The organism is Mycobacterium sp. (genome assembly GCF_025933915.1).
Lineage (GTDB): Bacteria > Actinomycetota > Actinomycetes > Mycobacteriales > Mycobacteriaceae > Mycobacterium.
This window is the reverse complement of the sequence record NZ_JAICZA010000022.1, coordinates 1-44,456: the sequence shown is the minus strand read 5'-3', so window position 1 is coordinate 44,456 and position 44,456 is coordinate 1. Positions and strand designations below refer to the sequence as shown.

The following is a 44,456-nucleotide window of genomic DNA, read 5'->3' as shown; positions in this document are numbered from 1 at the left end:
GGCGACGGCGTCTGGATGTCACCGGGCGTCTCCAACGCCTACGCGGTGGCCACCGACGACGGACGGGTCATCGTCAACAGCGGGCTGGTCTTCGAAGGACCATTGCACCGCAAGGCTTTTGCCGACGTGCCCGGCCCGACGCGGGCCATCATCGTCACCCAAGGGCACGCCGACCATTGGGGCGGGGTGAATTCGCTGCGCGAGCAGGGCGCCCCGGAAACGCCCGAAACCCAAGTAGTGATGCACCGCAACTACCGGTATTGGCGCGACGACAACACGCTGCTCATGGGCTATCGCGTGCCGAAGACGTCGTTCGCCTTCCAAAAGTTCTCCGACGCCGTGCTCGAGCACTTCAAGACCATCGACCCCGCGACCATCGACTTCTCGTTTCCCGAGCCGACCACGACGTTCGACCAGCGCCACAGCATCACCGTCGGCGGGCGCGCCTTCGAGCTGGCATGGACCCCAGGTGGTGAGACCACCGACGCGCTGGTGGTGTGGCTGCCGGAGGATCGAACCCTGTTCAGCGGCAACCTGTTCGGACCGTTGTTCGGGCATGTGCCGAATCTGATGACCATCCGCGGTGATCGGTATCGCGATCCGATTCTCTACATCGAGTCGTTGAACACCGTGCTGGATTTCGGGCCGCGGCGGCTGATCACCGGCCACTTCGCTCCCATCGAGGGCGCCGATCGCATCGCGGAGGAAGTCACCGCCATGCGTGACGCGATGCAGGCCGTGCACGATCGCACCGCCGAACTGATGAATTCCGGCGCCGATATCCATACCGCGATGCGCGAGGTCACGGTGCCCGAGCATCTCGACATCGGCGAGGGCTACGGCAAGACCTCATGGAATGTGCGTGCCATCTGGGAGATGTACACCGGATGGTTCCGCCACCGCTCCACCACCGAACTGTACGGGATCGCACCCGATTCCGTTGCGGCTGATGTGGTCAGCGCGGCCGGCGCCGATGCACTCGTGGATGCGGCGCGCGCGCATGCGGCCGCCGGGCGGCCGGTACAGGCGCTGCATCTCACCGACCTGGTCCTGACCGCCCAACCGTTGCACGCGGCGGCCCGCGCGGTCGCCGCCGACGCCCATGACGCGCTGTTGGCCGACGCCGAGAACTTTTGGGAGAAGGCGTGGCTCACCAAATCCATCAACGAATTGAGGACCGAGGCATGAACACCGTCAGCTTCGATTTCACCGGCGCGCACGTGCTGGTGACCGGCGGCACCAGCGGCATCGGCAACGCGATCGCCGCGGGTTTCGCCGGTGCGGGCGCGGCCGTCACGGTGACCGGCACCCGCGGGTCCGCCGCGGACTATCCCGAGACGGACTTGAGCGCATACACTTACCGCCAATGTCAGATTCAAGATTCCGGATCCGTTGACGCGCTGGCGGATTCGCTGGGCGACCTGGACATCCTGATCAACAACGCGGGTGGCCCCTATCCCGCCGGCGACGAATACGACCCGGACGGCTACGTCGCGTCGGTGGCGCAGAACATGCTCGGCCCGATGCGGTTGACCATGCGCTGCCACGAGCGGCTCAAGTCCAGCCAGGCCCCCGGCGGGGCGAGCGTCGTCAGCGTCGTGTCGATGTCCGCGTTCCGCTCGGCGGTCTTCGTCCCGGGCTACGCCTCGTCCAAGATGGGCCTGATCGCCCTGACGATGAACCTCTCCCGCCGCTGGGCCGACGACGGGATCCGGGTCAACGCGATCGCGCCCGGGCTCATCGACACCCGAATGACGCACCCGGCCATGGGAATTCCCGCGGTGATGGACGTCGAGATCGGCTTCCACACCCCGCTGGGCAGGCCCGGCACCCCGCAGGACTGCGCCGGCGCGACACTGTTCCTGTGTACCGACGCCGCCTCGTACATCACCGGCAGCACCATCGCCGTCGACGGCGGATACCTGACGGTCTAGCGCGATGAGCGACCACAAAGGCTTCGACAACGTCTCGACCACCGACGACGTCTTCAAACTGGCCGCACAGCGCACCGGCCTGACCGAAATCGATTCCGACTCTTGGCGAGACGGACTCGCCATCATGCTCGACGAGCTCAACAGCTCGCCCGCCTTCACCCCATTCGGCCGCGAACGCGTCCTCGACGACGCCACCAACGCGCTGGGGCGGCGCATGCAGGTCCACGACTACATCAAGGCGCACCCGGACGTGCTCGACACGCCCGTCGAGCGACCCCTGATCGTGCTCGGCATGCCCCGCACCGGTACCACCGTGATCAGCTACCTGCTCGACCAGGACCCGGCCCGGCGCTCCCTGCTGCACTGGCAGTGTGTGGATCCGATCCCGCCGGCTCCCACCGAGACGCTGCGCACCGACCCGCGCTGCCTGGCGCTGCTGGAGGAGCAGCGCAAGATTCTCGAGCTGGTCACGCAGGCGAAAATGCCGCTGCCGCACTGGGAGGACGCCGACGGCCCGACCGAGGACATGTTCATTCACAACCAGGACTTCAAGGGCCTGTCCTGGGACTCGTTCCTGCCGACGGATCGCTACGCGCGGTGGCTGTTCGACGAGACGGACATGAGCAGCACCTACGAGTACCAGAAGCGCTACCTGCAGGTCCTGCAGTCCACCGCGCCGGGCAACTGGAGCCTGAAGATGCCGTCGCATTCGGTGCACATCGAGGCGCTGCTCAACGTGTTCCCCGACGCCCGGCTGATCTGGGCGCACCGCGATCCGTACAAGGCGACCGGTTCGCTGTGCAACCTGTGGCGGCTGCCGCAGAGCCTGGTGATGAACACCGACCTGCTGGATCAGACCGACATGGGCCGGCTCGCGATGTGGCAGATGCGCTACCACGTCGAGCGGCCGCTGCGGGCCCGCGACCGCATCGGCGACGAGCGCTTCTTCCACATGTACTACCACGAGATGATGCGCGACCCGATGGGCGTGATGCGGCGTATCTACGATTGGGCCGGCGAACCGCTGACCGCCGAAACCGAAGCGCGCATGCGCGATTGGCTTGCCGAGCATCCGCAGGACCGCTTCGCGCTCAACGCGTATCGCCTGGACGAATACGGCCTGACCGTCGAGGCGCTCGAGCCGGTCTTCGCCGAATATCTCGACACCTTCGACATCGAACTGGAGGGCACCCCGTGAATCCGGCGGACTGCTATCACACCGGGCTGGTGGTCGACGATATGGCCGGTGCCGCGGAGCGGCTTACGGCGGCGATGGGCTACCGGTGGACGAAGCCGGTCGAGTCCACGCTCAGTGTGACGACCGCCGACGGCGATGTCGAAGTGCCGTTTCGGTTCGTGTATTCGGTGAACGCGCCGCACCTGGAGCTGATTCAGGAAGTGCCGGGCACGATCTGGACCGCGCCGCGCGGCGGCGGCGCCCACCACCTGGGCTACTGGGTCGACGACATCACCGCTGCCGCAGCGCAACTCGAAGACAGCGGCTACCGGCTAGAGGCGCGACCCAGCGGCGACACACTGTCGATGTTCGCGTACTACATCGACACCAATGGGGTTCGCATCGAGATCGTTGACCGGGCACTGTTTCCCGACTGGCCCGGGTTTCTGCAAGCCATGGCGGCTTGAGGCGTGAGCGCGAGGAGTCTGCGATGAAGACAGCCATGGTCACCGGGCCGGGCAAGGCCGAGGTACTCGACACCGACCGTCCTAAGGCGGGCCCCAGGGACGTGCTCGTGCGGATGCGCGCCTGCGGTATCTGCGGTTCGGACGCGTTCTACATCACCATCGGCGGCCTCCCCCCGCGGCAGGGACACACCCCGCTCGGCCACGAGCCCGCCGGGGAAGTCGTCGAGGTCGGCGCGCAGGTGACCGGCCTGGCCGTCGGCGACCACGTCGTCATCAACCCGATGGCCGCGCCCAGCGGCATCATCGGCAACGGCGGCGCCAGCGGCGCACTCGCCGACTTCCTGCTCATCGAGAACGCCGTTCGCGGAACGAGTCTCGAGGTCATCCCCGACCACATTCCGTGGGAAGTCGCCGCGCTCAACGAGCCGATGGCCGTCGCGCGCCACGGTGTCAATCGCTGCCGACCCAAACCGACCGACAAGGTCGTCGTATTCGGCGCGGGGCCGATAGGCCTGGGCGCCACGCTGGCCTTCAAATCCGTTGGTGTGAGCCATGTCGTCGTGGTGGATCTGCTCCCCGGCCGGCTGGAAAGGGCGCTGCAGATCGGCGCCGACGCCGTCATCAACTCTGCCGAGGAGGACGTCGCGGCGCGCCTGATCGAACTGCACGGCGTGGGCGAGAGCATGTTCCCCGGAAAGGCGGGCACCGATATCTATCTCGACGCGGCCGGCGTGCCCGCCGTGGTCAACACCGCGCTGGCGGCGGCGCAAAAGGGCGCCACCGTCGCAATCGTCGGCGTCCACAAGGAGCCGGTGCCCGTCGACCTGATCAACGTGATGAGCAACGAGATCACCCTCGTCGGAAGCATGGGTTACCCCGCCGAAATCTTCGAGGTGACGGGCGATCTCGTGGCGAACTGGGAGAAATACGCGCTGATCGTCAGCCACACCATCGGATTCGACAGCGTCGGCGAGGCGCTCGAGCTGGCCCGAACTCCTGGCGCCGCGGACAAGGTCGTCGTCACCTTCGGCTGATATCGGCGGTTATCGCGCCGGTGAGGCGGATCAGGTCCTGGGGTGCCACCGCGACCTCCCAGCCTCGGCGGCCGGCGCTGCAGAACACCCGTTCCCAGCCCAGCGCGCTGGAATCGATGACCGTGCGCAACCGCTTGCGCTGACCGAACGGCGACACCGCACCGACGACGTAACCGGTGGTCCGCTCGGCGACCGAAGCCTCGGCCATGGATGCCTTGGCGACCCCCAGCGCCGCGGCGGCCGCCTTCAGCGAGAGGCGCGCGGTCGCCGGCACGATCGCAACCGCCAGACCGTCCGGCACCGCGACGATGAGGGTCTTGTAGATCTGCCCGGATTCGACGCCGGCGGCTGTGGTGAGCGCGTTGACCGCCTCCGCGCCGAACGATTGCTGCTGCCGGTCGTGATCGAAGGTCAAGACCTCGTGCGGCACACCGGCTTTCACCAACGCGGCAATGGCCGGGGTAGCGGCGGCGGCCAAGGTCAGACGCGCCTGTTACGGCCCCGTGTACCCCGGCGGGTTGACGCCGTCCACCCAGAAGTCGACGCCGAGCTTCGAACCGGGGATGCAGTCATACGCCGAGAGGTCTTTGACGCCGGATTCCACCAGCACGTCCTCACACAGCAGCATGTTGCCGGTGTACTCCTTGGACGGCTTGTTGAGCACGACGTAGGCGGCGTCCGAGTACACCTCGGGCTTGCGGGCCCGGCCCATCGCCTCCTCACCGCCGAGCAGGTTCTGCACCGCGGCCGTCGCCACCAGCGTGCGCGGCCACAGCGTGTTGGACGCGATGCCCTCGTCCCGCATTTCTTCGGCGATGCCCAGCGCGCACAGCGTCATGCCGAACTTGGCCATCATGTACGCGGTCGGTTTCAGCCACTCCCGGCCCAGCAGCACCGGCGGCGACAGCGTCAGGATGTGCGGATTCTCCCGGCCCTTCAGATGCGGGATGCAGGCCTGCGATACCGCATAGGTGCCCCGCACCTGGATGCCGTTCATCAGGTCGAACCGCTTCATCGGCACCTCCGTGATGGAACCCAGGTTGATGGCCGACGCGTTGTTGACGCAGATATCGATGCCGCCGAACTGCTCGACGGTCTTGGCCACGGCCGCCTCGACCGAATCGGGGTCGCGGACGTCCCCGACGATCGGCAGGGCCTGCCCGCCCGCCTCCTCGAGTTCCTTGGCCGCCGTGAACACCGTCCCCGGCAACTTCGGGTGCGGCTCGGCGGTCTTGGCGATCAGGGCGACGTTGGCGCCGTCCTGCGCGGCGCGCTTGGCGATCGCCAGGCCGATGCCACGGCTGGCGCCAGAGATGAACATGGTCTTGCCATTCAGGGACATGGCGTCACACTAACGCCACGCCGGAATCGGGCCGATCGGGGTCTGCATCGGGAGCGGGAGCGATAGGGCTCCCGGATTTCGCCCCGGAAATAGCCTGATCGCGCGCACGGTTGATCAAATTGGTATTTCGATGCGGTCGGTCACACCCGGGCGGACACTGTCGGGGTGAGCCTTTAGATTGGAGGAGCAGCGTGGTGTCAGCGGCGACGAGCCTGTTAGGCGAGGAGCGGTTGGCTGGCTTCCTTGCGAGTCCGGTGGCGCTTTCGGCGCTTTCCGGTGACACCGCAGCAGAAGGGACCGGGTTGATCGAAATGGCCGACTCTCTAGATGGCCGAGATGGCGCGGCAGGACCGGAGATCACCGAACCCGCGACGCCCGAAGAGACGGACGCGGAATTGACGGCGCGGTTCGAGCGCGACGCGATCCCGCTGCTGGACCAGCTTTATGGCGGTGCGCTGCGCATGACGCGGAATCCCGCCGATGCCGAAGATTTGCTGCAAGAGACGATGGTGAAGGCCTACGCGGGCTTTCGCTCGTTTAGGGCCGGCACCAATCTCAAGGCGTGGCTGTACCGGATCTTGACCAACACCTACATCAACAGCTACCGCAAGAAGCAGCGCCAGCCGGCGGAATACCCGACCGAGGAAATCACCGACTGGCAGTTGGCCGCTAACGCCGAGCATTCCTCCACCGGGTTGCGTTCGGCCGAGGTCGAGGCGCTGGAGTCGCTGCCGGACTCCGAGATCAAAGAAGCGCTGCAAGCTTTGCCGGAAGACTTCCGAATGGCGGTCTATTACGCCGACGTCGAGGGATTTCCGTACAAGGAAATCGCCGAGATCATGGATACGCCGATCGGAACGGTAATGTCACGGCTGCACCGCGGTCGACGGCAGCTGCGTGGCCTGTTGGCCGACGTTGCCAAGGAGCGCGGCTTCAACCGCGGTCGGCAGACGCACGAGGAGGTGTCGTCATGAGCGAGTTCCCCGGCCAGGGCGGTGCTTCTCCGGATGCCTGCCCCAACGACGAGTCCCACGGCAGCGTCGGCTGCGCTGAGGTCATCCGCCAGGTCTGGCTGCTGCTCGACGGTGAATGCGGCCCGGACACCCGCGAGCAACTGCGCCAGCATCTCGAGGCGTGCCCCGGTTGCTTCAAGCATTACGGGCTCGAAGAGCGGATCAAGGCATTGATCGCCACCAAGTGCAAGGGTGAGATGGCCCCGGAGGGCCTGCGCGAGCGGCTACGCCTTGAGATCCGGCGCACCACCATCATCCGGGGTATTCAGTAGCGTCCCTCAGGCGTTGGGCCGCTTGCCGTGGTTGGCCTTGCTGTGCTTGCGGTCGCGCTTCTTGCGGCCTCGTTTGGCCATGGGTGAAACCTCCGTTGATTGCTTGTCAAACCAGGCGCCCAGCGCCGGTTGGCTTGCCGTCCAGTCTCTCATGAGACGGGTTCCGCCGTGTCTTCACCCTGGTGCAGCCCGCGCGGGGCCCGTCGGGGGCCGTGCGCGGCGGGCCCTGTGGTTCGATGTAGGCGAGCCTGATAGAACGTTGATTGACCAACAACCAGCGATGAATCAGCAACCAGCGATGAATCAGCAGCCAGCCTGCGCAGAGGCCGAAACGAGTGGGGTGAAGATGGCCGAGGATGTGCGCGCCGAGATCGTGGCCAGCGTGCTCGAAGTCGTTGTGAACGAGGGTGACCAGATCGGCAAAGGCGACATCGTGGTGCTGTTGGAGTCGATGAAGATGGAGATCCCCGTCCTTGCGGAGGTCGGCGGCACCGTCAGCAAGGTGAGCGTGTCGGTGGGCGACGTCATTCAGGCCGGCGACCTCATCGCGGTGATCACCTAGCCCGTCAGGCCCCTTCGACCAACCGCCGGGAACGCCCGGGGAGTGAGCGATGTCAACTCTCGGTGATCTGCTCGCCGAACACACCATGCTGCCGGGCAACGCGGTTGACCATCTGCATGCGGTGGTCGGGGAGTGGCAGCTGCTGGCCGATCTTTCGTTCGCCGACTATCTGATGTGGGTGCGTCGCGACGACGGCGTGCTGGTGTGCGTGGCGCAATGCCGCCCGAATACGGCGCCCACGGTGCTACAGACCGACGCGGTGGGCAGTGCCGTTTCCTCCGAGGCGTTGGCGCTCGTCGCCGAGACCTTCGCATCGGGCATCGCCAAGCGGAATAACGTTGCGGGCCAACAAAATCCGTGGTTGCCCGGCACCCACGTCGAGGCGTCCCCGGTGCGGTACGGCGGCCAGGTGGTGGCCGTGCTCACGCATCATCAGACCGCGGTGGCCGCCGACCGCGCGTCCGGTCAGCTGGAGATCGCCTACCGACAGTGCGCCGGCGACCTTGTCCACATGCTCGCGGACGGCAGTTTTCCCGACGCGGGGGACGTGGTGATGTCCCGTTCCACCCCCCGCGTCGGCGACGGCTTCATCCGCCTCGACGTCAAAGGTGTCGTCGCCTACGCCAGCCCCAACGCGCTCTCGGCCTACCACCGCATGGGTTTGACCGCCGATCTGGAGGGTCACAATCTCATCGAGGTCACGCGGCCGCTGATCTCGGATCCGTTCGAGGCGCAGGAAGTCGCCGAGCATGTGCGGGATCTGGTGGCCGGCGGGCGCAGCATGCGCATGGAGGTCGACGCCGGGGGAGCCACCGTGTTGCTGCGCACGTTGCCGTTGGTGGTCGACGGCGCCAGCGCCGGCGCGGCGGTGCTGATCCGCGACGTGACGGAGGTGAAGCGCCGCGACCGGGCGCTGATATCCAAGGACGCCACCATCCGCGAAATCCACCACCGGGTGAAGAACAACCTGCAGACCGTCGCGGCTCTGTTGCGCCTGCAGGCCCGCCGCACGGCCAACGCGGAGGGACGGGAGGCCCTCATCGAGTCGGTGCGCCGGGTGTCGTCGATCGCGTTGGTCCACGACGCGCTGTCGATGTCGGTGGACGAGCAGGTCAATCTCGACGAGGTCATCGACCGGATCCTGCCGATCATGAACGACGTGGCCTCGGTGGACCGCCCGATCCGCATCAACCGGGTCGGAGATCTGGGCGTGCTGGACTCTGACCGGGCCACGGCCCTGATCATGGTGATCACCGAACTGGTGCAAAACGCGATCGAGCACGCCTTTGACCCAGCGGTCGAGGAGGGTTCGGTGACGATACGCGCCGAGCGTTCCGCGCGCTGGCTCGACGTCGTGGTGCACGACGACGGCCGCGGGCTGCCGGAAGGATTCAGCCTCGAGACCTCCGACAGCCTCGGCCTGCAGATCGTGCGGACCCTGGTGTCCGCGGAGCTGGACGGCACCCTGGGCATGCGTCAGGCGACCGCCCGCGGGACCGATGTGGTGCTGCGCGTCCCGATCGGTCGACGGACCCGAATGCTGTTGTAGGCGAGGTGTCTACGCCTCCACGCACCCGTGCGGCCCGTGCGCCAGCCGGGCCGCGCCTCCACGCAAGAGTGCGGCCCCGACAATCGTCGAGGCCGCACCGTTCTGCGTTATCCGGGTTAAACCCCGCTGCGGGCTTTCGTCCGGGCGTTGCGGCGCTTCAGCGCACGCCGTTCGTCTTCGCTCATGCCGCCCCAGACGCCCGAATCCTGGCCCGTGTTCAGGGCCCAAGAGAGGCACTCTGTGGTTACCGAACACCGATTACAGACCAGTTTCGCGTCAGCGATCTGCGCGAGCGCCGGACCGCTGTTCCCCACCGGGAAGAACAGCTCCGGGTCTTCGTCACGACAGACCGCCTTGTGGCGCCAATCCATACGTCTTTACTCCTTAGTGAGTGCGCAGCAAGGCGCACGGCTATTTTCTTCGGCTGTTAAACGCGTGCAGAAGAAAAGGGGCCGCACCCCTACGTAATTTCTGCATGCAACCTTTTGATCGTTTCACAGGCTCAACAGATGTCAATAGTGTGAGTTCGCTCGTGGGCTATCTCACTTTGATCATCTCGTCGTCAAGCCCTCACTCCGTTGTACTACACTCACGGACCACTTCCGGTGTCGATATTTGTCGCCCCCGCCACAGGGGACGTGCTACCGCAGGTCAGTGGCGTTTTTGCTGAGGAGGGGCGGCCACCGCCAGCGCGTCCGGGACCGCCTTGAACGTCATGGTTTCGCGCACGCCGAGGTAATCCCCGTCGAACTGGCACGCGACGGCACCCCCGGCCGAGGTAACTCGCACGCACGGCAGGTCGTCCTCGGTGACGAGGTTCTTGAAGTCGAACGTGGGCCGTTTTGCGAACATCTGCCGGACGATCCGCAGCGTGGGGACCAACTTCATATTGGTAGGCGCGAACACCCCCAGCCCCGACTCGAAGCTGCAGCCGGGGTTGGTCCACACCGGCCGCTGGTTGGCGAACGTCCACGGGCTGGAGTTCGACACGAACGCGAAGCTCACCCCTGTGATGGGTTCGCGGCCGGGAAGTTCGAGCGTCAGCATCGGTTCGCGGCGGGTGTAGGCCCACACGGCCGGTACCGCAGCGCGGATGTAGCGCCACGCGGTGACCTTGCCGCCCTTGTTCCGTTCGGCCTCCACCGCGGCCACCACCTCGGCGTCGACGCCCATGCCGGTGTTGAACACGGCCCACCGCTCGCCGCAGTCGATCAGGCCGATCCGCCGCCACGTGCCGTGCCGCTGGTGGTCGTCGAGCAACTGGATGAGCTGGTTGGTGGCCGCGACCGGATCCGGCGAGATGCCCAGCGATCGCGCCAGCACGTTCGCGGAACCGCCGGGTACCACGGCGACCGCCGGCACCGGGCCGCTCGGAAGCGTTCCGGGGCAGCCGAGCAGACCGTTGACGACCCCGCTCACCGTGCCGTCGCCGCCATGCACGACCACCAAATCGACGCCGTCGGCGACGGCCTTCTGCGCGAGTTCGCTGCCGTGCCCGCGGTGGTCGGTGTGCTCGACACTGAGCTGCAGCCGGCTTTTGAGGGCGTGGGCCAGCAGATCGCGACCGGCCGGGGTGGTGGAGGTGGCTGTGGGGTTGACGATCAGCACGGCCCGCATGAAGCACGAGCTTATGCGGTGCCGGGAAACAGCGGCCGTCCTGACTACGCTGGCGCTGTGACACCGCCAGCCGCCCCGACCGCCGTCCGCCGTGCCGGCGTCATCGTCGCGGCGCAGGGGGTGGCCGCGCTGGTGGTGGCGACGGTCCTGGTGGTGCGCGTGATCGCCGGGGCCGACCAGCACGTGGCCAACGGTCTGGCCACGGCGGGCTGGTTCGTTCTCGTCGGCCTCGGGGTGATCGCCGCGGGGCGTGCGCTGTTTCTCGGCAAGCGTTGGGGTCGCGGGCTGGCCGTGATCACCCAGCTGCTCCTGTTGCCAGTGACGTGGTACCTCGCGGTGGGATCACACCAGCCCGGCTTCGGGATCCCGGCGGGCGTCGTCGCGGTGATCGTGTTGGGGTTGCTGTTCAGCCCCGCCGCGGTGCGCTGGGCCGCCGGTGGTCAGGACGACTCCGCCAGCCCCGCCAACCGCGGTCCCGACAACCGATAGGTGGTCCATTCGTTCTGCGGTTGCCCGCCGACGCCGTCGTAGAGCGTAATGGCGTCGGCGTTCCAGTTCAGCACCGCCCAGGACAACCGCGTGTAGCCCTGTCGCACGCATTCGCCCGCCAGCGCCGCCAGCAGCGCCCGGGCCAGCCCGCGCCGGCGAAACCCCGGGCGCACGAACAGGTCTTCCAGATAGATGCCCCCCACGCCGTCCCAGGTGGAGAAGTTGACGAACCACAATGCCATCGCCGCGACCTCGTCGTCCACTTCCACCACGTGCCCATACACCGTCGGCCGCTCACCGAAAAGCGCTGCGGAGATTTGTGTTTCGGTGACCGTGCACTGATCGGCGGCGTGCTCGAATTCGGCTAAGGCGTGGATCATTTCGGTGATCGCAGCGACGTCGCGCGGCGTGGCACGACGGATGTCCGTGGTCATCGTTCAACTTCCAGGGCGTTGAGTATGGTGGCGAATTTCGTTGTGGTTTCGGCGACTTCCTCGTCGGGATCGGATTCGGCGACGATACCGCCGCCGGCCCGCGCCAGCGCGCTGCGCCGGTCCGCCGACAGCTGCGCGCAGCGCAGCGACACCACCCAGTGGCCGTCGCCGCGGGCGTCGCACCAGCCCGTCGCCCCCGCGTAGAACCCGCGGTCGCCTTCCAGCTCGGCGATGAGCTCGACCGCGGCCTTGGTCGGAACCCCTCCGACGGCCGGGGTCGGGTGTAACACCAAAGCCAAATCGATTGCGGTCGTTGAGGTATCGCGCAGCCGGCCGCTGATCGGCGTGCACAGGTGCCAGACCGCCGCGGTGCGGTTCAGTTGCGGCTCGGGGGCGATCGACAGGTTTTCGCACAGCGGTTCCAGGGCGGTCCTGATGGTCTCGATAACCAGCTGATGTTCGTGACGGTTCTTGGCCGAGGAGGCCAGCGCGGCGCCGTTGGCGGCGTCGGCTTCCGGGTCGGCGGCACGGGGGGCCGACCCGGCATACGGCCGGCACTCGACACGGTCGCCGCTGCGCGCAACCAGAAGTTCGGGGCTGGCGCCCACCAGCGCCACACCCGCGTAGTCGTCGCCGGCGGCGGTCAGGTCGACGAGATAGCCGTAGGCCGCGGGATCCGCCGCGACGAGCCGACGCAGGACGGTGCGCGCGTCTATCGGGCCGTCGGCCACCAGCTGCAGGGCGCGGGACAACACCACCTTGTGCAGCGGGTTGTCCGCGGCGAGCTGATCGAGGGCGCGGCGGATCCGGTCGCGGTAGTCACCCGGCGGCGGGAGGGCCGCAGCCACCCGCACCGACGGCAGCGCGCCAATCGGCCAATCCGGCAGCCCATCGGTGACGTTCACGGTTTGCGGTGTCAGCAAGGCGGCCGGCCCCCCGGCATCAAAAGGCAACGCGCCCACAACAATCCGCGCTTCCTTCGACCGCAACGCCGCCTGCGCCGCGTCCACGTCGTCGTAGCGCCGCAACACCCCGTCGGTGACCAGGGTTTGGGTCGGTCCGCACAGCACGAACGGCGGTTCGGCGCTCACCCGGGTTTTATCGCCTGTGGCTGGCTGGTCAATCCGAGCGCGGCGAGCTGTCGCACACCATGCTCGAAACCGCACACGGCGATGGAGCCGGCCAGCATCCAGAAGCGGCTGCCCTCGACGAGCGGTAGCTCCACCCAGCGCGTGATGACCGAACGGGAGAAGTGGCTGTGCCCGACGAACACCACGTCGCGCGAGCTCATCTGGTCTAACGCGTATGCGACGGCACGATCGGCGCGGTCGCTGGCTTGCTCCACGCTCTCGCCACCAGGGCAGCCGTGCGTCCAGACCAACCAATCGGGAACCGATTCGTGGATCTGGGCGGTCGTCAACCCTTCGTAGGATCCGTAATCCCATTCGGCGAGCAGGGGAGAGACCTCGTCGACGGCGAGCCCGGCCAACTTGGCTGTGGTCAGGGCGCGGATGCGTGGGCTGCTGATCACCAACGGCTCAGCGAGGTTCAGTTCGCGCAGAACGCGACCGGCGAGCTCGGCCTGGACGCGGCCGGTGTCGGTGAGCTCGAGGTCGGTCCGGCTCGTGTGCTGGCCCGACTTCGACCATTCGGTCTCGCCGTGGCGCAGCAGCACCAAACGGTGGTTGTGTAAGCCCATACCGAGTGATTCTGCCGGACGACATGCTGTGGCCGCTGGGCCCAAGCGCATGGCGGACGAACATGCCAGGATGGCACTGTGAACGCGCGGCGATGCGGAGGGGCGGGCGCTGGTGAGTAGGACCCGGGTATTGGCGGTGGCCAACCAGAAGGGTGGCGTCGCCAAGACGACCACGGTTGCCTCGCTGGGTGCGGCGATGGTGGAGGAGAACAAGCGGGTGCTGCTGGTCGACCTCGACCCGCAGGGCTGCCTGACCTTCTCGCTGGGCCAAGACCCCGACAAACTCCCGGCGTCCGTGCACGAGGTGTTGCTCGGAGAGGTTGAGCCGAACGCCGCGCTGGTCGAGACGGCGGAGGGAATGACGCTGCTGCCGGCCAACATTGACCTGGCGGGCGCCGAGGCGATGCTGCTGATGCGGGCCGGCCGCGAATACGCGCTCAAGCGCGCGCTGGCCAAACTCGCCGATCGCTTCGACGTGGTGATCATCGACTGCCCGCCGTCGCTGGGTGTGCTGACTCTCAACGGGCTGACGGCCGCCGACGAGGTCATCGTGCCCCTGCAGTGCGAGACACTCGCGCATCGCGGTGTCGGCCAGTTCCTGCGCACGGTCGCCGATGTCCAGCAGATCACCAACCCGGAGCTGCGCCTGCTCGGCGCCCTGCCGACGCTGTACGACTCCCGCACCACCCACACCCGCGACGTGTTGCTCGACGTCGCCGACCGCTACAGCCTGCCGGTGCTGGCCCCGCCGATTCCGCGTACGGTGCGTTTCGCCGAGGCCAGCGCCTCGGGTTCGTCGGTGATGGCGGGCCGCAAGAACAAGGGCGCGTCGGCCTACGGCGAGCTGGCGGCGGCGTTGCTCAAGCACTGGAAGAGCGGAAAGCCGCTGCCGACGTTCGCCGTCGAGGTCTAGCTCGGCGCTCCCTGCGCGCTCAGCCCAACGCGACCACGCTGTCGCCGCGCTGCTCGAATACCCGCGACCCCGACACGGCCGGGATCACCGCCGTCCCGGGCGCCGGGCGGCTCGCCGTCCGGTCCACCGGAATGTAGCGCTCACCGGCGCCGCTGACCGGGTCGTAGACGCCGATCGCACCGGTGACCGGCACCAGCAGCCGGCCCGCCATCATCACGCCCGGCCCCAGCGGCGCGGTCTTGTCGCCCGCGGCGATGGTGTAGCGCAGCGCCAGCGTGTTCACGTCGAACACCATCAGCGAATCGCCGGTCCACCAGGTCATCAGGCTGCCCGCATGCGAGACCGCCGCCGAGCGTGACGGCGGCTTCGGCAGCAGGGTGCTCGCCACGGTGGCGCCCGTTTCGTCGATCACGTCAACCCGAGGCGTCGGCGCCGGTAGGTACACGGCGGTGGTGTTGTCCCGGACGGCGAGCACCCGGGCGCCCGAATCCGGCGCGACCCCCGGTTCGGCCACGATGTGTTGCTGGGGTTCGTCGTCGTCCTTGCCCGGCCGGAGCAGCACCAGCCGCAGGTCGGCCTGGTTCGCGCAGCTCTCCAGCACCGAGACCGCCGAGGAGCTGGCCGCGGCCGAGCTCAGCTTGCAGCCCGAGTGCAGCCCGCGCGCCGATGGTTTCACCCGAGCGTCGGTCTCGCCGTAGGTCAGCATCCGGACCATGTCGGAGCGCCACAGCTCCAGGCGGGTGTCACCGACCGACAACACCGTCATGCCATCGGAGGAAAGCCGCACCCGCGGGTCGGCGTAGCCGCTGCGGGCCGGCCCGCGGCGACCGGTGGAGCCGTCCAGCGTGCTCACCTGACCGCAGCCGCGGTCGTCCCGATAGACCCCGACGGCATAGCGGTAGAGCCAGGAGACGCCGCAGAGGTCGGTGTCGCGGGCATAGCTCCAGCGGGACTGGCCGGTGCCGGGATCGCGCCCGTCGATCCGGCGGTCCGCACCGGTGACGACCACCCCGCCCACCACTACCGGCTCGGTGGTGGCCGGGCTGGCCGCGGTCCATAGCTGCTTCAGGCCGGCCGGCACCTGCCGGGCCGGGCTCGGGTTGGGTGCCGGAGCTGCGGCAGGCCGGCTGATGGTTGCCCGGGCGTCGCTGGTCCACCAGATCAGGGCCGTCGCGGCGGCGACGACGACCGCGATGGCCGCGGCGGCCATGATGTCGCGCTTGGTCCGGCGCTCAGGTCTGACCATGCGTGGGCGCGGGGCGTTAGTTGCTCTGCGCGGTGGGGGCGGCGCCGGCTTCCGCCGGCTTGCGACGCCTACGGCGGCGACGGCTGGAGCCGGCGTTTCCCGGGGCAGAGCCGGCGGGTGTTTCCGTGGCGGCCTCACCGTTGGAGCTCGCGGCGCCGTTGCCTGACGGGTGACCGCTGACGGGCTGGCCGCCGCGGGTGCGTCGTCGCGTCCCGGACCGGCGCTCGGTCTTCTCCGATTTCTGGCCCGGCTTCTGGGTTGCGCGCTCGCCGCTGCGGCGCTGGCCCTGCGGTTTGCGGGCCGCACCCACCGTGCCCCCGGCCTCGGCGGGGATGCCCAGCTCGTCGTGCAGGTGCGGCGAATTGGAGTAGGTCTCGACGGGCTCGGGGCAGTCCAGCCCCAGCGCCTTGTCGATCATCGCCCAGCGGGGCAGCTCGTCCCAGTCCACCAGGGTGACCGCGACCCCGGTCTTGCCGGCGCGGCCGGTGCGGCCGATGCGGTGCACGTACGCCTGCTCGTCCTCGGGGATCTGGTAGTTGATGACGTGGGTGACGTCGTCGATGTCGATGCCGCGCGCGGCCACATCGGTGGCGACCAGCACGTCGATCTCGCCGGTGCGAAAAGCCTTGAGCGCCTTCTCGCGTGCCACCTGTCCGAGGTCGCCGTGCACGGCGCCCACCGCGAAACCACGTTCGGCCAACTCGTCGGCGACCTTCTGTGCGGTGCGCTTGGTGCGAGTGAAGACCATCGTGGCGCCGCGGCCATCGGCCTGCAGGATCCGGCTCACCAGCTCAACCTTGTCCAGCGCGTGGGCGCGGTAGGAGTACTGGACCGTCGTGTCGTGGGTGGCCGCCGAGTGCGGCGCCTCGGCGCGGATGTGGGTGGGCTGGTTCATGAACGTGCGGGCCAGAGTGATGATCGGGTCCGGCATGGTCGCCGAGAACAGCATCGACTGCCGGTCGACGGGGATTTGGCGCAGGATGCGCTCGATGTCAGGCAAAAAGCCCAGATCGAGCATCTCGTCGGCCTCGTCGAGCACCAGCACCGACAGACCACCGAGCTGCAGGTGGCCCTGCTGGCTCAGGTCGAGCAGCCGGCCCGGGGTGCCCACCACGACGTCGGCGCCGGCGCGCAGCGCCTCGATCTGGGTCTCGTAGGGGCGGCCGCCATAGATGGGGACCACCGAGAGCCGTCGGTCCTCGTCGGCGGTCAGGTGCTTGGCCGCCTGCGCCAGGTCGTCGGTGACCTGCAGGCACAGCTCGCGGGTGGGCACCACGATCAGGGCTCGCGGTGTGCCGTTGAGGGGCCGCGCCGCGGTGCCCGCCGTGATGCGCTGCAGCAGCGGCACTCCGAAGGCGAGGGTCTTGCCCATGCCGGTGCGGGCCTGGCCGATGAGGTCGTCGCCGGCGAGCGCCATCGGCAGGGTCAGTTCCTGGATGGCAAACGGGCTTTCGATCCCTTTTTCGGCGAGTGCGCGGACGATTTCGTCGCGGACGCCGAGTTGAGCAAATGTTGGTGGGGGGGTCGGTTCAGTTGTGCTTGTCAGTGTGGTCATGCGTGGGTAGGTAGCCTCTCGGGACGTATCGGATTGTGTCGGTGTTTCTCTGTCGCGGTCACGCGCGCACGAGTTCCGACTCCGAATACGTCGCCGAGTCGCGGGCTACGGCTCAGTCTGGGTGGTCCCAGGCCGGGCGGGCCAGCTGTGCACGCACATTTCGCCGATAGCGGCAAGGGGAAGAACGTTGGCACAAATACAGCCGCTATCTAGCTACATGATAGCTGGTCGAGCGCTGGCACCCATTTTGCGCCACGTCAGCCGACTACAGTGTTGCCATGACCCGGCCCTCGTATACCGACCAAGTGGACGATCCGGCTGCCCCCCGACTGTCGGCCGATCACCCGGGCGTCAACGAGTTGTTCGCAGTCTTGGCCTACGGCGAGATCGCCGCGTTCTACCGGCTCACCGACGAGGCGCGGATGGCCCCCGACCTGCGCGGACGCATATCGATGGCGAGCATGGCCGCCGCCGAGATGCAGCACTACGAGCAGCTGCGCGACGCGCTGGAAAGCCGCGGCGTCGACGTGGTGTCGGCGATGTCGAAATACGTGTCGGCGTTGGAGAACTACCACCGGCTCACGATGCCCAGTACGTGGCTGGAAGCCTTGGTGAAGACCTATGTCGGTGACGCCCTGGCCGCCGATTTGTACCTGGAGATCGCCGACGGGCTGCCCGACGAGGTGGCCGATGTGGTGCGGTCGGCGCTGGCGGAGACCGCCCACTCGCAGTTCGTCGTCGCCGAGGTGCGCGCCGCCGTCACGTCCAGCGGCAAACAGCGCAGCCGGCTGGCGCTGTGGTCACGTCGCCTGTTCGGCGAGGCGATCACTCAGGCCCAGTACTTGCTGGCCGACCACGACGAGCTCGTCGACCTGGTGATGTCGGGCGCCGGCGGACTGGGCCAGCTCAGCGCGTTCTTCGACCGGTTGCAGCAGACGCACGACCGGCGCATGCACGAATTGGGCCTGAGCTGAGGTTCGCCGTGATCGCAAGCGCGGCGTAGCCGGGCGCGGCGGGTCACGGCCATCGGGCTCAGCGTGAGCAGGTCGCCATGTTCGAGGGGCTGGCCGACGCCATGATGCGCTGACCGGCGGCGTTGAAGACCGAGCAGGTGAGCTGGCCGTAGAAGCTGGTCGCGATCACAGATTCGGTCTGCACACCGGGATTGAGGACCACCACCTTGGACCACGGCAGCGACACGTTGAACTCGCTCTGGGGGACGCCCCGCGCGTCGGTGTAGACCACGTTCACCAGGTCCAGCAGCTGCTTCGTCCCGCCCACGCTATAGACGACGGTGCGTGGGTTCAGCGCGGCCATCGGCGGCGCGGGAGCGAGAGGCGGTGCGGCCGTGGGTGTTTGGGCCGCCGGGGTGCTGGGCGCGGCGCTCGGCGTGGTGACCGTCGTGACGGTCTCGGGCGGCAACTGGGCCAGGCTAGTGGGGCTGGTCGGGGCTGATGCCTTCGTCGTCGCGGGCGCCGAGGTCACCGGGTGGGGAGCCGGCGCTCCCAGCGTCGCCTTGGTTGATGCGCTGTCACCGCTGTTGATGATGACGGCGGTGGCGATCGCACCGATGGCCACCACCGCGCCGAGAATCGCCGTGACGGGTCGCCAGCGCGAATCGGCCGGCCAGCCCGTCCAGTTGTAGTCGGCGTGCAGGTAGGGGTCGGTGTCGCAGGCGTCGTCACCGTCGTCGTCCGGGTAGTTCCGGATCCTGTCGTCGAGGTGCGGCAGTGTGGTACCCATGGGGCCGAAGTTAGCCATGAGAAAGCACGGATCGGGTATCGCGCGGGTGTGTGAGACAACCTGCAAGCGAATCGTTATCGGCGCGCGACCGAAAGTTTCGCTGACCGCGAAGTGTGGGACGCGACGAGGTGGGGGTCAGCCGCGTCCACTAGCCTGCTGCTGACAGGGCTGGGACTTATGCCCGCGGAAGACTTCGTTACCTACGGAAGGGGTGACCGTGGAGGTCAAGATCGGGATCACGGATAGTCCGCGCGAGCTGGTCCTCGCCAGCGACCAGACGCCCGCCGAGGTCGAAGAACTGGTCAGCGCCGCGCTCAGCGAAGGGTCGGGGCTGCTGCGATTGAGCGACGAGCGGGGCCGTCGCTTCCTGATCCACACCACCAAGATCGCCTACGTCGAGATCGGCGTCGCCGACGCGCGCCGGGTCGGCTTCGGCATCGGCGCTGATGCCGGGAAACACGCCGGTAAGGGACGCTAAGAGCGGGTCAGCGGCACGTGTGACAGTCCGCCCCAGGCGAACTGGACGGTGCCATCGACGGCGTCCGCCTTGGAGATCGGGCGGTCGGAGTCGAGCCAGTACCTGGCGCAGTCGACGCTCATGCCGACCAGCCCGACGGCGATCATCCGCGCACGATGCGGATCCAGCCCGGAATCCTCGCTGATCAACGCGAATACCGCGTCGATGCACGATTCGGTGGCGACGCGCACCTGGGCGGCCACCTCGGGTTCGGTGACGTAGTCGTTCTCGAAGATCAGCCGGTAACCCTGGCTGTCGTGCTCGATGAAATCGAAAAATGCCTGCACCGCGGCGTGCAACCGGCGGCGGTTGTCCTTGGTGGCGCTCAGCGCGTGCTGAACGCCTGAGACCAGGTTTTCCACGTGCCGCGCCAGCACCGCGAGATAGAGCTCGAGCTTGCTCGTAAAGTGTTGGTATAGAACGGGTTTACTGACCCCAGCCCGATCGGCGATCTCGTCCATGCCGGCCGCGTGGTAGCCGCGGTCGACGAAGACGTCGCTGGCGACGATGAGCAACTGGCCGCGGCGCTCATCGCGGGGTAACCGGTTGCCCCGCCGGTTGGAAGCCGTGGCGCCGTCCGCCGGCCGGCCGCGGTCAGCCGATCTGCCGGCACGCCGTGCCGGCATCTTGGCGAGTTCGCTCATCGAGTCCTCATCTGATCGTCAACGGCCGACCGTCGGTTCACCGGGGCCAGCCGCTCGCAGCTCGTTGGAAAGACCTTACTACTCAACGGGTTGGTCCTCCGGTCATCGCCGTCGTCGCCGCTGGCAGAAGCGGTGTCGGGCGGGGGCTTCGGGCGCGCCACGGGTGGCGCGGGTGGCCCGCTGTGTAATCCTGGGAAAATGACGTCGCAGCAGCCCCCGCGCGGCGCCGGTCGCGTGCCGGTGCTGCGCGACGAGTGGCACGAACCGCTGCGGGCGCTGCGCGACCCCCTGGCCGCCCCGGAAGCCGGGCGCGTCCGGGCCGACCGTGAGCGGCAGCGACGGTGGCGCAAACAAACCTGGCTGGGGCGGTTCGTCTCCACCTACGGCTGGCGGGCGTACGCGCTGCCCGTCCTGGCGGTGCTTACCGTCGTGGTCATGTATCAGACGGTGACCGGCGCCGGCGCATCGAAGCCGACGGCGAGTCAGCCCATCGAGAGCCCGCCCGCGATCGGTGCGGTGGGCACCACGATCATCGACGCCCCACCGCGCGGGCTCGCCGCGTTCGACGCCAACCTGCCGGCCGGGACGCTGCCGGACGGTGGCCCGTTCACCGAGGCGGGCGACAAGACGTGGCACGTGGTGCCGGGCATGACGCCGCAGATCGGTCAGGGCACCGCCAAGGTGTTCCGGTACACCGTCGAGGTGGAGAACGGCATCGATCCGACGATGTTCGGCGGCGACGAAGCATTCGCTCAGATGGTCGACCAGACGCTGGCCAATCCGAAGGGCTGGACGCACAACCCGCAGTTCGCATTCGTCCGGATCGATAACGGCAAACCCGACTTTCGGATCTCGCTGGTGTCGCCGGTGACGGTGCGGGAAGGGTGCGGCTACGAATTCCGGCTGGAAACGTCGTGCTACAACCCGGTATTCGGCGCCCACCGCGAGGCGCGGGTCTTCATCAACGAGGCGCGCTGGGTGCGCGGTGCCGTGCCGTTCGAAGGTGACATCGGTTCGTATCGGCAGTACGTGATCAACCACGAGGTCGGCCACGCCATCGGATACCTGCACCACGAGGCGTGCGAACAGCAGGGCGCGTTGGCGCCGGTGATGATGCAGCAGACGTTCTCCACGTCGAACAACGACGCCGCCCAATTCGATCCCGACGTCGTCAGGGCCGACGGAAAGACCTGCCGCTTCAATCCCTGGCCCTACCCGATCGCGTAGCCCGGATCGCCCGATCGGATCGGCCTTCGTTGCCGTCGCCCCGGCGGGCTGCTGTGATGGATTGAGAAGCCGAACCGAGGAGATGTTTTCCGTGTCGTCGTTGCCGCCCCTGGTGGCACCCGCAGACCACCTGACCGCCGACGAGGTGGCCCGCTACAGCCGTCACCTGATCATTCCCGGGCTGGGGGTCGAGGGGCAGAAGCGGCTCAAGAACGCCCGGGTGCTGGTGATCGGTGCCGGCGGGCTGGGGGCGCCGACCCTGCTCTACCTGGCCGCGGCGGGCGTGGGCACGATCGGCATCGTCGAATTCGACGTGGTGGAGGAGTCCAACCTGCACCGCCAGATCATTCACGGCGTGGCCGACGTCGGGCGGCCCAAGGCCGTTTCGGCGCGTGAGTCGATGGCCGCGATCAACCCACTGGTCGACGTGCGCCTGCACGAGTTGCGCCTGGACTCGACCAACGCCGTCGAATTGTTCGGCTCCTACGACCTGATCGTGGACGGCACCGACAACTTCGCCACCCGGTATCTGATCAACGACGCGGCGGTCCTGGCGAAAAGGCCGTACGTGTGGGGGTCCATCTATCAATTCGAGGGGCAGATCTCGGTGTGCTGGGAGGACGCACCGGACGGGCGCGGCCTCAATTACCGCGATCTCTACCCGGAGCCGCCGCCGCCCGGCACCGTTCCGTCGTGCGCCGAAGGCGGCGTGCTGGGCATCGTCTGCGCCTCCGTCGCTTCGGTGATGAGCACCGAGGCGATCAAACTCATCACCGGCATCGGCGAATCGCTGTTGGGCCGGTTGATGATCTACGACGCGCTGCAGATGACCTACCGCACCATCGCGATTCGCCGGGATCCCTCCGACGCGTCGAGGCCGACGATCACCGAGCTCGTCGACTATGAGCAGTTGTGCGGCGTGGTGTCGGAGCCCGCGGCCGGCGATGCCTCGGCCATCAGCCCGCGGGAGTTGCGCGAGCTGCTGGATTCCGGCAAGGAGCTGGCCCTGATCGACGTCCGCGAGCCCGTGGAGTTCGATATCGTGCACATCGATGGGGCGCAGCTGATCCCGCAGTCGTCGATCAACTCCGGTGAGGGTCTGGCAAAGCTGCCGCGGGACCGCATGCCGGTGCTGTATTGCAAAACGGGCGTGCGCTCGGCGCAGGTGTTGGCGGTGCTGAAGAAGGCCGGCTTCGCGGATGCGGTGCATCTGGAGGGCGGAATTGTGGCCTGGGCGCAGCAGATGCAGCCGGACATGGTCCTGTACTGACCCGACACGCTTACTGGTCCGGCGGCGACCCGCCGCGGTGCCGTCTGGCGGCGACCCGCCGCCAGGCTTGCGGTCGCCGCTGAATGGGTCTGGCGGCGACCCGCCGCGCCCGGCTGCGCCGCGCTTGCGGTCGCCGCTGTTGTACTCGTTTAGAGTACCGGTGTGACAGTCGAGCCACCGCCGGACCACGTGCTGTCGGCGTTCGGCTTGGCCGGCGTCAAACCCGTTTATCTCGGCGCCAGCTGGGAGGGCGGCTGGCGATGCGGCGAAGTCGTCCTGTCGCTGGTGGCCGACAACGCCCGCGCGGCCTGGTCCGCCCGGGTGCGCGAGACGTTGTTCGTCGACGGCGTTCGGCTGGCGCGTCCGGTCCGTTCCACCGACGGGCGATACGTCGTTTCCGGGTGGCGGGCAGACACCTTCGTCGCCGGGACGCCGGAACCCCGCCACGACGAGGTCGTCTCGGCGGCGGTGCGCCTGCACGAGGCGACGGGCAAACTGGACCGTCCCCGCTTTCTGACCCAGGGGCCCACGGCGCCCTGGGGTGACGTCGACATCTTCATCGCCGCCGACCGTGCGGCGTGGGAGGAACGGCCGCTGGCCCCGGTGCCGCCCGGCGCGCGGGTGGCCCCCGCGAGCGCGGACGCCGAGCGATCGGTGGAGCTGCTCAACCAGCTCGCCACGTTGCGCAAGCCGACCAAGAGCCCCAACCAGCTGGTCCACGGGGATCTTTACGGCACAGTGCTTTTCGTGGGTACCGCCGCGCCGGGCATCACCGACATCACCCCGTACTGGCGGCCCGCATCGTGGGCGGCCGGCGTCGTCGTCATCGACGCGTTGTCCTGGGGGGAGGCTGACGACGGACTCATCGAGCGGTGGAACGCCCTGCCGGAATGGCCACAGATGTTGTTGCGGGCGTTGATGTTTCGTCTGGCGGTCCACGCGCTGCACCCGCGGTCCACCGCCGAGGCGTTCCCCGGCCTGGCCCGCACCGCGGCGCTCGTCCGGTTGGTGCTCTAGCTCCGCCGCGTGGCGCCCCCGGCCGGGAATTCGTAACGAACCTCGCCCAGCGCGACTCGGCCGTCGTCGGCAAGGACGCCTTCGGCGCGCAGCAGCTCCAGCTGCCGGGTCCTCAGATGTCGCGCCGGGCGCCCGGAGGCGGTGATCACGCGGTGCCACGGCAGGTCCGAGGAATCGGTCCGCATGATCCAGCCGACGACGCGCGGGCTGGAAAGTCCTGCGACGGAGGCGATGTCGCCGTAGGTGGCTACCCTGCCGGGCGGGATGGCGGCGACCAGCGCACGCACCCGCTCCACCTGATCGTCGGTCACCGGCGCCACGGTCAGCGGGCTTCCAGTAGCTCGCGGGCCAACGCGGCGACTTCCTCGGGCTTGGCGTAGGGCACCATGTGGTTGCAGTCGAAATCCAGCAGCCGGAAACACGACCCCAGCCGCTCCCGAAGTCCCGCGACGAGTTCGTCGCTGACATAGGGCGGCGATGTCCGCTTGGCGCGCACCAGGATCGTCGCCGTTTTCGCCGGGGGCAGCACGGCGTCGCGGGCCAGCTCGCTCCAGTACGACATCATCGCCGGCAGGCTGATGCGCCAGCCGTAACGCCCGGTGGGCAGCGTGATCAGATGCTCGTCGAGCTCGGCGTCCAGCAGCGCGGGCTCGACATCCGACCACGAGCCGTGCACCTTTTCCATGCGCGCTTCCTCGGCGTCCGGATAGTCGGGCGAGGACAACATCGCCTCGGCGATGTCGCGCATCCACGCGCCGTCCAACCCGATCGCCGGATCCAGCAGCAGCAGCCCCGCCACCTGGTTCGGGCGCACCGCGGCCAGGTGCATGGCCAGGCCAGCGCCAAACGAGTGGCCGACCACCACCACCGGCGTGTCGGCCTGGTCGTCGAGCAGGGCGGCCAGCGCCGAGATGTTGGCGTCGATGGTCCACGGCGCCGCCCACGACGACCGGCCGTGCCCGAGCAGATCCGGTGCGGCCAGGCCAATCTCGGGCAGCAGGCCGGACAGCTGCTGCCAGCGCTGTCCGTGGCCGGTCAACCCGTGCAGCGCTAAGATCCGCACCGGACCGGACGGACCGTAGCGGTGCACGTACAACTCAGCGGTCACCCGTCGATGGTGCCAGCTGTCACGATCGCGGGTCGCGGGCGGCCCTCAGCGGCCGTCGTCCCGATCGTCCTCCGCGGAGACGACATAGGCCTGCTCGATCACATCGGCTTCGTCGGCTTCCCGATCGCCGGCGCTCACGTAATCGATGTCCAGGCCGGCCTCGTCGTCGGAATCGGCGGGCCGCAGTTGCTCCACCGCGTCGCCTTCGGGCGCCTCGTCGATGGGCAAGCCTTGTTGGTCGTCCGTCATGATCTAACCCTCCTTCCATTCGTCGAGACCATTGTTCGCGCTGCTCCGACATCCAGGGTAAGGGTCGGGGTCGGTGCTGGCCCGGGCCGACTTGTCACACCCTGGTGATTGCATGCAGCCATGGCATACACCTGGGAGGCCGGCGCGAGCGCCCTGCTGGCGCCCGGTGCGCGCGGGGTCGTTCGCGTGCTCGGTGGCCCCGGCACCGGGAAGAGCAGCCTGCTGATCGACGCCGCGGTCGCCCAGCTTGACGCCGGCATGAGTCCGGAATCGGTTCTGTTGCTTACCGGTTCCGGTCGGCTCGGGATGGCCGAGCGCAGCGCGTTGACGACGGCGCTGCTGCGATCGCGATCCGCCGGCCCGGGCCGGGTCGCCGTCAGCGAACCGTTGGTGCGAACGGTGCACGGGTACGCCTACGCGGTCTTGCGGCGCGCCGCCGAGCGTGCCGGCGATGCGCCCCCGCGGTTGGTGACCAGTGCCGAACAGGACGCCATCATCCGGGAACTGCTGGCCGGGGATCTTGATGACGGGCCCTGCTCGGCGACGGCATGGCCCGCGCAGCTGCGGCCGGCGCTGAGCACCGCGGGGTTCGCCACCGAACTGCGAAACCTGTTGGCCCGCTGCGCCGAGCGCGGTGTCGACCCGCAGGAATTGGAGCGGCTGGGTCGTCGTTGCCGCCGGCCGGAATGGACGGCCGCTGGGCAATTCGCGCGCCAGTACGAGCAGGTGATGTTGCTGCGTGCGGCGGTCGGCATGGCCGCGCCGGAGGCGACGGCCCCCGCCCTGGGCGCCGCCGAATTGGTGGGCGCGGCGCTGGAGGCTTTCGCCGTCGATCCCGAGCTGCTGGCGGGCGAACGGGCCCGGATCCGGGTTTTGCTGGTCGACGACGCCCAACAGCTCGACCCGCAGGCGGCCCGCCTGGTTCGCGTGCTCGCGGCGGGCGCCGACCTGGCGCTGGTCGCCGGGGACCCGAATCAGGCGGTGTTCGGCTTCCGGGGCGGCGAACCCGCCGGGCTGCTCAACGGTGATGCCCCGGCGGTGACGTTGACGACGTCGCATCGCTGCGCTCCCGCGGTGGCCCGCGCCGTCAGCGGCATCGCCGGCCGGTTGCCGGGCGGCAGCCCAGGCCGCCGGATCGACGGCGCCGGGGCGGGGGAGGGGTCCGTCACGGTGCGGCTCGCCTCGTCGGCGCACGCCGAGGCGGCGACGATCGCCGACGCGCTGCGACGCGCGCACCTGGTCGACGGCGTGCCCTGGTCACAGATGGCGGTCGTCGTCCGGTCGGTGCCGCGGGCCGGCGCGCGATTGCCGCGTGCGCTGGCGGCCGCCGGGGTGCCGGTAGCGGCGGCCGCCGCCACCGGGCCGCTGTCCGAGGAGCCGGCGGTGCGCGCGCTGCTGACCGTGCTGCTGGCCGCCGCAGACGGGCTGGACGGGCGGCAGGCGCTGGCGCTACTGACCGGTCCCATCGGTCGCGTCGACCCGGTTTCGCTGCGCCAGCTGCGCCGAAAGCTGCAGCGCGCCAACCCCGATCGCCCGCCGGGTGATTTCGCAGAGCTGTTGGTCGAGGCGCTGTCCGGTGCCGCGCCGCCGCCGCCGGGTCCGCAGTTTCGTTCGTTGCGCAAGGTCCGTGCGGTGCTGGACGCGGCCGCGCGCTGTCACCGCGGCGGTCAAGACCCGCGCTACACGCTGTGGGCCGCCTGGCACCGGTCCGGGCTGCAGCGCCGCTGGCTGTCGGTCAGTGAGCGCGGTGGCCCTCCCGCCGCCCAGGCCAGCCGGGACCTCGAGTCGGTGACCGCACTGTTCGACATCACCGACGACTACGTGTCGCGCACCTCGGGTGCGTCGTTGCGCGGGCTGGTCGAACACATCGCCGCGCTGCAGCTGCCGAGCGCCAACCCCGAGCCGGTGGCCGCGGCCGAGCAGGTCAGGGTGCTCAGTGCGCATGCCGCGCTGGGACATGAATGGGATTTCGTGGTCCTCGCCGGATTGCAGGATGGGTTGTGGCCCAACACCGTTCCGCGGGGCGGTGTGCTCGGCACCCAGCGGCTGCTCGACGAGCTGGACGGGGTCACCGCGGACGCCTCGCTGCGGGCGCCGCTGGTGGCCGAGGAGCGCAGGTTACTGGTGGCGGCGATGGGCCGCGCCCGGCGGCGGTTGCTGGTGACGGCCGTGGACAGCGACGCCGGCGGGGCGGACCACGCGGCCACGTTGCCATCGACATTCTTCTTCGACATCGCGCAGTGGGCCGATGCGGACGTCGAAAATGCTCCGCTGCAGCCCGTTTCGGCGCCGCGAGTGCTGTCGGCGGCCGCGCTGGTGGGCCGGCTGCGCGCCGTGGCGTGCGCGTCTGACGGTGCGGTGGATGAGCTCGCCCGCGATTGCGCGGCAACGCAATTGGCCCGGTTGGCCAAAGCCGGGGTGCCCGGCGCCGACCCGGCCGGTTGGCACGGCCTGACCCCGGTCAGCACCGGCGAACCGCTGCGGGCAGGCGGCGACGTCGTCACGCTGACCCCGTCGACCATGCAGACACTGGCCGACTGCCCGCTGCGCTGGCTTGCCGAACGGCACGGCGGAACCAACCCGCGCGATCTGCGCTCAACCCTCGGTTCGGTGGTGCACGCACTGATCGCCGAACCGCACCGAAGCGACGCGGAACTGCTGGCCGAGCTGGAGCGGGCCTGGAAGCACCTGCCCTTTGTCGCGCAATGGCATTCGGACAACGAGCTGGCCCGCCACCGCGCGATGCTCGAGGCGTTCATCGAGTGGCGAGCGCGGACCCGGGGCGCGCTGACCGAGGCCGGCGTCGAGGTCGAGATCGACGGAACGCTGGAAACCGGGGACGGGGGGCAGGTTCGGTTGCGCGGCCGGGTGGACCGGCTGGAGCGCGATGCCGCCGGCCGGCTGGTGATCGTCGACGTCAAAACCGGCAGGTCCCCGGTCAGCAAGGACGACGCCCAACAACACGCCCAGCTGGCGATGTATCAGCTGGCCGTGGCCGAAGGCCTGGTGGCCGCTGCGGGCGACACGCTGGAACCCGGTGGCGCGCGGCTGGTTTACGTCGGCAAGACCGGGGCGGCGGGAGCGGTCGAACGGGAACAGGACCCGCTGACAGCGGGCGCCGGCGACGAATGGCGAGAGGTCATCCGGCGAGCGGCGGACGCGACGGCCGGCCCGCAGTTCGTCGCGCGGCGCAACGACGGTTGCACGCACTGCCCCATCCGGCCGTGCTGCCCGGCGCACACCGACGGGTCGGCCCGATGAACGCGCGCTACAGCCCGAACGAATTGGCCTGCACCCTGGGGCTTTTCCCGCCCACCGAGGAGCAGTCCGCGGTCATCGCCGCGCCGCCGGGGCCGCTGGTCGTCATCGCGGGGGCCGGTGCCGGTAAGACCGAGACCATGGCCGCACGGGTGGTGTGGCTGATCGCCAACGGCTACGCCGACCCCTCCCAGGTGCTCGGATTGACGTTCACCCGCAAGGCTGCCGGCCAGCTGCTGCGCCGGGTCCGGTCCCGGCTGGCCCGCTTGGCCGGCGTCGGCCTGGGCGGCACCGGCCCCGTCGGCGGCGCGGCCGCCGAGCCCGAAGGCGCCCCGGTGATCAGCACCTACCACGCGTTCGCGGGCTCGCTGCTGCGTGACTACGGCCTGTTGCTGCCCGTCGAACCCGACACCCGGTTGCTCAGCGAAACCGAGTTGTGGCAACTGGCTTTCGACGTGGTGAACGGGTACCGCGGCGAGCTGCACACCGACAAGAACCCGGCCGCCGTCACCTCCATGGTGCTGCGGCTGTGGGGGCAGCTGGCCGAACACCTCGTCGACACCGGGCAGTTGCGCGATACCCACGTGGAGCTGGAGCGGCTCGTCCATGCCCTGCCCGCGGGCCCCTATCAGCGGGAGCGCGGCCCCAGCCAATGGCTGCTGCGGCTGCTGGGCACCCAGACCGAGCGTGCGGAGCTGGTGCCCCTGCTGGATGCGCTCAACGAACGCATGCACGCCGCGAAGGTGATGGATTTCGGGATGCAGATGGCGTCCGCGGCGCGGCTGGCGGCGGGTTTTCCGCAGGTCGGCGAGGACCTGCGCGGCCGCTACCGGGTGGTGCTGCTCGACGAGTACCAGGACACCGGGCACGCCCAGCGCATCGCGCTGTCGGCCCTGTTCGGCGGTGGGGTCGACGACGGGCTGGCGCTGACGGCCGTCGGCGATCCCATCCAGTCCATCTACGGCTGGCGCGGGGCCTCGGCGACCAACCTGCCTCGCTTCACCACCGACTTCCCGCGGTCCGACGGCACGCCCGCGCCGGTCCTGGAATTGCGGACCAGCTGGCGCAATCCGCCGCGGGCCCTGCGGGTGGCCAACGCCGTATCCGCCGAGGCGCGTCGGCGATCGGTGGCCGTGCACGCGCTGCGCCCCCGTCCGGACGCCCCGCCCGGCAGCGTGCGCTGTGCATTGCTGCCCGACGTGGTGGCCGAACGCGAGTGGATCGCCCGCCACCTCGCCACCCACTACCAACGGGCCCGGGCGGACGGCGTCAGCCCCCCGACGGCCGCGGTCCTGGTGCGCCGCAACGCCGACGCCGCGCCCATCGCCGATGCGCTGCGCGCCCGCGGAGTCCCCGTCGAGGTCGTCGGGCTGGCCGGCCTGCTGTCGGTCCCCGAGGTCGCCGAGGTCGTGGCCATGCTGCGGTTGGTCGCCGATCCGGCGGCCGGTGCGGCGGCGATGCGGGTGCTCACCGGTGCACGCTGGCGCCTCGGCGCCCGCGACATCGCCGCGCTGTGGCAGCGTGCGCGTGTGCTCGGCGGGGCCGTGGCCGCCGGCGCGCCGACCTCGGCCGTGTCGATCGCGAGCGCCGCCGACCCCGCCCGTGTCGACGCCGACACCGTGTGCCTGGCCGATGCGATCGCCGATCCGGGTCCGGCCGGCTCGTATTCGGCTGCGGGGTATCAGCGCATCACCGCGCTGGCCGCCGAACTGGCCGTCCTGCGCGCGCACCTCGGCCATCCCCTTGCGGAGCTGGTGGCCGAGGTGCGACGCGTGCTGGGCGTCGATTGCGAAGTCCGCGCCGCGGCGGGGGTGGAAGCGGGCTGGGCCGGCACCGAGCATCTGGACGCGTTCGCGGACGTCGTCGCCGGTTACGCCGAACGCGCTGACGGCGCGACCACGCCGCTGGACGCGTCGGCGACCACCTCGGTGGCCGGCCTGCTGGCGTTTCTGGATGTCGCCGAGACGATCGAGAACGGTTTGGCGCCGGCCCCATTGGCCGTCGCACACGACCGCGTTCAAGTGCTCACCGTGCACTCCGCGAAGGGGCTGGAATGGCAGGTGGTGGCGGTCGCGCACCTGTCGGGCGGGACGTTTCCGTCGACGGCGTCCAAGAGCACCTGGCTCACCGACGCCGCGGAGCTGCCACCACTGCTCCGCGGCGACCGCGCCGCCGCGGGCGCGCTGGGCATCCCGGTGCTCGACACCTCGGACGTCACCAACCGAAAGCAACTGTCGGACAAGATCTCCGAGCATCGCCGCCAGCTCGACCAGCGCCGCGTCGATGAGGAGCGCCGATTGCTGTACGTCGCCATCACCCGCGCCGAGGACACCCTGCTGGTCTCCGGGCACCACTGGGGAGCCACCGGGATCAAACCGCGTGGCCCGTCGGATTTCCTGGTGGAGATCAAGGACGTCATCGACGGCTCGAGCGCGGCCGGCGACCCCTGCGGGACCGTGGAGCACTGGGCGCCGACACCCGCCGACGGCGAACGAAACCCGCTACGCGACAACGTTGTCGAAGCGGTGTGGCCCGCCGACCCGCTGGCGGTGCGGCGCCGCGATGTCGAGCGCGGCGCGGTGCTCGTGAGCCAGGCGCTGGCGGCTGAGCCCGGCGCGCCGTGCGCCGACATCGACGGCTGGGCCGCCGACGTCGACGCGTTACTGGCCGAACGTGCGCGGTCGACCGAGCTACCGACCGGGGAGCTGCCCGGCCAGCTGTCGGTCAGCTCCCTGGTCGGCCTGGCGCGCGACCCGGCGGGTGCGGCGCAGCGATTGAGGCATCGGCTGCCGTCGCGGCCGGATCCGCATGCGTTGCTGGGCAATGTTTTTCACGCCTGGGTCCAGAAATTCTATGGCGCCGAATGCCTGTTTGATCTCGCTGATTTGCCCGGGGCGGCGGACTCCGACGTCGGCGACACCGCCGAATTGGCCGCGCTGCAGGCCTCCTTCGCCGAATCGCCCTGGGCCGCAAGAACTCCCGTCGCCGTCGAGGTGCCGTTCGAGATGCCGATCGGTGACACCCTGGTCCGCGGCCGCATCGACGCGGTGTTCGTCGATCCCGACGGCGGCGCCACCGTGGTGGACTGGAAGACCGGTGAACCGCCGCACGGCCCGGAGGCGCTGCGCCAGGCCGCCGTCCAGCTCGCGGTGTACCGCATGGCCTGGGCGGCGTTGGCCGGGGTCCCGGAATCTACGGTGCGCACCGCCTTCTACTACGTGCGCGCCCGCACCACGGTGGTCCCCGATGAATTGCCGAGCGCCGCCGAGGTCGCCGGGTTGCTGATCGATCCCGGCGGCGCCCCGGGTGACCCGCGCCGCCCAAGTATTGGGGAGGCTGTGCCCGTGGTTACATAAGACGCGTGCGTGTCTCGTGCGCAGAAGTCAAGCCGACGACGGGCCGCCGTGGGCAACGGTAGGTCGCGAAAGCTGAGCGGTCTGGATGAAGCGCTGACCGCCCAGCGCGGTCATCAGCTGATCCGCGTGGTGCGCATCCCCGAAGAGCACGCGAGCCCCATCCGCGTCATCACCCGTCGCCTGGCCATCGCCCTGGTGGTGCTGTTCGGTGCGGCCGTCATCGTCTACGTGGACCGCGCCGGCTTCCGCGACGTGCGCAACGAGCCGCTGACATTTTTGGACTGCGTGTATTTCTCCGCGGTTTCGCTGTCGACCACCGGTTACGGCGACATCACGCCGTACACCGAAACCGCGCGCCTGGTGCACACCCTGATCTTCACCGCGCTGCGGATCGCGTTCCTGGCCGTGCTGGTGGGCACCACGCTGGAAGTGCTTTCCGAGCGGTCTCGCCAAGGGTGGAAGATTCAGCGTTGGAGGAGCAGAGTGCGCAACCACACCATCGTGATCGGCTACGGCACCAAGGGCAAAACGGCGGTCGCCGCGATCCTCGGTGACGAAACCACGCAGTCGGAGGTCGTCGTCGTCGACACGGATCGCAGCACGCTCGAGCACGCCGAGAGCGCGGGCCTGGTCACCGTGCACGGCGACGCCACCAAAGCCGACGTGCTGCGGCTGGCCGGGGCCCAACACGCCGCGTCCATCATCATCGCTGCCAGCCGCGACGACACCGCGGTGCTGGCGACGCTGACGGCGCGCGAGATCGCGCCCAACGCCAAGATCGTCGCCTCGATCCGGGAGACCGAAAATCAGCACCTGCTGCAGCAGTCGGGGGCGGACTCGGTGGTGGTCTCCTCGGCGACCGCCGGCCGGCTCCTGGGGCTTGCCACCACGACGCCCAGCGTCGTGGAGATGATCGAGGACCTGCTGACGCCGGACGCGGGCCTGGCGATCGCCGAGCGGGAAGTCGAGCAGAGCGAAGTCGGCGGTTCGCCCCGGCATTTGCGCGACATCGTGCTCGGCGTGGTGCGCGACGGCCACCTGTGGCGCATCGATGCGCCGGAGGTGGACGCCGTCGAGGCCAGCGACCGGTTGCTCTACATCCGAAGCGTGGGGCACTGATGGCGATCGCAGACTTTGAGCTGCGCAGCGTCCCGTTGCTGTCGCGCGTCGGCGCCGACCGGGCCGATCAGCTGCGCACCGATGTCGAAGCGGCCGCCGCCGGCTGGGCCGAGGCGGCGCTGCTGCGGGTGGACTCACGCAATCAGGTGCTGGTGGCCGACGGCCGGGTGGTGCTGGGTGTGGCCGCGGAGCTGGGCGACAAGCCACCGTCGGAAGCGGTGTTTCTGGGGCGCCTCGAGGACGGTCGCCATGTGTGGGCCATCCGTGGCGCGCTGCAGGCCCCGGCGGACCCCGAAGTGCACACCGAGGTGGTGAACCTGCGTAGCCTCGGCCCGATCTTCGACGACGCCAGCGGCCAGCTGATGTCGTCGGCCGTCGCCCTGCTGAATTGGCATGAGAAGGCTCGTTTCAGCTCGGTGGACGGCTCACCGACACGACCGGCCCGGGCGGGCTGGTCCCGCATCAACCCGGTCACCGGTCACGAAGAGTTTCCGCGCATCGACCCGGCGGTGATCTGTCTGGTCCACGACGGAGGCGACCGCGCGGTGCTGGCCCGCCAGACGGTGTGGCCGGAGCGGATGTTCTCGCTTCTGGCCGGATTCGTCGAGGCCGGTGAATCTTTCGAGGCGTGTGTGGCTCGGGAGATCCGCGAGGAGATCGGGCTGACCGTGCGCGACGTGCGCTATCTGGGCAGTCAGCCGTGGCCGTTCCCGCGCTCGCTGATGGTCGGATTCCATGCCGTCGGCGACCCGGCGCAGGGGTTCTCGTTCAACGACGGCGAGATCGCCGAGGCGGCGTGGTTCACCCGCGACGAGGTGCGTGCGGCCCTGGCGGCCGGGGACTGGTCGACTTCCGCGGAGTCGAAACTCCTACTGCCCGGGTCGATTTCGATCGCCCGCGTGATCATCGAATCCTGGGCCGGGATCGACTGACTCGCGCGCCGCGCCCCGGACTCAGTTGCCGGCTTCGGCCAGCTTCGCCTTCACCTGGGCGGCGCTCGGGTTAGTCAGCGTCGACCCGTCGGCGAACTTCACCGTGGGGACTGTCCTGTTGCCGCCGTTGACCGAGCTGACAAAGTCAGCGGCCGCCGCGTCGTGCTCGATGTCGACCGCCTCGTACGCAATTCCGTTGGACTTGAGCACGGTCATGAGCCGATGGCAGTAGCCACACCAGGAGGTGGTGTAGACGGTGAGCGGGGCAGAGGTCATAGCCCGATAACGTAGCCCGGCGACGATGCATTCCGCGCTGGGGGTACCGCCCAGCCGCGAAGCGGCGAGGGGGACGGGCGCCGACTCGCCGGGGCGACACGCCAGCACTTCCGGTTTGGGGCGTGGCGATGCATCAGGTTCGTCGGCGACTTGTCAGTATGGGAAGCCAAGATGGACGCCATGCCGACGGTCGCCGAACCACTGACAGCCGGGCTGGACGACGAGCAGCGCGAGGCAGTGCTGGCTCCGCGCGGCCCGGTCTGCGTGCTGGCGGGCGCCGGAACAGGCAAGACCCGCACCATCACTCACCGGATCGCCCAGCTGGTCGCCGGCGGGCATGTCGCGGCCGGTCAGGTGCTGGCGGTCACGTTCACCCAGCGGGCGGCGGGGGAGATGCGCTCCAGGTTGCGGACGATCGACGCCGCGGCGGGCGCGGGGCCGGCCGTCGGCGCGGTCTCGGCCCTCACGTTTCACGCGGCGGCCCACCGGCAGCTGCGGTACTTCTGGCCGCGGGTGGTCGGCGACACCGGTTGGCAGCTGTTGGACAGCAAATTCGCCGTCGTGGCCCGCGCGGCCGGCCGGATCCGGCTCAATGCCAGCACCGACGACGTGCGCGACCTGGCCGGCGAGATCGAGTGGGCCAAAGCGTCGCTGATCGGTCCGGAGGAATACCCGGCCGCGGTGGCCGCCGCCGGGCGGGACATCCCGCTGGAAGCCGCCCAGATCGCCGGCGTCTACGCCGCCTACGAGGCCCTGAAGGCCCGCGGCGAACACGTCACCCTGCTCGATTTCGACGATCTGCTGCTGCACACCGCGGCCGCGATCGAGAACGACCCGGCGGTGGCCGAAGAGTTCCGGGACCGCTACCGCTGTTTCGTGGTCGACGAATACCAGGACGTCACGCCGTTGCAGCAGCGGGTGCTGACGGCCTGGTTGGGCGACCGCGACGACCTGACGGTGGTGGGCGATGCCAACCAGACCATCTACTCGTTCACCGGGGCATCGCCGCGGTTCCTGCTCGACTTCTCCCGCCGCTTCCCCGACGCCACGGTCGTGCGCCTGGAGCGTGATTACCGTTCCACCCCCCAGGTGGTGTCGCTGGCCAACCAGGTGATCGCCGCGGCGCGCGGCCGGGTCGCCGGCAGCAAGCTGCACCTGGTGGGCCAGCGCGCACCGGGCCCCGCGCCCACGTTCCACGAGCATGCCGACGAACCCGCCGAGGCCGCCGCCGTCGTCGCGTCGATCGCGCGGCTGATCGAAGCCGGCACGCCGCCGTCGGAGATCGCGGTGCTGTACCGGGTCAACGCGCAGTCGGAGATCTACGAGGAGGCGTTGACCGAGGCGGGCATCGCCTACCAAATCCGCGGCGGCGAGGGATTTTTCAATCGCCAGGAGATCAAGCAGGCCCTGCTGGCGCTGCAGCGTGCCTCTGAACGGGCTACTGCGCGCGGTGCCGAAGGACCGCTGCCCGACGTCGTGCGCGCGGTGCTGGAACCGCTGGGGCTGACGGCCGAGGAGCCGGTCGGCACCCGCGCCCGCGAGCGTTGGGAGGCCTTGAGCGCACTGGCCGAACTGGTGGACGACGAGGTGGCGCAACGCCCGCAACTGGAATTCCCGGGACTGCTGGCCGAGCTTCGGATGCGCGCCGATGCCCGGCACCCCCCGGTGGTGCAAGGCGTCGCGCTGGCGTCGCTGCACGCCGCCAAGGGACTCGAGTGGGACGCCGTTTTTTTGGTCGGCCTGGCCGATGGCACGCTGCCCATCTCGCACGCGCTGGCGCACGGCGCCGAGAGCGAAGCAGTCGAGGAGGAGCGCAGACTGCTTTACGTCGGAATCACCAGGGCCCGAACGCATTTGGCATTGAGCTGGGCGTTGGCCCGCAGCCCGGGTGGGCGCCAGGGTCGCAAACCATCGCGGTTCCTCAATGGCATCGCACCCCAGGCGCGGGCCGAGCCGGGGCCGAGCAAATCTCGGCGCAACCGGGGAACCCCGACCCGTTGCCGGATCTGCAACAACAACCTGACCACCCCTGCGGCCGTCATGCTGCGCCGCTGCGAGACGTGTGCGGCCGACATCGACGAGGACCTGTTACTGCGGCTCAAGGCTTGGCGGTTGGACGTCGCCAAGGAACAGAAGGTGCCCGCCTACGTCGTCTTCACCGACAACACGCTGATCGCCATCGCCGAGTTGCGGCCTGACGATGAAGCGGCGCTGATCGCGATTCCCGGAATCGGCGCGCGCAAGCTGGAACAGTACGGCGCCGACGTGCTGGAGCTGGTTCGCGCTCGTTGACCGGTTAAACCCGCAGGTCACAAAATCGGTTGTGGTCGGCGGCGGTGACCGTTTACCCTCGATACCGCGACTCGGCAGTACGGAAGCCGGCATGAGGGAAGGAGGGTGGTCGCGATGATCAACGACGCGTTCGGTGTGGGCGTGGCCCGCGCGACCCGCCCTGTGCCGTCCGCGGAAACGCCCCATGCCGCACACGCCGCCGTGTCGGCGGCCGCGCGTAAGCATCGCGCCGCCGCCGCGACCGACGCGTCCGCAGGAGTCGGGGGCCCACCGAAGGCAACGTAAGCGCTAGCCCCGGTTTTCACCCCAGACGGCCACGGACCCGAAGTCAAGGATCCGTGGCCATAGTTGTGGGGTCGGCAACCTTTCGACCTGGTCCGGATCACTGCCAAGGACAGCAACCCAGACCAGGAAGCAGGTGGTAGGACATGTCGGCACCGGCAATCCCCAGACCAGCCCCCAGACCGGCCCTGCCGTGTCATGTCGGCGATCCCGATCTCTGGTTCGCCGATACCCCGGCCGATCTCGAGCGTGCCAAGTCGCTGTGCATCGATTGCCCGGTGCGCCGCCAGTGCCTGGCGGCCGCGCTAGACAGGGCCGAGCCCTGGGGCGTGTGGGGTGGCGAAATCTTCGACCGCGGCTCAGTCCTGAGCTTCAAACGACCCCGCGGACGTCCCCGCAAGGCGGCCGCCTAGAGGGAGCGGCCGCCTAGGGCGCGAAACTGCAACTGCCGACACATTTCCCGAGTACGGGTGTCGGTAGTTGCACTCTCGTGAACGTGACGACCGGGCGAACTAGACGACCGCGTTGTCGGGTTCGGCGAACCCGGGCACCAGCTCTTCGGACAGGGCCTTGATCGGCACGTGGGCATCCAGCTGACACAGGATCGCGGCGACCGACATGATCACCCGCATCGGGATCACCAGCTTGGGCGGCAGGTCCATCTGCCGGGCCGTCCGGATCTGCGACACGGACCGATCGATCTCGATGGCGGACATCTTCTGCAGCCACTTGCGGGTGTAGTGGAAGACCTCGACCTCGACCGGTTCGACGTACTGGCGCAGCATGTCGTCGATGTCGCGCACCGACACCTGCTGGCCCTTCTGGATGAACCCGGCCTTTTCCATCGTCGGCAACAGCAGGTCGTAGTTCTTGTCGCGGGCCAGCCGGATGCTCATCCCGAGCTCGATCGGCAAGCCGCCGGGCAGTGGCGCGACGGCGCCGAAGTCGATCACGCCCATGCGGTCGTCGGGAAGCAGCATGAAGTTGCCCGGGTGCGCGTCGCCGTGCAGCATTTCCAAGCGGCGCGGCGCGTCGAAGGTGAGCTCGAGGAGCCGGGTGCCGGCCAGGTCACGCTGTTCGGTGGTGCCGTGGCGGATGATCTCGGCCAACGGGATGCCTTGCATCCACTCCTGAATCACCACTTTCGGTGCGCTGGCCACGATGCGCGGCACCGCGAAGTGCGGGTGGTCCTGATACGCCTTGGCGAAGGCGCGCTGGTTCTCGGCCTCCAGCCGATAGTCCAGTTCCATCTCGGTGCGCGAGATCAACTCGTCGACCACGCCTTGGATGTCGGCGCCCGGGGCGAGTTGTTTGAACACCCCGACCAACCGCTGCATGGTTTTGAGGTCGGCCCGCAGTGCCTCGTCGGCGCCGGGGTACTGGATCTTGACCGCCACCTCACGGCCGTCGGCCCACACCCCCTTGTGCACCTGGCCGATGCTGGCCGAGGCCACCGGGGTGTCGTCGAACGAAGTAAACCGCTCACGCCACTTGGTGCCCAGTTGGGCGTCGAGCACCCGGTGCACCTTGGCGGCGGGCAGCGGCGGGGCGTCCTTTTGCAGCTTGGTCAACGCTTCGCGGTACGGCTCGCCGAACTCCTCGGGAATCGCGGCCTCCAGCACCGACAGGGCCTGGCCCACCTTCATCGCGCCGCCCTTGAGCTCACCCAGGACGGTGAACAACTGGTGGGCTGCCTTTTCCAGAAGCTCGGCCTGGACCTCGTCCCTGGACTTACCGGTCAGCCGTTTACCGAATCCGAGCGCTGCCCGGCCGGCGAATCCGACCGGGATGCTGGCCAGCTTCGCGTTCCGCGCGGCCCGGCCTCGTTTGATGTCTGCCACGTACCCATCATCCATGATGGCCTGCGCGATGTGGAGAGAAGTCGACAACGCTCGTTGTCACATTCCGTCGGCGCAGGTCGGCGGGCGCGCCGGGCGCGTCCGCGTCAGCAGGCGCACAACGGGTGCTTGTCCCACTGCCTAGCGACGATCGCGCCGGCGTGCAGATCGAATTCCAGGGTCGCGTTCAGCGTCTGGGGCGCCTCCGGATCGGACGGCGCGTCCTGCCCGCGCACGGCCGCGATCACCCGGTTCACCTGAGAAAGCGCCAGCGCCGCGGTCGCCAGGACGGTGGCCCGGTCGGCGACTCCGACGGTTTCCCGCAGCTGCGCACAGATCGCCGGCCACGCCGCGTCGCGGTCCCTGCGATGCAGGTCCGCACATACCAGGCAGCTGGTCACGCCGGGAATCACCAGCGGACCCACCAGCCCGATGCCGTCACGCACCCGAACCAGCAGATGCGCGACGCCCTGCTCATGCAGATCGCGCACCATGCGCGGGTCGGCGACCAGGTAGTCCGACAACACCACCAGATCGACGTCGCCGGCCGACACCGCGGCGTGTGGCTGGCTGCTGTGCGCTATCCGCGCGCCCGAGCAGCGCAACGACTCCACCAGCAGCTCGGTGAGCGGCCCGCGCCCGTGGACGCGCACCGAGGGGGCCCGGCCGCGCGATCGCCCGCATTCGGTCGCCACCCCGGCGCCGACCAATTGCGCGATCAGGTCTCCCAGGCCGTCGGCATCGGTCAAGCCGCGGTCGAGCGCCCGGCGCTGCAGCTCGGGCAGCGGGGTCGGTGACCACAGGGACCGCAACAGCGTGGCCAGCTCGGCGGCGGGCAAGCCGCTCGGGGGGCGCACCAGCACCGCGCGGCGGGGATCCCAGCCGACCTGGACCGCGCCGTCGGGTCGCAGCAATACCGGCATCGCCGGATCCAGCGCATAGGTGGACTGCACGGCCTGGCGGGGCTGAGTCACCGCGCCACTGTGTCACGGCGAAGGCGATGGCCTCGCTCAGCTGTCCACAGGACCGCCGGCGGAACCGGGTCCCGCGGCGCCGGGACCGTCCGGGCCCTCGCGCTCGAGTTTGGCGATCGCCTCATCGATGCCGCTGGTGTCACCGCCGATGATCCGGTCGATGAAACCCGCCGGCTCGTCGAGGTCCTCGGCGCCGGGCAGCAGGTCGGGGTGTTGCCAGATGCCGTCGCGGGCGTCGACCCCGGCGGCCTGCGTCAGGCGCTCCCAGAACGCGGCGGCCTCACGCATCTTGCGCGGCCGCAGCTCGAGTCCCACCAGCGTCGCGAAGGTCTGCTCGGCCGGGCCGCCGCTGGCGCGGCGGCGGCGCAGCGTCTCGGCGAGTGCGGCCGCGCCCGGAATCCGGTCGCCCAGGGCGGCGGCCACCACCACCTGCACCCACCCTTCGATCAGGGCGAGCAGCGTCTCCAGCCGTTCCAGCGCCTGCGTCTGTGCCGGTGTGGCTTTGGGCTCGAATACGCCCTGTCCCAACAGGTTTTCGATCGCCGCCGGATCCGACAGCGACGCCGGATTGAAGTCGCGGGCCAGCTCCTCGATTCCGGACATGTCGATCTGCATGCCCATCGCGTAGGCCTCGACCGCGCCCAGCAGCTGGCTCGACAGCCAGGGGACGTGGCTGAACAGCCGGTGGTGGGCGGCCTCGCGCGCGGCCAGGAAGGTCAGGATCTCGCTGCGCGGCCGCTCGAGTCCGGTGGTGAACGATTCGACGGCGTCGGGCATGATCGCCGCAATTCCCTTGGGCCCCAACGGTAAACCGATGTCGGTCGAGGTCAGCACCTCGCGTGATAACCGGCCCAGCGCCTGCCCGAGCTGCGAGCCGAACGCCATGCCGCCCATCTGCGACATCATCTGCAGCAGCGGGCCGGCCATGCTCTTGGCCTCTTCGGGTAGCGACGCCGCCCACACCGTCGAGATCTGTTGGGCCATCGGGTCACACAGCCGCTTCCACGTCTCCAACGTGTTGTCGACCCAGTCGGCGGGGGTCCAACCCACCGCCTTGGTGGTGCCCGCGGGCAGCGCCGTCGCTCCGTCCAGCCAGGTTTCGGCCAGATGTACCGCGTCGGCGATCGCCGAGGTCGTCGTGGCCGGGACCGGCGCCACGAACCCGATCGAATTCGATGCGACTCGCCGCGCCAATTCGTAATTGACCGGGCCCGAACTCGTTCCGCCGGCGCCGACAGTGCCCGCGCTGCTGAACATCTGACCCAGCTGGGTGAAGATCTGCCCCAAGTCGCCCATGCCGAAGTCACCGCTCATGCCGAACGCGGCGAACGGGTCGGACGGGTTCGAGCCCGAATCGGGATCTTTTTTCCCGTGTTTGTCCGGGTCCTCCCCATGAGAGAAGCCGAACGGCAGGTCAGCCATAACCCCAACGGTACTCACCGTGGGATCGGAAAGGCGCGCGACGCCGCGTCAGCTTGTAGCTGAACCTCGTGGCCGAACCTTGCAGCTGAATATCGGGCCGCGAGCCCCGTCTAGTGTATTCGGCGTGAACAGGCGCATCCTGACCTTGATGGTCGCGCTGGTGCCGATCGTGGTCTTCGGCGTGTTGCTGGCGGTGGTGACGGTGCCGTTCGTGTCACTGGGTCCGGGTCCCACCTTCGACACGCTCGGCGAGGTCGACGGCAAGCAGGTGGTGGCGATCCAGGGCACGCTGACGCATCCCACCACCGGCCACTTGAACATGACGACGGTGTCCCAGCGCGACGATCTGACGCTGGGTGAGGCGCTGACGCTCTGGCTTTCGGACCAGGAGCAGCTGGTGCCGCGCGATCTCATCTACCCGCCCGGCAAGTCGCGCGACGAGGTCGACAAGGCCAACAACGCGGACTTCAGACAATCCGAGGACAGCGCCGAGTACGCCGCCCTGGGGTACCTGAAGTACCCGCCGGCCGTCACGGTGGCGAAGGTCCCCGGGCCCGGTCCCTCGGCGGGCAAGCTGAAGGCCGGCGACGCGATCGACGCGGTCAACGGCACCCCGGTCGCCACCGTCGGCGCGTTCACCGGGCTGCTGAAGAACACCAAACCCGGCCAAACCGTGACGATCGACTACCGCCGCAAGAACGAGCCCGCCGGCGTCGCGCAGATCACGCTGGGCGCCAACAAGGACCGTGACTACGGCTATCTTGGCGTCGCGGTGCTCGACGCGCCGTGGGCGCCTTTCGTGGTGGACTTCAACCTCGCCAATGTGGGCGGGCCCTCGGCCGGCCTGATGTTCAGCCTGGCCGTGGTCGACAAGTTGACCACCGGGAGCCTGGCGGGGTCGAACTTCATCGCGGGAACCGGGACCATTTCCGCCGACGGCAAGGTCGGCCAGATCGGCGGCATCACCCACAAGATGGTCGCCGCGCACGCGGCCGGGGCCACGGTGTTCTTGGTGCCGGCGAAGAACTGTTACGAGGCCAGTTCGGACAATCCGTCCGGGCTGCGGTTGGTCAAGGTCGAGACGCTCGGCCAGGCGGTAGACGCGCTGCACGCGATGGCGTCCGGCGGTCAACCGCCGAGTTGCTAGACGAGCGTGGGATCGCCGGTTGCCGCAATGCGTAGAGTTGTCACCGTCTAGCAATCGATCAGGGAGCGTAGCCAGTGGGGATGCGGCCCACCGCAAGAATGCCGAAGCTGACCCGGCGTAGCCGAATTCTGATCCTGATCGCACTGGGTGTGATCGCTTTGCTGCTCGCGGGCCCGCGGCTGATCGACGCCTACGTCGACTGGCTGTGGTTCGGCGAGCTCGGCTACCGCTCGGTGTTTTCCACCGTGCTCGTCACCCGGTTCGTGGTCTTTCTGATCGCCGGCCTGCTGGTGGGTGGCATCGTGTTCGCCGGCCTTGCGGTGGCCTACCGCACCCGACCGGTGTTCGTGCCGAGCAACGACAACGATCCGGTGGCGCGATACCGCACCCTGGTCCTGTCCCGGCTGCGCCTGGTAAGCGTCGGCGTCCCGGTGGCGATCGGCTTGCTGGCCGGCATCATCGCGCAGAGCTATTGGGTGCGGATCCAACTGTTCTTGCACGGCGGAGACTTCGGCGTGAAGGACCCGCAGTTCGGCAAGGACCTCGGCTTCTACGCGTTCGAGTTGCCGTTCTACCGGCTGCTGCTCAGTTACGTGTTTGTGGCGGTGTTCCTGGCTTTCGTGGCCAACCTGTTGGCTCACTACATCTTTGGCGGCATTCGGCTATCCGGTCGCACCGGTGCGCTGAGCCGTTCGGCGCGGATCCAGCTGGTCACCCTGGTCGGGCTGTTGGTGTTGCTCAAGGCGGTCGCCTATTGGGTGGACCGCTACGAGCTGTTGTCGCACACCCGCGGTGGTAAGCCCTTCACCGGCGCCGGCTACACGGACATCAACGCCGTGCTGCCGGCGAAGCTGATCCTCATGGCGATCGCGCTCATCTGCGCGGCCGCGGTGTTCTCCGCGGTCGTCCTGCGGGACCTGAGGATTCCCGCGATCGGGTTGGTCCTGCTGCTGCTGTCGTCGTTGATCGTGGGTGCCGGATGGCCGTTGATCGTCGAGCAGATCAGCGTCAAACCCAATGCCGCGCAAAAGGAAAGCGAATACATCAGCCGCAGCATCGCCGCGACGCGGCAGGCCTACGGCCTGACCGCCGACGTGGTCACCTATCGCAACTACACCGGCGACGCGCAGGCCACCGCCCAGCAGGTCGCCGACGACCGCGCGACGACCTCCAACATCCGCCTGCTCGACCCGACCATCGTCAGCCCGGCGTTCACCCAGTTCCAGCAGGGCAAGAACTTCTACTACTTCCCCGACCAGCTCTCCATCGACCGATACCTGGACCGCAACGGGTCGTTGCGTGACTATGTCGTGGCGGCCCGCGAACTCAACCCCGACCGGCTGATCGACAACCAGCGTGACTGGATCAACCGGCACTCGGTCTACACCCACGGCAACGGGTTCATCGCGTCGCCGGCCAACACGGTGCGCGGAATCGCCAACGACCCCAACCAAAACGGCGGATATCCCGAATTTCTGGTCAACGTCGTCGGCGCCAACGGCAACGTGGTCTCCGATGGCCCGGCGCCGCTCGACCAGCCCCGTGTCTACTACGGCCCCGTCATCTCCAACACGTCGGCGGACTACGCGATCGTCGGACGCAACGGCACCGACCGCGAATACGACTACGAGACCAGCAACGAAACCAAGAACTACACCTACACCGGGCTCGGCGGCGTCGACCTCGGCGACTGGTTGTCGCGCAGCGTGTTCGCCGCCAAGTTCGCCGAGCGGAATTTCTTGTTTTCCAATGTGATCGGCTCGAACAGCAAGATCCTGTTCAACCGTGACCCGGCGCGGCGGGTGGAGGCGGTGGCGCCGTGGCTGACCACCGACAGTTCGGTGTATCCGGCGATCGTCAACAAGAGACTGGTGTGGATCATCGACGGCTACACCACGCTGGACAACTACCCCTATTCCGAACTCACCTCGCTGGAATCGGCGACCGCGGACTCCAACGAAGTGGCGTTCAACCGGCTGGCGCCCGACAAGCGGGTCTCCTACATCCGCAACTCGGTGAAGGCGACCGTGGACGCCTACGACGGCACCGTCAGCCTGTATCAGCAAGACGAACAGGATCCGGTGCTCAAGGCGTGGATGCGGGTGTTCCCGGGCACCGTCAAGCCCAAGAGCGACATCAGCCCCGAGCTGGCCGAACACCTGCGCTATCCCGAGGACCTGTTCAAGGTGCAACGGATGCTGCTGGCGAAGTATCACGTCAACGATCCGGTGACGTTTTTCTCCACGTCGGATTTCTGGGACGTGCCGCTTGATCCGAACCCGACGGCCAGCAGCTATCAGCCGCCCTATTACATCGTCGCGAAAAACATTGCGAAGAACGATAATTCGTCGTCCTATCAGCTGACGAGCGCGATGAACAGGTTCAAGCGCGACTATCTGGCCGCCTACATCAGCGCGAGCTCCGACCCGGCGACGTACGGCCGGATCACCGTGCTGACCATCCCGGGTCAGGTCAACGGGCC

General features: G+C 68.8%; 43 protein-coding genes. 24 read left to right on the top strand and 19 right to left on the bottom strand.

Features of this window, described 5'->3' with window-relative positions; genetic code table 11:
* The 5 genes from Q0W90_RS05745 to Q0W90_RS05725 all read left to right on the top strand — a co-directional run.
* The coding region (locus Q0W90_RS05745; protein ID WP_297773549.1) for an alkyl sulfatase dimerization domain-containing protein at positions 1 to 1,188 on the top strand (1,188 nt) is incomplete at its 5' end.
* Positions 1,185 to 1,934 carry an SDR family oxidoreductase gene (locus tag Q0W90_RS05740; protein WP_297697551.1) on the top strand — a complete coding sequence of 250 codons (750 nt, stop codon included), beginning with the start codon at positions 1,185 to 1,187 and terminating at the stop codon, positions 1,932 to 1,934. The genes Q0W90_RS05745 and Q0W90_RS05740, both read left to right, overlap by 4 nt.
* 4 nt (positions 1,935 to 1,938) lie before the next feature.
* Complete coding sequence (locus tag Q0W90_RS05735; protein WP_297600060.1) at positions 1,939 to 3,132, top strand: sulfotransferase; 1,194 nt, start codon at positions 1,939 to 1,941, stop codon at positions 3,130 to 3,132.
* Positions 3,129 to 3,578: a VOC family protein gene (locus Q0W90_RS05730; RefSeq protein ID WP_297697549.1), complete on the top strand. Its 450-nt coding sequence runs from the start codon at positions 3,129 to 3,131 to the stop codon at positions 3,576 to 3,578. Before Q0W90_RS05735 ends, Q0W90_RS05730 begins: the two co-directional genes overlap by 4 nt.
* A gap of 23 nt (positions 3,579 to 3,601) precedes the next feature.
* On the top strand, positions 3,602 to 4,612 hold the full coding sequence (locus Q0W90_RS05725) for a zinc-binding dehydrogenase (protein WP_297600054.1): 1,011 nt from the start codon (positions 3,602 to 3,604) through the stop codon (positions 4,610 to 4,612).
* On the opposite strand, the gene Q0W90_RS05720 is transcribed toward Q0W90_RS05725, so the two are convergent.
* Both Q0W90_RS05720 and Q0W90_RS05715 read right to left on the bottom strand, forming a co-directional pair.
* Complete coding sequence (locus Q0W90_RS05720) at positions 4,599 to 5,090, bottom strand: YbaK/EbsC family protein (RefSeq protein ID WP_297600051.1); 492 nt, start codon at positions 5,088 to 5,090, stop codon at positions 4,599 to 4,601. The two genes, Q0W90_RS05725 and Q0W90_RS05720, sit on opposite strands and share 14 nt — an antisense overlap.
* Before the next feature lie 15 nt (positions 5,091 to 5,105).
* Positions 5,106 to 5,954, bottom strand: a complete 849-nt coding sequence (locus tag Q0W90_RS05715; protein WP_297600048.1) for an NAD(P)-dependent oxidoreductase — start codon at positions 5,952 to 5,954, stop codon at positions 5,106 to 5,108.
* A 311-nt stretch (positions 5,955 to 6,265) separates the two neighbouring features.
* Between Q0W90_RS05715 and Q0W90_RS05710 the strand changes: the two genes are divergently transcribed.
* On the top strand, positions 6,266 to 6,928 hold the full coding sequence (locus Q0W90_RS05710) for a sigma-70 family RNA polymerase sigma factor (protein ID WP_297600077.1): 663 nt from the start codon (positions 6,266 to 6,268) through the stop codon (positions 6,926 to 6,928).
* Positions 6,925 to 7,239: a mycothiol system anti-sigma-R factor gene (gene rsrA / locus Q0W90_RS05705; RefSeq protein ID WP_297600045.1), complete on the top strand. Its 315-nt coding sequence runs from the start codon at positions 6,925 to 6,927 to the stop codon at positions 7,237 to 7,239. Before Q0W90_RS05710 ends, rsrA begins: the two co-directional genes overlap by 4 nt.
* A 6-nt stretch (positions 7,240 to 7,245) precedes the next feature.
* Here rsrA and Q0W90_RS05700 read toward each other — a convergent pair whose 3' ends face one another.
* Entirely contained in the window at positions 7,246 to 7,392 is a 147-nt protein-coding gene (locus tag Q0W90_RS05700) for a hypothetical protein (RefSeq protein ID WP_297600091.1), read from the bottom strand.
* 193 nt (positions 7,393 to 7,585) lie between these two features.
* Here Q0W90_RS05700 and Q0W90_RS05695 point away from each other — a divergent pair, with 193 nt between their 5' ends.
* Complete coding sequence (locus Q0W90_RS05695; RefSeq protein WP_297600075.1) at positions 7,586 to 7,801, top strand: biotin/lipoyl-binding carrier protein; 216 nt, start codon at positions 7,586 to 7,588, stop codon at positions 7,799 to 7,801.
* A gap of 49 nt (positions 7,802 to 7,850) precedes the next feature.
* Positions 7,851 to 9,350, top strand: a complete 1,500-nt coding sequence (locus Q0W90_RS05690; protein WP_297600042.1) for a sensor histidine kinase — start codon at positions 7,851 to 7,853, stop codon at positions 9,348 to 9,350.
* Positions 9,351 to 9,466: 116 nt separating this feature from the next.
* Here the strand turns inward: Q0W90_RS05690 and whiB1 are convergent, their stop codons facing one another.
* Positions 9,467 to 9,721: a transcriptional regulator WhiB1 gene (gene whiB1 / locus Q0W90_RS05685; protein WP_066962223.1), complete on the bottom strand. Its 255-nt coding sequence runs from the start codon at positions 9,719 to 9,721 to the stop codon at positions 9,467 to 9,469.
* 280 nt (positions 9,722 to 10,001) lie between these two features.
* Positions 10,002 to 10,967 carry a diacylglycerol kinase family protein gene (locus tag Q0W90_RS05680; RefSeq protein ID WP_297598913.1) on the bottom strand — a complete coding sequence of 322 codons (966 nt, stop codon included), beginning with the start codon at positions 10,965 to 10,967 and terminating at the stop codon, positions 10,002 to 10,004.
* Positions 10,968 to 11,024: 57 nt separating this feature from the next.
* Here Q0W90_RS05680 and Q0W90_RS05675 point away from each other — a divergent pair, with 57 nt between their 5' ends.
* Positions 11,025 to 11,456, top strand: a complete 432-nt coding sequence (locus Q0W90_RS05675; RefSeq protein ID WP_297598915.1) for a hypothetical protein — start codon at positions 11,025 to 11,027, stop codon at positions 11,454 to 11,456.
* On the opposite strand, the gene Q0W90_RS05670 is transcribed toward Q0W90_RS05675, so the two are convergent.
* From Q0W90_RS05670 to Q0W90_RS05660, 3 genes are read right to left on the bottom strand one after another with little or no spacing between them, the layout of a single operon-like run.
* Complete coding sequence (locus Q0W90_RS05670; RefSeq protein ID WP_297598917.1) at positions 11,408 to 11,890, bottom strand: GNAT family N-acetyltransferase; 483 nt, start codon at positions 11,888 to 11,890, stop codon at positions 11,408 to 11,410. The genes Q0W90_RS05675 and Q0W90_RS05670 overlap by 49 nt on opposite strands.
* The gene (locus Q0W90_RS05665) at positions 11,887 to 12,981 is read right to left on the bottom strand and encodes an isochorismate synthase (protein ID WP_297773543.1); all 1,095 of its coding nucleotides are present in this window, start codon (positions 12,979 to 12,981) and stop codon (positions 11,887 to 11,889) included. Before Q0W90_RS05665 ends, Q0W90_RS05670 begins: the two co-directional genes overlap by 4 nt.
* On the bottom strand, positions 12,978 to 13,589 hold the full coding sequence (locus tag Q0W90_RS05660) for an acid phosphatase (protein WP_297598920.1): 612 nt from the start codon (positions 13,587 to 13,589) through the stop codon (positions 12,978 to 12,980). The genes Q0W90_RS05665 and Q0W90_RS05660 overlap by 4 nt, the downstream gene beginning before the upstream one ends.
* A gap of 112 nt (positions 13,590 to 13,701) precedes the next feature.
* On the opposite strand from Q0W90_RS05660, the gene Q0W90_RS05655 reads away from it, so the two are divergent.
* Positions 13,702 to 14,502, top strand: coding sequence for an AAA family ATPase (locus tag Q0W90_RS05655; protein ID WP_297598921.1), 801 nt, complete (start codon positions 13,702 to 13,704; stop codon positions 14,500 to 14,502).
* A 19-nt stretch (positions 14,503 to 14,521) separates the two neighbouring features.
* On the opposite strand, the gene Q0W90_RS05650 is transcribed toward Q0W90_RS05655, so the two are convergent.
* Complete coding sequence (locus Q0W90_RS05650) at positions 14,522 to 15,748, bottom strand: hypothetical protein (protein ID WP_297598923.1); 1,227 nt, start codon at positions 15,746 to 15,748, stop codon at positions 14,522 to 14,524.
* 16 nt (positions 15,749 to 15,764) lie between these two features.
* Entirely contained in the window at positions 15,765 to 17,303 is a 1,539-nt protein-coding gene (locus tag Q0W90_RS05645; protein ID WP_297598925.1) for a DEAD/DEAH box helicase, read from the bottom strand.
* A gap of 278 nt (positions 17,304 to 17,581) precedes the next feature.
* Here Q0W90_RS05645 and Q0W90_RS05640 point away from each other — a divergent pair, with 278 nt between their 5' ends.
* Entirely contained in the window at positions 17,582 to 18,277 is a 696-nt protein-coding gene (locus tag Q0W90_RS05640) for a ferritin-like fold-containing protein (protein ID WP_297598927.1), read from the top strand.
* Positions 18,278 to 18,335: 58 nt separating this feature from the next.
* On the opposite strand, the gene Q0W90_RS05635 is transcribed toward Q0W90_RS05640, so the two are convergent.
* Positions 18,336 to 19,046, bottom strand: a complete 711-nt coding sequence (locus Q0W90_RS05635; protein ID WP_297598929.1) for an MmpS family transport accessory protein — start codon at positions 19,044 to 19,046, stop codon at positions 18,336 to 18,338.
* A 217-nt stretch (positions 19,047 to 19,263) separates the two neighbouring features.
* Between Q0W90_RS05635 and Q0W90_RS05630 the strand changes: the two genes are divergently transcribed.
* On the top strand, positions 19,264 to 19,524 hold the full coding sequence (locus tag Q0W90_RS05630; RefSeq protein ID WP_297598932.1) for a DUF3107 domain-containing protein: 261 nt from the start codon (positions 19,264 to 19,266) through the stop codon (positions 19,522 to 19,524).
* Here the strand turns inward: Q0W90_RS05630 and Q0W90_RS05625 are convergent.
* Positions 19,521 to 20,207: a TetR/AcrR family transcriptional regulator gene (locus Q0W90_RS05625; RefSeq protein WP_297598934.1), complete on the bottom strand. Its 687-nt coding sequence runs from the start codon at positions 20,205 to 20,207 to the stop codon at positions 19,521 to 19,523. The genes Q0W90_RS05630 and Q0W90_RS05625 overlap by 4 nt on opposite strands.
* 198 nt (positions 20,208 to 20,405) lie before the next feature.
* Between Q0W90_RS05625 and Q0W90_RS05620 the strand changes: the two genes are divergently transcribed.
* From Q0W90_RS05620 to Q0W90_RS05610, 3 genes are all read left to right on the top strand, one after another.
* Positions 20,406 to 21,434, top strand: coding sequence for a DUF3152 domain-containing protein (locus tag Q0W90_RS05620; RefSeq protein ID WP_297598936.1), 1,029 nt, complete (start codon positions 20,406 to 20,408; stop codon positions 21,432 to 21,434).
* An 82-nt stretch (positions 21,435 to 21,516) separates the two neighbouring features.
* Positions 21,517 to 22,704 (top strand): adenylyltransferase/sulfurtransferase MoeZ, encoded by a 1,188-nt coding sequence (moeZ, locus tag Q0W90_RS05615; protein ID WP_297598949.1) that lies wholly within the window; start codon positions 21,517 to 21,519, stop codon positions 22,702 to 22,704.
* A gap of 162 nt (positions 22,705 to 22,866) precedes the next feature.
* Positions 22,867 to 23,721 carry a TIGR02569 family protein gene (locus Q0W90_RS05610; RefSeq protein WP_297598939.1) on the top strand — a complete coding sequence of 285 codons (855 nt, stop codon included), beginning with the start codon at positions 22,867 to 22,869 and terminating at the stop codon, positions 23,719 to 23,721.
* Here the strand turns inward: Q0W90_RS05610 and Q0W90_RS05605 are convergent.
* The 3 genes from Q0W90_RS05605 to Q0W90_RS05595 are packed head-to-tail and all read right to left on the bottom strand — an operon-like array spanning position 23,718 to position 25,078.
* A complete protein-coding gene (locus Q0W90_RS05605) occupies positions 23,718 to 24,041 on the bottom strand; it encodes an MGMT family protein (RefSeq protein ID WP_297598941.1) in 324 nt (107 codons plus the stop codon). The genes Q0W90_RS05610 and Q0W90_RS05605 overlap by 4 nt on opposite strands.
* Positions 24,042 to 24,043: 2 nt before the next feature.
* Complete coding sequence (locus Q0W90_RS05600; RefSeq protein WP_297598943.1) at positions 24,044 to 24,829, bottom strand: alpha/beta hydrolase; 786 nt, start codon at positions 24,827 to 24,829, stop codon at positions 24,044 to 24,046.
* A gap of 45 nt (positions 24,830 to 24,874) precedes the next feature.
* Positions 24,875 to 25,078, bottom strand: a complete 204-nt coding sequence (locus Q0W90_RS05595) for a hypothetical protein (RefSeq protein ID WP_297773538.1) — start codon at positions 25,076 to 25,078, stop codon at positions 24,875 to 24,877.
* Between the two features lie 120 nt (positions 25,079 to 25,198).
* Between Q0W90_RS05595 and Q0W90_RS05590 the strand changes: the two genes are divergently transcribed.
* From Q0W90_RS05590 to nudC, 4 genes are read left to right on the top strand one after another with little or no spacing between them, the layout of a single operon-like run.
* Positions 25,199 to 28,339, top strand: a complete 3,141-nt coding sequence (locus Q0W90_RS05590; RefSeq protein WP_297773536.1) for an ATP-dependent DNA helicase — start codon at positions 25,199 to 25,201, stop codon at positions 28,337 to 28,339.
* Positions 28,336 to 31,692, top strand: coding sequence for an ATP-dependent DNA helicase (locus Q0W90_RS05585; RefSeq protein ID WP_297773533.1), 3,357 nt, complete (start codon positions 28,336 to 28,338; stop codon positions 31,690 to 31,692). The genes Q0W90_RS05590 and Q0W90_RS05585 overlap by 4 nt, the downstream gene beginning before the upstream one ends.
* A 48-nt stretch (positions 31,693 to 31,740) precedes the next feature.
* Positions 31,741 to 32,811 (top strand): TrkA family potassium uptake protein, encoded by a 1,071-nt coding sequence (locus Q0W90_RS05580; protein WP_297597058.1) that lies wholly within the window; start codon positions 31,741 to 31,743, stop codon positions 32,809 to 32,811.
* A complete protein-coding gene (gene nudC, locus Q0W90_RS05575; RefSeq protein ID WP_297597060.1) occupies positions 32,811 to 33,743 on the top strand; it encodes an NAD(+) diphosphatase in 933 nt (310 codons plus the stop codon). Before Q0W90_RS05580 ends, nudC begins: the two co-directional genes overlap by 1 nt.
* A gap of 21 nt (positions 33,744 to 33,764) precedes the next feature.
* On the opposite strand, the gene mrx1 is transcribed toward nudC, so the two are convergent.
* Positions 33,765 to 34,019 carry a mycoredoxin Mrx1 gene (gene mrx1 / locus Q0W90_RS05570; protein ID WP_297597062.1) on the bottom strand — a complete coding sequence of 85 codons (255 nt, stop codon included), beginning with the start codon at positions 34,017 to 34,019 and terminating at the stop codon, positions 33,765 to 33,767.
* A 180-nt stretch (positions 34,020 to 34,199) separates the two neighbouring features.
* Between mrx1 and Q0W90_RS05565 the strand changes: the two genes are divergently transcribed.
* On the top strand, positions 34,200 to 36,311 hold the full coding sequence (locus Q0W90_RS05565) for an ATP-dependent DNA helicase UvrD2 (RefSeq protein ID WP_297597089.1): 2,112 nt from the start codon (positions 34,200 to 34,202) through the stop codon (positions 36,309 to 36,311).
* 428 nt (positions 36,312 to 36,739) lie between these two features.
* Complete coding sequence (locus tag Q0W90_RS05560) at positions 36,740 to 37,006, top strand: WhiB family transcriptional regulator (RefSeq protein WP_297773531.1); 267 nt, start codon at positions 36,740 to 36,742, stop codon at positions 37,004 to 37,006.
* Positions 37,007 to 37,105: 99 nt separating this feature from the next.
* On the opposite strand, the gene Q0W90_RS05555 is transcribed toward Q0W90_RS05560, so the two are convergent.
* From Q0W90_RS05555 to Q0W90_RS05545, 3 genes are all read right to left on the bottom strand, one after another.
* On the bottom strand, positions 37,106 to 38,449 hold the full coding sequence (locus tag Q0W90_RS05555) for an AarF/UbiB family protein (protein WP_297597068.1): 1,344 nt from the start codon (positions 38,447 to 38,449) through the stop codon (positions 37,106 to 37,108).
* Positions 38,450 to 38,538: 89 nt separating this feature from the next.
* Positions 38,539 to 39,354, bottom strand: a complete 816-nt coding sequence (locus tag Q0W90_RS05550) for a cyclodehydratase (RefSeq protein ID WP_297597091.1) — start codon at positions 39,352 to 39,354, stop codon at positions 38,539 to 38,541.
* Positions 39,355 to 39,441: 87 nt separating this feature from the next.
* Positions 39,442 to 40,845 carry a zinc-dependent metalloprotease gene (locus tag Q0W90_RS05545; protein WP_297597070.1) on the bottom strand — a complete coding sequence of 468 codons (1,404 nt, stop codon included), beginning with the start codon at positions 40,843 to 40,845 and terminating at the stop codon, positions 39,442 to 39,444.
* Between the two features lie 106 nt (positions 40,846 to 40,951).
* On the opposite strand from Q0W90_RS05545, the gene Q0W90_RS05540 reads away from it, so the two are divergent.
* Both Q0W90_RS05540 and Q0W90_RS05535 read left to right on the top strand, forming a co-directional pair.
* Positions 40,952 to 41,974, top strand: a complete 1,023-nt coding sequence (locus tag Q0W90_RS05540; protein WP_297597072.1) for a PDZ domain-containing protein — start codon at positions 40,952 to 40,954, stop codon at positions 41,972 to 41,974.
* Positions 41,975 to 42,048: 74 nt separating this feature from the next.
* On the top strand, positions 42,049 to 44,456 hold a 2,408-nt coding region (locus Q0W90_RS05535; protein ID WP_297773528.1), incomplete at its 3' end, for a UPF0182 family protein.

Bases quoted from the DNA above. Each gene is read 5' to 3' on its own strand.
- Q0W90_RS05625 (WP_297598934.1), bottom strand. From the start codon at position 20,207: ATGAGCGAACTCGCCAAGATGCCGGCACGGCGTGCCGGCAGATCGGCT.
- Q0W90_RS05660 (WP_297598920.1), bottom strand. From the start codon at position 13,589: ATGGGCTTACACAACCACCGTTTGGTGCTGCTGCGCCACGGCGAGACC.
- Q0W90_RS05710 (WP_297600077.1), top strand. From the start codon at position 6,266: ATGGCCGACTCTCTAGATGGCCGAGATGGCGCGGCAGGACCGGAGATC.
- Q0W90_RS05640 (WP_297598927.1), top strand. From the start codon at position 17,582: ATGACCCGGCCCTCGTATACCGACCAAGTGGACGATCCGGCTGCCCCC.
- Q0W90_RS05650 (WP_297598923.1), bottom strand. From the start codon at position 15,748: ATGGTCAGACCTGAGCGCCGGACCAAGCGCGACATCATGGCCGCCGCG.
- Q0W90_RS05565 (WP_297597089.1), top strand. From the start codon at position 34,200: ATGCCGACGGTCGCCGAACCACTGACAGCCGGGCTGGACGACGAGCAG.
- Q0W90_RS05590 (WP_297773536.1), top strand. From the start codon at position 25,199: ATGGCATACACCTGGGAGGCCGGCGCGAGCGCCCTGCTGGCGCCCGGT.
- Q0W90_RS05560 (WP_297773531.1), top strand. From the start codon at position 36,740: ATGTCGGCACCGGCAATCCCCAGACCAGCCCCCAGACCGGCCCTGCCG.
- Q0W90_RS05585 (WP_297773533.1), top strand. From the start codon at position 28,336: ATGAACGCGCGCTACAGCCCGAACGAATTGGCCTGCACCCTGGGGCTT.
- Q0W90_RS05645 (WP_297598925.1), bottom strand. From the start codon at position 17,303: ATGACCACACTGACAAGCACAACTGAACCGACCCCCCCACCAACATTT.
- Q0W90_RS05550 (WP_297597091.1), bottom strand. From the start codon at position 39,354: ATGCCGGTATTGCTGCGACCCGACGGCGCGGTCCAGGTCGGCTGGGAT.
- mrx1 (WP_297597062.1), bottom strand. From the start codon at position 34,019: ATGACCTCTGCCCCGCTCACCGTCTACACCACCTCCTGGTGTGGCTAC.
- Q0W90_RS05690 (WP_297600042.1), top strand. From the start codon at position 7,851: ATGTCAACTCTCGGTGATCTGCTCGCCGAACACACCATGCTGCCGGGC.
- nudC (WP_297597060.1), top strand. From the start codon at position 32,811: ATGGCGATCGCAGACTTTGAGCTGCGCAGCGTCCCGTTGCTGTCGCGC.
- whiB1 (WP_066962223.1), bottom strand. From the start codon at position 9,721: ATGGATTGGCGCCACAAGGCGGTCTGTCGTGACGAAGACCCGGAGCTG.
- Q0W90_RS05715 (WP_297600048.1), bottom strand. From the start codon at position 5,954: ATGTCCCTGAATGGCAAGACCATGTTCATCTCTGGCGCCAGCCGTGGC.
- rsrA (WP_297600045.1), top strand. From the start codon at position 6,925: ATGAGCGAGTTCCCCGGCCAGGGCGGTGCTTCTCCGGATGCCTGCCCC.
- moeZ (WP_297598949.1), top strand. From the start codon at position 21,517: ATGTTTTCCGTGTCGTCGTTGCCGCCCCTGGTGGCACCCGCAGACCAC.
- Q0W90_RS05735 (WP_297600060.1), top strand. From the start codon at position 1,939: ATGAGCGACCACAAAGGCTTCGACAACGTCTCGACCACCGACGACGTC.
- Q0W90_RS05595 (WP_297773538.1), bottom strand. From the start codon at position 25,078: ATGACGGACGACCAACAAGGCTTGCCCATCGACGAGGCGCCCGAAGGC.
- Q0W90_RS05695 (WP_297600075.1), top strand. From the start codon at position 7,586: ATGGCCGAGGATGTGCGCGCCGAGATCGTGGCCAGCGTGCTCGAAGTC.
- Q0W90_RS05725 (WP_297600054.1), top strand. From the start codon at position 3,602: ATGAAGACAGCCATGGTCACCGGGCCGGGCAAGGCCGAGGTACTCGAC.
- Q0W90_RS05670 (WP_297598917.1), bottom strand. From the start codon at position 11,890: ATGACCACGGACATCCGTCGTGCCACGCCGCGCGACGTCGCTGCGATC.
- Q0W90_RS05700 (WP_297600091.1), bottom strand. From the start codon at position 7,392: ATGAGAGACTGGACGGCAAGCCAACCGGCGCTGGGCGCCTGGTTTGAC.
- Q0W90_RS05555 (WP_297597068.1), bottom strand. From the start codon at position 38,449: ATGGATGATGGGTACGTGGCAGACATCAAACGAGGCCGGGCCGCGCGG.
- Q0W90_RS05740 (WP_297697551.1), top strand. From the start codon at position 1,185: ATGAACACCGTCAGCTTCGATTTCACCGGCGCGCACGTGCTGGTGACC.
- Q0W90_RS05680 (WP_297598913.1), bottom strand. From the start codon at position 10,967: ATGCGGGCCGTGCTGATCGTCAACCCCACAGCCACCTCCACCACCCCG.
- Q0W90_RS05620 (WP_297598936.1), top strand. From the start codon at position 20,406: ATGACGTCGCAGCAGCCCCCGCGCGGCGCCGGTCGCGTGCCGGTGCTG.
- Q0W90_RS05635 (WP_297598929.1), bottom strand. From the start codon at position 19,046: ATGGGTACCACACTGCCGCACCTCGACGACAGGATCCGGAACTACCCG.